Annotated in this window: 55 protein-coding genes and 2 tRNA genes (2 of these 57 running past the window's edge); 24 read left to right on the top strand and 33 right to left on the bottom strand. The window is 66.6% G+C overall.

Annotated elements, in window-relative coordinates:
- The 3 genes from pepN to ACT9TC_RS01055 all read right to left on the bottom strand — a co-directional run.
- A protein-coding gene (gene pepN, locus ACT9TC_RS01065) for an aminopeptidase N (protein ID WP_458041638.1) crosses the window boundary here: on the bottom strand, positions 1 to 35 show its beginning. 2,530 nt of this gene lie to the left of the window's left edge; the window shows 35 of its 2,565 coding nt (coding positions 1–35); the start codon lies at positions 33 to 35; its stop codon lies off the left edge, out of view.
- 90 nt (positions 36 to 125) lie between these two features.
- The gene (locus tag ACT9TC_RS01060) at positions 126 to 1,754 is read right to left on the bottom strand and encodes a SulP family inorganic anion transporter (RefSeq protein WP_458041637.1); all 1,629 of its coding nucleotides are present in this window, start codon (positions 1,752 to 1,754) and stop codon (positions 126 to 128) included.
- 8 nt (positions 1,755 to 1,762) lie between these two features.
- Entirely contained in the window at positions 1,763 to 2,143 is a 381-nt protein-coding gene (locus ACT9TC_RS01055) for an ArsR/SmtB family transcription factor (protein ID WP_458041636.1), read from the bottom strand.
- Positions 2,144 to 2,224: 81 nt separating this feature from the next.
- On the opposite strand from ACT9TC_RS01055, the gene ACT9TC_RS01050 reads away from it, so the two are divergent.
- On the top strand, positions 2,225 to 3,040 hold the full coding sequence (locus ACT9TC_RS01050; protein ID WP_458041635.1) for a TrmH family RNA methyltransferase: 816 nt from the start codon (positions 2,225 to 2,227) through the stop codon (positions 3,038 to 3,040).
- Between the two features lie 23 nt (positions 3,041 to 3,063).
- Here the strand turns inward: ACT9TC_RS01050 and ACT9TC_RS01045 are convergent, their stop codons facing one another.
- A complete protein-coding gene (locus ACT9TC_RS01045; protein WP_458041634.1) occupies positions 3,064 to 3,930 on the bottom strand; it encodes an SGNH/GDSL hydrolase family protein in 867 nt (288 codons plus the stop codon).
- Positions 3,931 to 4,090: 160 nt separating this feature from the next.
- Between ACT9TC_RS01045 and ACT9TC_RS01040 the strand changes: the two genes are divergently transcribed.
- Together ACT9TC_RS01040 and ACT9TC_RS01035 are read left to right on the top strand one after the other, a co-directional pair.
- Positions 4,091 to 5,923, top strand: coding sequence for a DEAD/DEAH box helicase (locus tag ACT9TC_RS01040; RefSeq protein WP_458041633.1), 1,833 nt, complete (start codon positions 4,091 to 4,093; stop codon positions 5,921 to 5,923).
- A 145-nt stretch (positions 5,924 to 6,068) separates the two neighbouring features.
- Complete coding sequence (locus tag ACT9TC_RS01035; protein WP_458041632.1) at positions 6,069 to 7,160, top strand: VIT1/CCC1 transporter family protein; 1,092 nt, start codon at positions 6,069 to 6,071, stop codon at positions 7,158 to 7,160.
- On the opposite strand, the gene ACT9TC_RS01030 is transcribed toward ACT9TC_RS01035, so the two are convergent.
- Both ACT9TC_RS01030 and ACT9TC_RS01025 read right to left on the bottom strand, forming a co-directional pair.
- Positions 7,161 to 8,783: a peptide chain release factor 3 gene (locus ACT9TC_RS01030; RefSeq protein ID WP_458041631.1), complete on the bottom strand. Its 1,623-nt coding sequence runs from the start codon at positions 8,781 to 8,783 to the stop codon at positions 7,161 to 7,163. It lies immediately after the preceding gene.
- 109 nt (positions 8,784 to 8,892) lie between these two features.
- Positions 8,893 to 8,978 (bottom strand) — tRNA-Leu (locus ACT9TC_RS01025).
- An 80-nt stretch (positions 8,979 to 9,058) separates the two neighbouring features.
- On the opposite strand from ACT9TC_RS01025, the gene ACT9TC_RS01020 reads away from it, so the two are divergent.
- Positions 9,059 to 10,387 carry a M20/M25/M40 family metallo-hydrolase gene (locus ACT9TC_RS01020; RefSeq protein ID WP_458041630.1) on the top strand — a complete coding sequence of 443 codons (1,329 nt, stop codon included), beginning with the start codon at positions 9,059 to 9,061 and terminating at the stop codon, positions 10,385 to 10,387.
- A gap of 66 nt (positions 10,388 to 10,453) precedes the next feature.
- Positions 10,454 to 11,284: an undecaprenyl-diphosphate phosphatase gene (locus ACT9TC_RS01015; protein ID WP_458041629.1), complete on the top strand. Its 831-nt coding sequence runs from the start codon at positions 10,454 to 10,456 to the stop codon at positions 11,282 to 11,284.
- 102 nt (positions 11,285 to 11,386) lie between these two features.
- Here the strand turns inward: ACT9TC_RS01015 and ACT9TC_RS01010 are convergent, their stop codons facing one another.
- Positions 11,387 to 12,250: a PAC2 family protein gene (locus ACT9TC_RS01010; protein ID WP_458041628.1), complete on the bottom strand. Its 864-nt coding sequence runs from the start codon at positions 12,248 to 12,250 to the stop codon at positions 11,387 to 11,389.
- A 136-nt stretch (positions 12,251 to 12,386) separates the two neighbouring features.
- Between ACT9TC_RS01010 and ACT9TC_RS01005 the strand changes: the two genes are divergently transcribed.
- The 9 genes from ACT9TC_RS01005 (at position 12,387) to lnt (ending at position 22,375) form a co-directional block, all read left to right on the top strand.
- A complete protein-coding gene (locus tag ACT9TC_RS01005; protein ID WP_458041627.1) occupies positions 12,387 to 13,073 on the top strand; it encodes an HAD family hydrolase in 687 nt (228 codons plus the stop codon).
- Positions 13,070 to 14,155: a tRNA (adenine-N1)-methyltransferase gene (locus ACT9TC_RS01000; RefSeq protein ID WP_458041626.1), complete on the top strand. Its 1,086-nt coding sequence runs from the start codon at positions 13,070 to 13,072 to the stop codon at positions 14,153 to 14,155. Before ACT9TC_RS01005 ends, ACT9TC_RS01000 begins: the two co-directional genes overlap by 4 nt.
- A 5-nt stretch (positions 14,156 to 14,160) precedes the next feature.
- A complete protein-coding gene (locus tag ACT9TC_RS00995) occupies positions 14,161 to 15,120 on the top strand; it encodes an FKBP-type peptidyl-prolyl cis-trans isomerase (RefSeq protein ID WP_458041625.1) in 960 nt (319 codons plus the stop codon).
- Between the two features lie 46 nt (positions 15,121 to 15,166).
- Complete coding sequence (locus ACT9TC_RS00990; protein ID WP_458041624.1) at positions 15,167 to 16,150, top strand: helix-turn-helix transcriptional regulator; 984 nt, start codon at positions 15,167 to 15,169, stop codon at positions 16,148 to 16,150.
- Positions 16,147 to 17,094 carry a helix-turn-helix transcriptional regulator gene (locus ACT9TC_RS00985; protein WP_458041623.1) on the top strand — a complete coding sequence of 316 codons (948 nt, stop codon included), beginning with the start codon at positions 16,147 to 16,149 and terminating at the stop codon, positions 17,092 to 17,094. The genes ACT9TC_RS00990 and ACT9TC_RS00985 overlap by 4 nt, the downstream gene beginning before the upstream one ends.
- 84 nt (positions 17,095 to 17,178) lie before the next feature.
- Positions 17,179 to 17,439, top strand: a complete 261-nt coding sequence (tatA, locus tag ACT9TC_RS00980; RefSeq protein ID WP_458041622.1) for a Sec-independent protein translocase subunit TatA — start codon at positions 17,179 to 17,181, stop codon at positions 17,437 to 17,439.
- A 66-nt stretch (positions 17,440 to 17,505) separates the two neighbouring features.
- The gene (gene tatC / locus ACT9TC_RS00975; RefSeq protein ID WP_458042975.1) at positions 17,506 to 18,267 is read left to right on the top strand and encodes a twin-arginine translocase subunit TatC; all 762 of its coding nucleotides are present in this window, start codon (positions 17,506 to 17,508) and stop codon (positions 18,265 to 18,267) included.
- A 14-nt stretch (positions 18,268 to 18,281) separates the two neighbouring features.
- A complete protein-coding gene (locus ACT9TC_RS00970) occupies positions 18,282 to 20,765 on the top strand; it encodes a DEAD/DEAH box helicase (RefSeq protein ID WP_458042974.1) in 2,484 nt (827 codons plus the stop codon).
- A 62-nt stretch (positions 20,766 to 20,827) separates the two neighbouring features.
- A complete protein-coding gene (lnt, locus tag ACT9TC_RS00965) occupies positions 20,828 to 22,375 on the top strand; it encodes an apolipoprotein N-acyltransferase (protein ID WP_458041621.1) in 1,548 nt (515 codons plus the stop codon).
- Between the two features lie 71 nt (positions 22,376 to 22,446).
- Here lnt and ACT9TC_RS00960 read toward each other — a convergent pair whose 3' ends face one another.
- The 4 genes from ACT9TC_RS00960 to ACT9TC_RS00945 all read right to left on the bottom strand — a co-directional run bounded on the left by ACT9TC_RS00960 (position 22,447) and on the right by ACT9TC_RS00945 (position 25,204).
- Positions 22,447 to 22,830 (bottom strand): RNA polymerase-binding protein RbpA, encoded by a 384-nt coding sequence (locus ACT9TC_RS00960; RefSeq protein ID WP_396641324.1) that lies wholly within the window; start codon positions 22,828 to 22,830, stop codon positions 22,447 to 22,449.
- A 147-nt stretch (positions 22,831 to 22,977) separates the two neighbouring features.
- Positions 22,978 to 23,754, bottom strand: coding sequence for a glycerophosphodiester phosphodiesterase family protein (locus ACT9TC_RS00955; RefSeq protein ID WP_458041620.1), 777 nt, complete (start codon positions 23,752 to 23,754; stop codon positions 22,978 to 22,980).
- A gap of 11 nt (positions 23,755 to 23,765) precedes the next feature.
- Complete coding sequence (locus tag ACT9TC_RS00950; RefSeq protein WP_458041619.1) at positions 23,766 to 24,716, bottom strand: SPFH domain-containing protein; 951 nt, start codon at positions 24,714 to 24,716, stop codon at positions 23,766 to 23,768.
- Positions 24,713 to 25,204, bottom strand: a complete 492-nt coding sequence (locus ACT9TC_RS00945) for an NfeD family protein (protein WP_458041618.1) — start codon at positions 25,202 to 25,204, stop codon at positions 24,713 to 24,715. Before ACT9TC_RS00945 ends, ACT9TC_RS00950 begins: the two co-directional genes overlap by 4 nt.
- Positions 25,205 to 25,336: 132 nt before the next feature.
- On the opposite strand from ACT9TC_RS00945, the gene ACT9TC_RS00940 reads away from it, so the two are divergent.
- Positions 25,337 to 26,095: an SDR family oxidoreductase gene (locus ACT9TC_RS00940; protein WP_458041617.1), complete on the top strand. Its 759-nt coding sequence runs from the start codon at positions 25,337 to 25,339 to the stop codon at positions 26,093 to 26,095.
- Positions 26,096 to 26,165: 70 nt separating this feature from the next.
- Here ACT9TC_RS00940 and ACT9TC_RS00935 read toward each other — a convergent pair whose 3' ends face one another.
- Both ACT9TC_RS00935 and ACT9TC_RS00930 read right to left on the bottom strand, forming a co-directional pair.
- Positions 26,166 to 26,717 carry an HdeD family acid-resistance protein gene (locus ACT9TC_RS00935; RefSeq protein ID WP_458041616.1) on the bottom strand — a complete coding sequence of 184 codons (552 nt, stop codon included), beginning with the start codon at positions 26,715 to 26,717 and terminating at the stop codon, positions 26,166 to 26,168.
- Positions 26,718 to 26,810: 93 nt separating this feature from the next.
- A complete protein-coding gene (locus ACT9TC_RS00930; RefSeq protein ID WP_458041615.1) occupies positions 26,811 to 27,734 on the bottom strand; it encodes an AEC family transporter in 924 nt (307 codons plus the stop codon).
- Between the two features lie 177 nt (positions 27,735 to 27,911).
- On the opposite strand from ACT9TC_RS00930, the gene ACT9TC_RS00925 reads away from it, so the two are divergent.
- From ACT9TC_RS00925 to ACT9TC_RS00915, 3 genes are read left to right on the top strand one after another with little or no spacing between them, the layout of a single operon-like run.
- Positions 27,912 to 28,505, top strand: coding sequence for a molybdopterin-dependent oxidoreductase (locus ACT9TC_RS00925; RefSeq protein WP_458041614.1), 594 nt, complete (start codon positions 27,912 to 27,914; stop codon positions 28,503 to 28,505).
- Entirely contained in the window at positions 28,499 to 29,224 is a 726-nt protein-coding gene (locus tag ACT9TC_RS00920) for an FAD-binding oxidoreductase (protein WP_458041613.1), read from the top strand. The genes ACT9TC_RS00925 and ACT9TC_RS00920 overlap by 7 nt, the downstream gene beginning before the upstream one ends.
- Positions 29,221 to 29,502 (top strand): DUF6510 family protein, encoded by a 282-nt coding sequence (locus ACT9TC_RS00915; RefSeq protein WP_458041612.1) that lies wholly within the window; start codon positions 29,221 to 29,223, stop codon positions 29,500 to 29,502. The genes ACT9TC_RS00920 and ACT9TC_RS00915 overlap by 4 nt, the downstream gene beginning before the upstream one ends.
- 741 nt (positions 29,503 to 30,243) lie before the next feature.
- Here the strand turns inward: ACT9TC_RS00915 and ACT9TC_RS00910 are convergent.
- Positions 30,244 to 30,594, bottom strand: a complete 351-nt coding sequence (locus ACT9TC_RS00910) for a hypothetical protein (protein ID WP_458041611.1) — start codon at positions 30,592 to 30,594, stop codon at positions 30,244 to 30,246.
- Positions 30,595 to 30,714: 120 nt separating this feature from the next.
- Here ACT9TC_RS00910 and ACT9TC_RS00905 point away from each other — a divergent pair, with 120 nt between their 5' ends.
- The 3 genes from ACT9TC_RS00905 to ACT9TC_RS00895 are packed head-to-tail and all read left to right on the top strand — an operon-like array spanning position 30,715 to position 32,617.
- On the top strand, positions 30,715 to 31,284 hold the full coding sequence (locus tag ACT9TC_RS00905) for a dihydrofolate reductase family protein (RefSeq protein WP_458041610.1): 570 nt from the start codon (positions 30,715 to 30,717) through the stop codon (positions 31,282 to 31,284).
- A 26-nt stretch (positions 31,285 to 31,310) separates the two neighbouring features.
- Positions 31,311 to 31,838 (top strand): hypothetical protein, encoded by a 528-nt coding sequence (locus tag ACT9TC_RS00900; RefSeq protein WP_458041609.1) that lies wholly within the window; start codon positions 31,311 to 31,313, stop codon positions 31,836 to 31,838.
- Positions 31,832 to 32,617, top strand: coding sequence for a hypothetical protein (locus tag ACT9TC_RS00895; RefSeq protein ID WP_458041608.1), 786 nt, complete (start codon positions 31,832 to 31,834; stop codon positions 32,615 to 32,617). Before ACT9TC_RS00900 ends, ACT9TC_RS00895 begins: the two co-directional genes overlap by 7 nt.
- Before the next feature lie 52 nt (positions 32,618 to 32,669).
- Here the strand turns inward: ACT9TC_RS00895 and ACT9TC_RS00890 are convergent, their stop codons facing one another.
- The 4 genes from ACT9TC_RS00890 to polA form a co-directional block, all read right to left on the bottom strand.
- Complete coding sequence (locus tag ACT9TC_RS00890) at positions 32,670 to 33,428, bottom strand: SGNH/GDSL hydrolase family protein (protein WP_458041607.1); 759 nt, start codon at positions 33,426 to 33,428, stop codon at positions 32,670 to 32,672.
- Positions 33,429 to 33,620: 192 nt separating this feature from the next.
- Positions 33,621 to 34,670, bottom strand: coding sequence for an LLM class flavin-dependent oxidoreductase (locus ACT9TC_RS00885; protein ID WP_458041606.1), 1,050 nt, complete (start codon positions 34,668 to 34,670; stop codon positions 33,621 to 33,623).
- Between the two features lie 101 nt (positions 34,671 to 34,771).
- Complete coding sequence (locus ACT9TC_RS00880; RefSeq protein ID WP_458041605.1) at positions 34,772 to 36,448, bottom strand: DUF885 domain-containing protein; 1,677 nt, start codon at positions 36,446 to 36,448, stop codon at positions 34,772 to 34,774.
- A 9-nt stretch (positions 36,449 to 36,457) separates the two neighbouring features.
- Positions 36,458 to 39,115, bottom strand: a complete 2,658-nt coding sequence (gene polA / locus ACT9TC_RS00875; protein ID WP_458041604.1) for a DNA polymerase I — start codon at positions 39,113 to 39,115, stop codon at positions 36,458 to 36,460.
- Positions 39,116 to 39,186: 71 nt separating this feature from the next.
- Here polA and ACT9TC_RS00870 point away from each other — a divergent pair, with 71 nt between their 5' ends.
- On the top strand, positions 39,187 to 39,612 hold the full coding sequence (locus ACT9TC_RS00870; protein ID WP_458041603.1) for a hotdog fold thioesterase: 426 nt from the start codon (positions 39,187 to 39,189) through the stop codon (positions 39,610 to 39,612).
- Positions 39,613 to 39,674: 62 nt separating this feature from the next.
- On the opposite strand, the gene ACT9TC_RS00865 is transcribed toward ACT9TC_RS00870, so the two are convergent.
- A complete protein-coding gene (locus ACT9TC_RS00865) occupies positions 39,675 to 40,295 on the bottom strand; it encodes an ANTAR domain-containing response regulator (RefSeq protein WP_458041602.1) in 621 nt (206 codons plus the stop codon).
- A 38-nt stretch (positions 40,296 to 40,333) separates the two neighbouring features.
- Between ACT9TC_RS00865 and ACT9TC_RS00860 the strand changes: the two genes are divergently transcribed.
- A tRNA-Leu gene (locus ACT9TC_RS00860) sits at positions 40,334 to 40,416 on the top strand.
- A gap of 30 nt (positions 40,417 to 40,446) precedes the next feature.
- Here the strand turns inward: ACT9TC_RS00860 and pyk are convergent.
- The 14 genes from pyk to rpe all read right to left on the bottom strand — a co-directional run bounded on the left by pyk (position 40,447) and on the right by rpe (position 56,089).
- Positions 40,447 to 41,895, bottom strand: coding sequence for a pyruvate kinase (pyk, locus tag ACT9TC_RS00855; protein WP_458041601.1), 1,449 nt, complete (start codon positions 41,893 to 41,895; stop codon positions 40,447 to 40,449).
- Positions 41,896 to 41,963: 68 nt separating this feature from the next.
- On the bottom strand, positions 41,964 to 43,430 hold the full coding sequence (locus ACT9TC_RS00850; protein WP_458041600.1) for a glutamate synthase subunit beta: 1,467 nt from the start codon (positions 43,428 to 43,430) through the stop codon (positions 41,964 to 41,966).
- Positions 43,423 to 47,997 (bottom strand): glutamate synthase large subunit, encoded by a 4,575-nt coding sequence (gene gltB, locus ACT9TC_RS00845; protein ID WP_458041599.1) that lies wholly within the window; start codon positions 47,995 to 47,997, stop codon positions 43,423 to 43,425. The genes ACT9TC_RS00850 and gltB overlap by 8 nt, the downstream gene beginning before the upstream one ends.
- A 65-nt stretch (positions 47,998 to 48,062) precedes the next feature.
- The gene (gene lgt / locus ACT9TC_RS00840) at positions 48,063 to 49,064 is read right to left on the bottom strand and encodes a prolipoprotein diacylglyceryl transferase (protein ID WP_458041598.1); all 1,002 of its coding nucleotides are present in this window, start codon (positions 49,062 to 49,064) and stop codon (positions 48,063 to 48,065) included.
- A 129-nt stretch (positions 49,065 to 49,193) separates the two neighbouring features.
- Entirely contained in the window at positions 49,194 to 49,985 is a 792-nt protein-coding gene (gene trpA / locus ACT9TC_RS00835) for a tryptophan synthase subunit alpha (protein ID WP_458041597.1), read from the bottom strand.
- Entirely contained in the window at positions 49,982 to 51,253 is a 1,272-nt protein-coding gene (gene trpB / locus ACT9TC_RS00830) for a tryptophan synthase subunit beta (RefSeq protein WP_458041596.1), read from the bottom strand. Before trpB ends, trpA begins: the two co-directional genes overlap by 4 nt.
- On the bottom strand, positions 51,250 to 52,026 hold the full coding sequence (trpC, locus tag ACT9TC_RS00825; RefSeq protein ID WP_458041595.1) for an indole-3-glycerol phosphate synthase TrpC: 777 nt from the start codon (positions 52,024 to 52,026) through the stop codon (positions 51,250 to 51,252). Before trpC ends, trpB begins: the two co-directional genes overlap by 4 nt.
- A 2-nt stretch (positions 52,027 to 52,028) precedes the next feature.
- The gene (locus ACT9TC_RS00820) at positions 52,029 to 52,259 is read right to left on the bottom strand and encodes a DUF6704 family protein (protein WP_036296238.1); all 231 of its coding nucleotides are present in this window, start codon (positions 52,257 to 52,259) and stop codon (positions 52,029 to 52,031) included.
- A 78-nt stretch (positions 52,260 to 52,337) separates the two neighbouring features.
- Positions 52,338 to 52,997: a Trp biosynthesis-associated membrane protein gene (locus ACT9TC_RS00815; RefSeq protein WP_458041594.1), complete on the bottom strand. Its 660-nt coding sequence runs from the start codon at positions 52,995 to 52,997 to the stop codon at positions 52,338 to 52,340.
- Positions 52,994 to 53,410, bottom strand: coding sequence for a phosphoribosyl-AMP cyclohydrolase (hisI, locus tag ACT9TC_RS00810; protein ID WP_458041593.1), 417 nt, complete (start codon positions 53,408 to 53,410; stop codon positions 52,994 to 52,996). Before hisI ends, ACT9TC_RS00815 begins: the two co-directional genes overlap by 4 nt.
- Positions 53,407 to 54,171, bottom strand: a complete 765-nt coding sequence (gene hisF / locus ACT9TC_RS00805; protein ID WP_458041592.1) for an imidazole glycerol phosphate synthase subunit HisF — start codon at positions 54,169 to 54,171, stop codon at positions 53,407 to 53,409. Before hisF ends, hisI begins: the two co-directional genes overlap by 4 nt.
- A 4-nt stretch (positions 54,172 to 54,175) precedes the next feature.
- The gene (hisG, locus tag ACT9TC_RS00800) at positions 54,176 to 55,018 is read right to left on the bottom strand and encodes an ATP phosphoribosyltransferase (RefSeq protein WP_458041591.1); all 843 of its coding nucleotides are present in this window, start codon (positions 55,016 to 55,018) and stop codon (positions 54,176 to 54,178) included.
- Between the two features lie 44 nt (positions 55,019 to 55,062).
- Positions 55,063 to 55,326 carry a phosphoribosyl-ATP diphosphatase gene (locus ACT9TC_RS00795; protein ID WP_036296246.1) on the bottom strand — a complete coding sequence of 88 codons (264 nt, stop codon included), beginning with the start codon at positions 55,324 to 55,326 and terminating at the stop codon, positions 55,063 to 55,065.
- An 88-nt stretch (positions 55,327 to 55,414) separates the two neighbouring features.
- A complete protein-coding gene (gene rpe / locus ACT9TC_RS00790; protein ID WP_458042973.1) occupies positions 55,415 to 56,089 on the bottom strand; it encodes a ribulose-phosphate 3-epimerase in 675 nt (224 codons plus the stop codon).
- Positions 56,090 to 56,173: 84 nt separating this feature from the next.
- Between rpe and glsA the strand changes: the two genes are divergently transcribed.
- Positions 56,174 to 56,843, top strand: partial view of a glutaminase A gene (gene glsA / locus ACT9TC_RS00785; RefSeq protein ID WP_458041590.1) — the 5' portion only. The gene runs 503 nt beyond the window's last position; the window shows 670 of its 1,173 coding nt (coding positions 1–670); the start codon lies at positions 56,174 to 56,176; the stop codon falls past the right edge of the window.

The following is a 56,843-nucleotide window of genomic DNA, read 5'->3' as shown; positions in this document are numbered from 1 at the left end:
TGCGCCTCGATGCGGGTGAGGTTCTCTCCAGGCACAGCGCTACTCCCGTGGGTCGTGGGCGATCGGAGCCGCACGCGCTGCTGGCGCCCGCGGCATCCGTCCAGCCTACTGACGTGCGCGCTCGGTCAGGACTCGCGGAGGACGTGGCTGCGCGCGTGCTCGATCGCGGCAGGCAAGTCGACGAACAGGTGATTCTGGTGGCGGAGCGATCCCAGAACACCGACCGTGCGGAACAGCTCGACATGCCCTTCGCGCACACCCTTGATCAGCACCGTCACGCCGCGGCGCTCGAGCTGTTGCACGATCTCGCCGAGCACGTGGGCTCCGGTCGCGTCGACGAGTTCGAGTTGAGACATCCGCAACACCACGACCGAGACACCGTCGAGTGATGTCACCTCCGCCAGGATGCGATCCGCGGCCGCGAAGAAGAGCGGGCCGTCGAGACGGATGACGGCGATGCGCTCGTCGCCCGGCACGGGGGCGGAGAGAATCGGCTCGCGGTGCACACCGGTGGCACGCGCCAGCCCCCGGAGGGCGAAGACGGCGGCGACGACCATGCCGATCACGACCGCAACGATCAGATCGACCGAAACCGTGACAATCGCCGTCACGATGAAAGCAACCGCATCCGCACGCGTGGAGCGCAGGATCGAACGCGCGGTCGCGAGGTGAACCATCCGGATCGCCGTGATCATCAACACACCCGAGAGCGCAGCGAGCGGAATCGCTCCGACCGGGCCGGCGACCGCGACGACGACGAGCAGCAGCACGAGGGCATGCGTGATGGCCGCGAGTCGTGTGCGCGCCCCGGCTCGAACGTTGACGGCCGTGCGCGCGATGGCACCGGTCGCGGGCATTCCGCCGAACAGTCCCGATCCGATCGAGGCGAGGCCCTGTCCGACGAGTTCGCGGTCTGGCTCGTAGGGCCCGGTGTCGGCGAGCGAGGCGGCAACACGGGCGGACAGGAGGGACTCGATCGCGGCGAGTGCGGCAACGGTCAACGCGGGCAGCAGAAGGCTGGAGAAGACTCCGGGATTGAGGATGGGCACGGTCGGAGCGGGCAGGGACGCGGGGAGCGCTCCGATCACGGCGAGCGGGTTGGCCGCGACGAGCGTGAGGAGCGTTACGACGATCACGCCCACGAGCGATCCGGGAATAGCCGGATGCAGTCGGGGGAGAAGCAGCATGCACGCCGCGACGATGACGACCGCGCCCAGCGCCCAGAGCAGGTAGCCGAGATCGGCCGAGGCAAGGGCGTCGAAAGCCGCGAGCACGACGTTTGTGTGCGATCCGCCATGAGTCGCCGGTCCCGTCAAAGCGGGCACCTGCTGCAAGAAGATGATGATGGCGATACCGAGCGTGAAGCCCTCAATGACGGGCCACGGGATGAACGAGACGGCGCGACCGAGACGCGCAGCGCCCGCAATCAAGACGACCACGCCCGCCAACAGACTCACGATCGCGACGGCGCCCATGCCGTGGGTGGCGACGATCGGGGCCAGGACGACAACCATTGCGCCGGTTGGACCGGACACCTGCACGTTCGATCCTCCGAACACAGCAGCGATCACGCCCGCCACGATCGCCGTGATGAGCCCCGCTGCTGCCCCCGCTCCCGATGAGATTCCGAAACCCAGCGCCAGGGGGAGCGCGACAACGCCCACGGTGACGCCAGCGAGCAGGTCGCGCCGCCAGCTGGTGCGCAGTCCCCGGTAGTCGCCTCGAGCGGGCAAGAGGGCGCGGATGGTGCGCATCGGGCGGGTCACGAGGATGCGGCGGGCGGGGTCAAGCCGAAGGACGGCATACTCGCGACATCGTTCGCACGGGCGCCATCCTCGGCGACCAGCACCGTCAAGAGTCGTCGAGCGACGGCCAGCAGTTCGGCGACCTCGCACCCCGCGAGACGGTAGTAGACATTGCTGCCGCGGCGTTCCGACGTCACCAGGCGGTGGCGGCGCAGGACCGACAGGTGCTGTGACAGGTGGGATGCCTCGAGGTCTGTGCTCGCCTGAAGGTACGCGACGGTGTGTTCACCGCCGTCGGCGAGGAGCTCCAGGATCCGAATCCGCAGTGGGTGCGAGAGGCCTTTGAACAGGCCGGCCTTCACCTCGTAGAGAGGACGCTGCTCGGATGATAGCGACATGATGAAGCCATCATATCGCCGGGCTATCGCGTTGACGGTCCGAGAGCGGGACGGAGTCCTCGCGGTCTGTAGGTTGGGAGCGTGCCAATCGAGCGGGTGACGGATGCCTCGGACCCGCGTCTCGCGGACTACCGGGACCTCACCGATGTCGCGCTACGACGAGTACTCGAGCCCCAGGGTGGGCTGTATCTCGCCGAATCGGCGAAGGTACTCTCGCGGGCTCTCGCCGCCGGGCACAGCCCGCGATCGGTTCTGACGCAGGACAAGTGGGTCGCGGACGTACAGGGGCTGCTCGAAACCGCTCGAGCCACGGACACGCCCGTCTATGTCGTCGACGCGGACGTAGCGGAGTCGGTCACCGGCTACGCCGTGCACCGCGGACTGCTCGCATCGATGCATCGCCCGGAGAATCCACCCGTACTCGAACTCCTGGCGCACGCGCGCAGGGTGGTCGTGCTGGAAGACCTTGTGGATCACACCAACGTCGGGGCCGTGTTCCGCGCGGCCGCGGGAATGGGCGCAGACGCCGTGCTGGTGTCGCCGCGGTGTGCCGACCCGCTGTACCGGCGGAGCATCCGGGTCAGCATGGGGACGGTCTTCCAGGTTCCGTGGACACGCTTGCCCGCCTGGCGCGAGGGCGCCGAGCTCCTCCACGAGGCCGGGTTCCACATCACGGCACTCGCCCTGGCCAAGGATGCCGTCTCGCTCGATGACTTCGTCGAGAACCCTCCCGAGCGGGTGGCAATTGTGCTGGGAGCTGAGGGCGACGGCCTCTCGCGCCAGGCGATCGCCGCTGCCGACTCGACCGTGACGATTCCGATGACCGGGGGCGTCGATTCATTGAACGTCGCCGCCGCGAGCGCGGTCGCCCTCTGGGCTCTGCGCATCCGCGTGTAGACCTCTTCCCGAGTCCGCGCTGGCTAGAGGGTCTTTCTTGGCACGGCGTCGGGATCCTGGCCCGGCGCGAGGATATCCATCGGAAGCGGTTCGGGGCGCTTCGCCGTGACGTGATCGCCCGAGGACTGGTGCCGCAGGCGCCGCAGCACCCAGGGGACGAGGTGCGAGCGTGCCCAGACGAAGTCCCCGGCACGCGCTGTTTGCCACGTCGTGGCGGGTAGCGGGTCAGGTTGCATGGGCACGAGGTCGTTCGGGACGTTGAGCGTCCGAAGCACCATGCGAGCCACCTCGTGATGCCCGAGGGGGTTCAGGTGGAGACGGTCGGCGTCGAAGAAGCGAGCATCCTGGATCTCTTTCAACCCCCACTGGTCGGCGACCACGCAGTCGTAACGGTCGGCGATTGCGCGCAGATTCTCGTTGTAGATCGCGATCTTCCCGCGCATCGCGCGGAAGACGGGCTGCCAGCCCACGTCGATTCCCGTGAAGATGACGATCGTCGCACCGCTCTGCGAGAGCCGTGCGACGGCATCTTCGAACTGGGCGGCGACAGCGTCGGGATCGGCGCCCGGACGGATGATGTCGTTTCCGCCGGCGCACAACGTGACCAGGTCGGGCTTGAGGGCGAGGGCGGGTTCGATCTGCTCGGCGATGATCGGCGCGATCAGCCGTCCGCGCACCGCGAGGTTGGCGTACGCGAAATCGGGCACCTGGGAACCCATCACTTCGGCGACGCGGTCCGCCCACCCACGGTAGCCGCCATCCAGTCGTGGCTCCGGGTCGCCGACACCTTCGGTGAACGAATCGCCGATAGCAACGAATCGGCGCCACGGATGCGTGGGCTGATCCGCAGTATCCGGGTGGGGAGAGTTTGCGGGCTCATGCTCGGGCATCGGACCTCCTCGCTTGTCGACCGTTTTCGACGATACCGCGCGGGGCTGACATCGCGGGGGTGTCGAGGTGGCGGATCGGGGCCGGATGTCGGCGGGTTCGTCTATCGTGGTCAGTCGTGCGTTCGGGCGAGCGGATGCCGGCGCGGGAGGGGTGTGCAGGGTGATCGAGGAGCAACCCGGTGCGCACGTCGGCAGCTTCGCGGCCGAGCACCTGTCGCCCGCGTACCCGCAACGCGCGCCCTGGGGTACGGCGCAGGCCCTGCGTGCGTGGCAGGCCGAGGCACTCGACATCTACTTCGCGCTCGACGGCCCCGAAGGCATCGGAAAGGGGCCACGCGACTTCCTCGCGGCGGCAACCCCGGGAGCCGGCAAGACGACGTTCGCCCTCCGTCTCGCCACCGAGTTGCTCCGTCGGCGGGTCATCAACCGCATCGTCGTCGTCGCCCCGACCGAGCATCTGAAGACGCAATGGGCGGATGCTGCGGCCCGCGTCTCGCTGCGGCTCGACCCGAACTTCAGCAACCGGCACGCCATGCCGTCGCGGCAGTACCACGGCGTCGCTGTGACCTACGCGCAGGTCGCGGTCAAGGCATCCGTCCACGAACGCCTCATCATGGCCGCGCGGACGCTCGTCATTCTCGACGAGGTACACCACGGAGGTGACGCGCTGAGCTGGGGTGATGCGCTTCGCGAGGCCTACGGCCGCGCGACCCGCCGACTACTGCTGTCGGGTACGCCCTTTAGAAGCGACACCGCCCCCATTCCGTTCGTGGAATATGCGCCGAACGAGAAGGGTATTCGTCTCTCGCGGACCGACTACAACTACGGGTACCGCCGCGCGCTCGAAGACGGCGTGGTCCGGCCGGTCATGTTCCTCGTCTACGCAGGCAAGATGCGCTGGCGTACGCGGGCGGGTGACGAGATGGAGGCGTACCTCGGGCAGGACAACACGAAGGACATCACCGCTCAAGCATGGCGGATGGCGCTTGACCCCAACGGCGACTGGATTCCGGCCGTCCTGCGTTCGGCCGACCGGCGCCTGACCGAGGTGCGCGAGCAGATCCCGGATGCCGGGGGGTTGGTGATTGCGACCGACCAGACCGCGGCGCGCGCCTATGCAGCGATTCTGGAATCCATCAGCGGCGAGACGCCGACCGTCGTGCTGTCGGACGAGGCCGAGGCATCTGCCCGTATCGAGCAGTACGCGAACTCGACGTCGCGCTGGCTCGTGGCCGTACGTATGGTGTCGGAGGGCGTGGATGTGCCGCGCCTCGCCGTGGGTGTCTACGCGACATCCGCGTCCACGCCCCTGTTCTTCGCGCAGGCGATCGGACGCTTCGTGCGAGCCCGGCGACGTGGCGAGACGGCCAGCATCTTTCTCCCTAATGTGCCGCAGCTCATCGCGCTAGCTGGCGAGCTGGAGCGCGAGCGCGACCACGCGCTCGACCGCGACAGCGATGCTGAAGACGAGTGGGCCCTCGACGAAGACGCGATGGATGCCGGCGAGCGCGAAGAATCCGCCTCCGATGCTCTGACACAGGAGTTCACGTACCAGGCTCTCGGATCGTTCGCGCACTTCGATCGCGTCATGTTCGACGGCCGCGAGTTCGGTCAGCTCGCCGTGCCGGGAACTCCCGAAGAAGAGGAGTTTCTGGGGCTGCCTGGCCTACTCGAACCGGAGCACGTGCACGAGTTGCTCATGCAACGCCAAGCTCGGCAGGGCAAACACCGGAGCGTCCGCGAGGCCGCCGAGGCAGCGTCGGGCGACGAACGCGCCGTGGATGCTCCGCCGCCCGCTCTGCATCGCACACTGCGGGAGCAGCGCCAGCTGCTGAACAGCCTGGTCGGCCTGTATGCCCGCCAGGCCGGCGAACCGCACGGCCTCGTGCACGCCGAACTGCGCCGCATCTGTGGTGGCCCCGCCGTCTCGCATGCAACGGTGGCACAGCTGCAGGCGCGCATCGAAGTGCTGCGCCGGCGCGTCCACTCCTGAGCGCGGATCGCCTGGCCGGGTGCGCTTCGGAGGCCCGAAATGCTGGCAATAGCGGCAAACGACGGCTGCGGGCAGAGAGCTGTGGATAGCGTTGATCGGGTCCACCACCCCGTCTACTCCACCTTCCCGTCGCCCTGGAGGCCATATGAGCGCGCTCGCGCCGATACCCACCGCCGCCGACAGACGGCGATGGATCCGGTACCTCGTCAACGAACGTGCGGAAGCGAGCGTCTACCGGCACCTTGCAGCGCGACGCGAGGGCGAAGAGCGCGACATCCTTCTCGAGCTCGCGGAGGCGGAAGGGCGGCACGAAGCGCATTGGCTCGAATTGCTCGGCGGTGAACCCGCCCGCCTGCCGAAGGCCGACCTCGAAACGCGTGTACTCGGGTGGATGGCCCGGCGCTTCGGGTCAATCTTCGTGCTCGCCCTCGCGCAGAACGCGGAGGGCCGGTCGCCGTACGACAGCGATGCGGCCGCGACGCCTGCGATGCGCGCCGACGAGAAGATCCACCACGAGGTCGTGCGAGGACTCGCGGCTCGGGGCCGGCGACGATTGTCCGGAACGTTCCGCGCCGCGGTGTTCGGTGCAAACGACGGCCTGGTCAGCAACCTCGCCCTGGTCTTGGGTATCGGGGCGACGGGTGTAGATCCACAGTTCGTGCTCTTCAGTGGCATCGCGGGACTGCTTGCCGGCGCACTGTCGATGGGAGCCGGGGAGTTCGTATCCGTCCGATCGCAACGTGAACTCCTCGCGGCGACCGAACCCAATGGATATGCGGATCATGTTCTGCCTGACCTCGACCTCGACGCCAACGAGCTTGCGCTCGTATACCGCACGCGCGGAATGGCGGTCGGCGAGGCCCTCGAGCGTGCGCGCCTGACGGTCGAGACTGCGCGCGCGGCCGACCGCTCAGTACCCTTCACGGTGTCTCGGGAGGCCGCGGGGGAGCACGACGTGGTGGGCGGTGCGTGGGCCGCGGCGGGCTCGAGTTTTCTGTTCTTCGCCTCGGGCGCGATTATCCCCGTGCTGCCGTGGATCTTCGGGCTCTCGGGTGTCGCCGCGGTCGTGCTGGCGCTGGCCCTCGTGGGTGTCGCGCTGCTCGCGACCGGAGCGATGGTGGGCCTGCTCTCGGGCGGTCCGCCGCTCCGACGCGCGCTGCGTCAGCTCGCGATCGGTTTCGGCGCTGCCGCGGTGACCTACGTGCTGGGTCTGGCCTTCGGTGTATCGATGGGCTGACTATCGCCCGACGACGACTCGGTCCGCATCGAGCGCGAGCCCCGGAATGTCTTTCTCGAGCGAGCGCAACTGCCACTCGGTGCGGAACAGAGCGAGCCGCTGCGACTTCCGCATCACGATCTCGCAGTCGCGCCGGGACGCCAGGGCGGCCGCCGTGTCGGCGTCGACGAGCCGGGCGACGGTGTAGGGCAGGTCGGTCAGTCGAATCGCGACACCGAACTCCGATGCCATCCGCCCCGAAAGTACCTCGAACTGCATCGCGCCGACCGCGCCCAGCACGGGGTTTTGGGGCCCGCGCTTCTCGGAATCCAGAAGTTGAACGACGCCCTCTTCGGTGAGCGCCGTGATGCCCTTGCGGAACTTCTTGGCGGTGCTGACATCGACCGGCGAAGCCAGCGCGAACAGCTCGGGGGTAAACGAGGGGATGCCCTCGAACTCGACCCGGTCCTCGGAGTAGAGCGTGTCGCCGGGGCGCAGGTGCGTGGCATTGACGAGCCCGACAATGTCACCGGGCCACGCGGTGTCGACGGTGTCGCGTTCGCGGCCGAACATCTGCAGGGCGTACTTCGTCGCGAACGGGCGTCCCGTCTGCGCGTGCACCACGGACATCCCTCGCGTGAAGATGCCCGAGCAGATGCGCATGAACGCGACCCGATCTCGGTGCGCCGGGTCCATGTTGGCCTGAACCTTGAAGATCTGTGCAGAGAAAGGCGCGTCGACGGGACGGGGCATCCCGTTCACGTTGACCCGCGGCGTTGCCGAGGGCGCGGCGCGGCAGACGAAACGCAGCAACTGCTCGACGCCGACGTTGCGGACGGCGGCACCGAAGAACACGGGCATGCCGGTCAGATCTGCGAAGGCTTCGGCGCGGAACTCTCCGCCGTCGAGTTCGACCAACTGAGCTTCTTCGACGGCGGTCTGCCAGTCATCCCCGAGCATCCCGGCCGCGTCCGACGCGGGATGAAGCTCGATCCGCGGAAGGTGTGCGTTGCCGTCGACGTGCTCGAACGTGAGAAGTTCGCCGGACGTCACATCTCGTAGCCCGAGGAACCGCCCCGCCTCGCCGACCGGCCAGTTGAGCGGCATCGGCTGACGTGACGTGACGCGCTGCAGTTCGTCGAGCAGGTCGAGGGGATCGCGTCCGGGGCGATCCCATTTGTTGATCATGACGATGATCGGGATGCCGCGGTTTCGGCACACCTCGAACAGTCGGAGGGTCTGGGCCTCCATACCCTTCGACGCGTCGATCAGCATCACGGCCGTGTCGACGGCGGAGAGCACGCGGTACGTGTCCTCCGAGAAGTCCGCGTGCCCCGGTGTGTCCACGACGGTCACGACGACGTCGTCGACGATGAACTGGATCGCGGCGGAGCTGATCGAGATCCCGCGAGCCTTTTCCATCTCCATCCAGTCGGAGACCGTCGAGCGTCGCGTCGACTTGCCATGTACCGCCCCCGCCTCAGAGACGGCGTGGGCGTTCAGTAGCAGCGACTCCGTCAGAGTCGACTTTCCCGCATCCGGGTGCGAAATGATCGCGATCGTCCGTCGACGCTTCGCCTCGTCGACCACGCGGGGGTCGGCCGGGCGATGGTCGGCAGGTACGGTCTCTTCGTCAGATGTCACGATGCTCTCGATTTTAGGTGACTGGGGTGGTACCGCGCTCCGCGAGCGGGAGCTCAACGAAGAAGGCCCCGGATCTGAAATCCCAGATCCGGGGCCTTCTTTACCGCTGTGCGCGAGGGGGGACTTGAACCCCCACGCCCGTTAAAGGGCACTAGCACCTCAAGCTAGCGCGTCTACCTATTCCGCCACCCGCGCATCGATATGTTGCTTGCGCAACCGAGGATCGAGACTATCACGACTCGGCCGGCCACCCCGACCCGGGTAGCGTGGTCGGCATGCCCGGAGCCGATGCGTCCTCTTCGCCATCCCCGTCCGGGCAGGATTTGCCCGAAGTCGCCCAGATCGCGCGCGATCTCATCCGCTTCGACACCTCGAACTGGGGTGGTGGTAAGGCGAACGGGGAGCGCGAGGCCGCGGAGTATGTCGGCGCGTATCTGGAAGCCCTCGGGCTGGCGGTCGACTTTTTCGAGCCCATCCCGAAACGCACCAACGTCCACGCGCGGATCCCCGGCCGAGACGCGTCGAAGCCCGCCTTGATCTTGCACGGGCACCTCGATGTCGTGCCCGCTCCACCCGAGGGATGGAGCGTCGATCCCTTCGCGGGTGAGGTGCGCGACGGGATGCTCTGGGGCAGGGGGGCGGTCGATATGAAGGACATGGATGCCATGATCTTGACCTCGATCGCCGACCTCGTGCGCGCGGGGGAACAACCGGAGCGGGACGTAATCGTCACCTTCTTCGCCGATGAAGAGAACGGCGGTGTCGAGGGCTCCCAGCTCGTCGTCGCCCAGCGTCCCGAGTGGTTCGCGGGCGCGACCGAGGCGATCAGCGAGGTCGGCGGTTACTCCATCTCGGTCGATGACCGCCGGGCGTATCTGCTGCAGGTCGGCGAGAAAGCCCTGATCTGGCTCCGCCTGATCGCCCGGGGGCGTGCCGGTCATGGTTCGCGTCTGCACCCCGACAACGCCGTCACGCGCCTGTCCGAGGCCGTCGCTGCCCTCGGACGCACGCAATGGCCCGTGCGCCTCACGGCGACGACGACGCAGCTGCTCGAGGGCCTCGCAGCCCTCACCGGAACCGACACGAGCGACCCGGACGCGCTCGCGGCGCACGCGGGGCCAGCCGAAGGATTCTTGAGGTCGACCTTCCGCACGACCACCAACCCCACGGGGCTCACCGCCGGCTACAAGCACAACGTGATCCCCGATCACGCCGAAGCCATGATCGACGTGCGGGTTCTGCCGGGCACCGAGGAAGCGGCGCTAGCGGACATCCGTCGCATCATCGGTGACGACGTCGAGATCGAGATCGTGCACGCCGACATCGGCCTCGAAGTGCCCTTCGCCGGTGCGCTGGTCGACGAGATGGTCGCGGTGCTCGGGCAGCACGATCCGGGTGTGCCCGTCATCCCCTACCTGATGGGAGGCGGCACCGATAACAAGGCGCTGGCGGCTCTCGGGATCGCGGGCTTCGGCTTCGCGCCGTTGCGCCTCCCCGCCGATCTCGATTTCACGGGTATGTTCCACGGCATCGACGAACGCGTCCCGATCGAATCGCTCGAGTTCGGTCAGCGCGTGCTCACCGACCTGCTTCGTCGATACTGACCTACGGATGCCTCGGTCAGAGGCCATCTCCATCGCCCCGTCACGACCCCGCACCGAAAGTTGCCCATGCAGTTCATCGAAGCCCTGATTCTCGGCATCGTGCAGGGACTCACCGAGTTCCTGCCCATCTCATCGAGCGCGCATCTGCGCATCCTCGGCGAGTTCCTGCCGTCGGCAACCGACCCCGGGGCGACGTTCACCGCCATCACCCAGATCGGTACCGAAGCCGCCGTGCTCGTGTACTTCTGGGGCACGATCGTGCGCATCATCTCTCGCTGGGCGCAGTCGCTGGCGGGCAAGGTTCCGCGCAATGACCCGGATGTACGGATGGGATGGCTCATCATCATCGGCTCCGTGCCGATTGCCGTGCTGGGGTACCTGTTCCAGGACACCATCCGAGGGACGTTCCGAAACCTCTGGCTCGTCGCGATCGTGCTGATCGTGTTCGGTCTCCTGCTGGGTGCCGCGGACTACTGGGGTCGCCGCACGCGCGAGTTGACAGACCTCACCTACCCGCACGGTCTGGCGCTCGGCTTCGCTCAAGCGCTCGCGCTCATCCCGGGAGTCTCCCGATCGGGCGCGACCACGACGGTGGGTCTCACGCTCGGCTACACGCGACCCGCCGCGGCCGAATACGCGTTCCTGCTCGCCGTGCCTGCGGTGTTCGGGTCGGGATTCTACGAGCTGGTGCAGAGCTTCGAGGGGCCGACCGGCCCCTACAGCCTGATCGACACGGCAGCCGCGACGGTCGTGGCGTTCATTGTCGGTCTCGCGGTGATCGCCTTCCTGATGCAGTACCTCAAGCGCGGCAGCTTCCTGCCGTTCGTGATCTACCGGCTGCTGCTCGGCATCGCCCTGATCGTGCTGCTGCTGACGGGCGTTCTGCAGCCCTACTGACGACGAAGATGCCGGCAGGTTTGCTCCGTTTCGTCTCGCTGCGCTCGCTCAACGACCGGGGCGGGCGTTGAGCGAGGAGCGGAGCGACGAGTCGAAACGCTGTCAGCGGCGCGGGTCGTCGCGGCCGGGCTTCGAGGGCCCGTCGCCACCCCGGCGCAGGTAGCGCTCGAACTCCTGGGCGATCGCGTCGCCGGATGCCTCGGGTGAGTCCCAGGTGTCGCGCGTGCGCTCGAGCTGACGGATGTACTCCGTCATCTCTTCGTCGTCGGCGGCTGCGGCGTCGATGGATGCTTCCCAGGTCGCGGCCTGGGTCGGCAGATCGCCCCGCTCGATCGGCGCGCCCGCGACATCTTCGAGTCGGTCCAGAAGCGCGAGTGTCGCCTTCGGCGAGGGAGTGTGTCCCGCCACGTAGTGCGGCACGCTCGCCCACAGCCCAACGGCGGGGATACCGGCCTCTTCGGCTGCGGCCGACAGGACGGACAGGATTCCGACCGGCCCCTCGTAGGTGCTGCGTTCGAGCCCGAGGCTCTCCCGGATGCGCTCGTTTTCGGTACCCGCGAAAACGGAGATGGGGCGCGTGTGTGGGACGTCGGACATCATCGAGCCCAGGCCGACGATGCCGGTGATGTCTTCGCGGAGGGCGACATCGACGAGCTCGGCGGCGAACGCCTGCCAGGCGCGTGCCGGCTCGACTCCCGTGAGCAGCCACAGCTGCGTGCCACGCGTGCGTTGCGCGGGACGAAGGATGCTCGCCTCGGGCCAGCGCAGCGAGCGTCGTCCTTCGGCATCCATGGCCACCGACGGGCGCGTGTATTGGTAGTCGAAGTAGAGCTCCGGGTCGACCGAGTGGACGGGTTCGAATTCTCCCGCGCCGCGCAGTACCCCGAGGGCAGCCGACGCTGCTTCGCCCGCGTCGTTCCAACCATCGAATGCGACCACGAGCACTCTGCGTCCGAGACCTTCCACCGCGCCTCCTCCCACCGCGCCTCCCGGGTGCGGTCCACGTGATGACGGATGTCGTCGCGCGGAATCACTCCAGGATAGGCGTTCGCGCTCGGGGACGGTCCAGGCTCGGCGCGAGGCGCTCGGTAGCATGGGGAGAGTGACCCATCCCCATCCGCGTGCTGTCCTCTGGGACATGGACGGAACCCTCGTCGATACCGAACCCCACTGGATGGCGGCTGAAACGCCGCTCGTGGAAAGCTTCGGGGGGACGTGGTCGCACGAACAGGCTCTGCAGCTCGTCGGTCTCGGACTGGAAGATTCGGCCCGTATCTTTCAGGCCGCCGGCGTGCGGATGGGTGTTCCCGAGATCATCGATCGCCTGACCGACGATGTGCTGGCCTCGCTCGCGAGCGGCGGCGTGCCGTTCCGCCCGGGTGCACGCGAGTTGCTGATGAGTCTGCGCCAGGCGGGTATCCCCACCGCCCTGGTGACGATGTCGATGCGCCGGATGGCGACGTCCATCGTGGATCTACTCGATTTCGACGCCTTCGACCTGATCGTCGCCGGCGACGACGTCGAGCGTCCCAAACCATTCCCCGACCCCTACCTCAAGGCCGCGGAACTGCTCGGTGTCGACATCAGCGACACGGTCGCGATCGAGGACTCCCCGAACGGGGTGCGCTCGGCCGTTGCGGCGGGCTGCACCGTCATCGGCGTGCCGAATCTCGTCTCGCTGGCGGGTACCGGCACGTCGGTCATCATCGAGACGCTCGCCGGAGTGGGCGTCGCGGATGTCGCGCGCATGCATTCCGAACGTGGTCTGCACGCCGGGCACGTCGCATGACGGGCGCGGAGCAGTACGAGGGTCCGCGCACGTCCGGACCTTTCGGTGCGGGTGATCGGGTACAGCTGACGGGCCCCAAGGGCCGCCTGCACACCATCACTCTGCGTGCCGGAGGCGAGTTGCACACGCACCACGGCGTGCTCCGTCACGAGGCGCTCATCGGACTACCGGATGGCTCGGTCGTCGAGAACAGCGCCGGCCACGAGTACCTGGCCCTTCGTCCCCTGCTGCGCGACTTCGTCATGTCGATGCCACGCGGTGCGGCGATCGTGTACCCGAAGGATGCGGCGCAGATCCTCGCGCAGGCGGATGTGTTCCCCGGGGCGACGGTCGTCGAGGCGGGCGTGGGATCGGGTGCGCTTTCGCTCTGGCTGCTTCGCGCGATCGGCCCCGCCGGTCGCCTCATGTCGTTCGAGCGTCGTGCCGACTTCGCCGAGGTTGCGCGGGCGAACGTGCAGACGTTCCTCGGTGAGGAACCGCCGACGTGGCAGGTCGTCGTGGGTGACCTTGCCGAAGAACTGCCCGCGGCCACCGAACCCGCGAGCGTCGATCGCGTCGTGCTCGACATGCTGGCCCCCTGGGAGTGCATCGGTGTCGTTGCCGAGGCGCTTCGGCCCGGCGGTGTCGTGATCTGCTACGTCGCCACGGCGACGCAGCTCTCGCGCGTGGCCGAGTTCTTGCGCGGTACGGGGCTGTTCACCGAACCCGAGTCATCCGAGACCATGGTGCGCGGATGGCACGTCGAGGGCCTCGCGGTACGGCCCGACCATCGGATGGTCGCGCACACGGGCTTTCTCATCTCGGCCCGCAGGCTCGCGCCGGGTGCGGTCGCTCCCGAGCAGAAGCGCCGCGCCTCGAAGTCGAGCTACGGCGACGAAGACGTCGAGCTCTGGACACCGGGCGCCGTCGGAGACCGCGACATCACCGACAAGAATCTTCGCAAGCGAGTGCGCGAGGCGCGGCGCGCGGCCGACGCGCGGCGGATCGGCGACGGGCCGGTCGAGACCACTGCAGATGATGGCCCGGGCGTCACCCCCGGCACTGCCGCTGACAGTGACGCGGAAGCGGCGACCGTAGACTGATGCCCGTGCGTAAATTCCTCGTAACCGCGGTCGCGGTCGGTCTCGTCGGCGTTGGACTTGTCGGATGCTCGTCGGCCAATTCGGCGGACACGTCGTGCGTCCGGCCTGTCTCTCCGGAGACCGAGCTGCCGGCGACCGTGACGGGTGCCTTCGGATCCGAGCCCGAGTTGGACGCCTACACTCCCGTGATCACGGACGAGACGGTTTGGATGGATCCCATCGAGGGCGACGGGCTTGCCATCACGACGCCTGACCAATTGGTGCTCGCAGACATCGTGCTGTTCGACGGATCGACCGGCGAGCGCCTCGGCGCGACCCTTTTCGATGGCGATCTGGCACAGGCGCGCCCGCTGTCCGAGTGGACGACGACTTTTCCGGGGCTCGAGGATTCCCTTACCTGTGCTCGTGAGGGGAGCCGCGTTCTCACGGTGATGCCGAGCTCTTCGTTGCCGGCCGAGTCTGCGGCAAGCCTGGGATTGGCCGAAGACGGCGCTGCGATTCTGTCGGTCGACCTGCAGAAGGTCTACCTCGCGAAGGCAAACGGTACCGATCAGTTCGTGACGGAGAACGGCCTACCGAGCGTCGTTCGCGCGCCCGATGGCCGTCCGGGAATCATCGTCCCCGACAGCGCTCCACCGACGGATCTGAAGGTCGAGGTCCTGAAAAAGGGCACCGGCGCCGAGGTGACCGGGGATGTGCCCGTGCGGCTCGCGTACACCGGTGTGCTCTGGGACGACAAGACAGAATTCGACTCGTCCTGGGGCAAAACACCGGTTTCGTTCTCACTCGACCAGGTCGTCGAGGGGTTCGGGGAGGGTCTTCGCGGGCAGACGGTGGGTTCGCAGGTGCTCATCGTGATTCCGCCCGAGCTCGGCTACGGCGACCAGGCGAACGCTGCGGTGCCGGCGGGCTCGACTCTCGTGTTCGTGGTCGACATCCTCGGGCTCGACGAACTGCCGGAGTGATCCCGCGCCCCGTCTGGGGTTCCGTGCCCGCGCCTAGGATGGGTCCGTGCCGGAGAAGATTGCGCCCGAGGAGCGACTGCTGAGCCTCACCGTCGCGCTCATGGCGCACCGGTACGGCCTGACGAAGGAGCAGATCCTCTCGTCTGTCTCTGGTTATCGCGAGGCGCGCGCGGAGGGTCGCAGCTCCGACGCCCTCGAGAAGATGTTCGAGCGCGACAAGGACGCCCTCCGTGACCTGGGCGTCCCGATCCACACGGTGGGGGACCATGCAGACCCGGACGACCTCCGCGAAGCGCGCTACCTGATCCCCAAGGCCGAGTATCTGCTGCCCGAGGACATCACCTTCACGCCCGCAGAGGTGGCTGTTCTGAACCTTGCCGCCGCAGTGTGGGGTGAGAGCTCGATGTCGGCAGACGCAAGCGCCGCTCTTCGCAAGATCCGTGCGCTCGGGATCGACGTCGATGAGCCCATCATCGGGTTCGCCCCGCGCATCTCGGCGCGCGACCCCGCCTTCGCTCCGCTCCGGCAGGCCAATGACCAGGCTCGCGTCGTGCGGTTCACCTACGTCAAGCCGGGCGACGATGTCCCGCGTGTGCGAACGGTCGAACCCCATGCGCTGATCGAGTTCGAGGGTCGCTGGCACGTGCACGGACTCGACCGCGATCTCGGTCAGACGCGCACCTTCCTGCTGTCGCGAATCGTCGGGGACGTCGTGGTGACGAAGGAAGGATTCGATCCCGAGGCCCGCGCCGGTGCGGGGGAGCGCGCTCGTCTGGGCCTCGAGAGTGTGTCGGCGCAGAACGTCGCCGCGTTGCGCGTGCAGGACGCGACCGAGGCCGCGGTGCGTTTGCGTCGGCGAGGCACGCGAGACGGAGACATCCTGCACGTCGGGTTCGTTGACATTCACGTGCTCGCCGACGAGCTCGCCTCGTATGGCCCCGAGGTGCGGGTCGAGTCCCCGCCGGAGCTCCGCCGCGAGGTCATTGCGCGGTTGCAGCGGACTCTCGAGGCGCACGGGGTGAGCGCATGAGTGCCGGAAAGCCGCTTCTCGCGATCGACCGCGTCGCGATCGTGATGAACCTCGTGCCGTATCTGGTGGAACGCGGGCCCGTCTCGGTCACCGAGGCTGCACGCGAGCTCGATGTCGCGCCCGACGTCTTGCGACGCTTGGCCGAGGGATTGGTCGTGATCGGTCTGCCCGACGGCATGCACAACGACCTGTTCGACATCGACTGGGACCTGCTCGACGAACATGACGAACTGCAGCTGCTCAACACCGTCGCCTTCGAACGGGCGCCGCGGCTCACAGCTCGCGAAGCGGCGGCGCTCCTGGCGGGACTGCAGCTCGCGGGTGCCGCCCCCGGCGTCGCGGCTCAGGGGGTCGTGCCCGGTCTCATCGCGAAGCTCTCGCGCGGTGCGAGCACAGCGCCCGCAGAGTTGACCGTGACCGCGAATCCCGGCGACGAGGTGCGGTCGGCCGTCATGGACGCGCTCGACCGAGGCTTCGCGGTGTCGTTCACCCATCAGAAGCCGGATGATTCGCCCACGACGCGCACGGTCGACCCGGTCAAGATCCTGGTCAAGGACGACCAGTGGTACCTGCGGGGCTGGTGCCACATGCGCCGCGATATGAGGACGTTCCACCTCGAGCGCGTCAGCGACGTCGTGGTCACCGACATCCCCGCGGGTGCTCACGATGATCCTGAAGAAACAATGTTCGGCACGGCGGACGGCCCTCTCGAGGCGACCATCCGTTTCACCTCGCATGTCGCTCCTCTTCTCGGGCAGTTCCTGGATCACGCCGTGGTGAAGTCCGAGGGCGCCCGGTCGAACGCGGTGCTGCGCGTCGCCGACCCGACCCAGCTCAAGCGACTGGCTACGCGTCGCGGGGGAGAGGTCGAGATCGTCGCTCCCGACGAAGCACGCGTCGCCGCCGTCGAGTGGGCGCGGGCGGGGCTTGCTCAGTACCGGTAGGTCGCCGCGCCTTCAAGGCTCCCCTCGCATACCCGGGGTAGACTGAAATCTGCGCACGTTCTGGCGATACGACGGAGAGAGCACATGCTAGGAAACCTGACTGGATGGCACCTGCTGATCCTCCTCGCCGTGATCTTGCTCTTGTTCGGCGCCGCGAGGCTTCCGGCGCTCGCCCGCAGCATGGGCCAGTCTGCGCGTGCTTTCCGCGGCGAGATGAAGGCGATGAAGGAAGAGGACGCGGCTTCCGACACCGCGAAGGCAGACCAGACCGCTGCTCCCTATCCGCCGTCGGCTACGGGGCTCACGGCGCCCCCGCCGGCTGGAAGCCCCGAAGCCAAGCCGTAGTCGAGCGTGGTCACGACCGACGCGGGCGCGACCGTCTCGGAGGACGAACCGCGCCGCGACAAGCGGATGTCTCTCGCGGCGCACCTCGTGGAGTTGCGCAAGCGGTTGATGATCGCTGCGCTTGCGCTCGTGGTTGGCATGGTCGTTGCCTTCTTCATCACTGGACCGATCATCGATCTGCTGACGGTTCCCATCCGACAGATCGCGGAAGAAGAGGGGCGGACCTATGTCCAGCTCAACTTCGACACCGTCACCGGCGGGTTCGACCTGCGTTTGCGGATCTCGTTCGCGATCGGATTGTTGATCTCGGCCCCTGTCTGGCTCTGGCAGATTTGGGCGTTCATCATGCCCGGGCTCACTCGCAAAGAGGCCCGGTATACCTGGTCGTTCCTCGGAGCGGCCATCCCTCTCTTTTTCGCAGGCTGCACGCTCGGTTTTTTCCTCCTGCCCCACGTCATCGAGCTCATGGCGAGCTTCGTCCCGACGGGCATGGCTCAGTTCTACAAGTACGACATCTATTACGATTTCGTCTTCAAGTTCCTGCTGGTGATAGGCGTCGCGTTCGTCCTGCCGGTCTTCCTCGTGGCGCTCAACCTCGCCGGCATTATGAGCGGCATCGCGATCCTAAAGGGCTGGCGGGTGGCGGTCATCATCTCGACGACCTTCGCCGCGCTGGCCACCCCAGCAGCGGATATCGCCTCCATGCTCCTCTTAGCCGGAGTGATGATCATCCTGTACCTCGCCGCGGCTGGGCTCTCGCTCCTCTTCGACCGACGTCGTCGCCGTCGTGAGCCCCCACTCCTGCCGACGCCCGGACTCGACGGGTGAGTCCCTCGGCAGAGGTGCCGTCGCCCGCCGAGCGGTTCGCGGCCGCCCGCGAGGCGCAGCGACACCCCGCTACCTCAGCCTTTGCCGAAGCGCAGCCGTTCGATCTCGATCCGTTTCAGATCGCCGGATGCCAGGCGCTCGAAGAAGGTCGCAGCGTGCTGGTCGCGGCCCCGACCGGAGCGGGCAAAACGATCGTGGGCGAGTTCGCCATCCATCTGGCGATGCTGTCCGACCGCGGCAAGGCGTTCTACACGACGCCGATGAAGGCGCTCTCGAACCAGAAATTCCGTGAACTCCAGCAGGTCTACGGCGCAGATCAGGTCGGGCTACTCACGGGCGACACCAACATCAACGGCAATGCTCGGGTCGTCGTCATGACGACCGAGGTGCTGCGGAACATGCTGTACGCCGACTCGCCAGCTCTGCGTGATCTCTCGTTTGTTGTGATGGATGAGGTGCACTACCTCGCCGACCGCTTCCGCGGTGCCGTGTGGGAGGAAGTCATCATCCACCTGCACCGCTCGGTCCGACTCGTCTCCCTGTCGGCGACGGTATCCAACGCCGAGGAGTTCGGTGACTGGCTCGACACGGTCCGCGGCGACACGGAGGTCATCGTGTCGGAGACTCGTCCCGTGCCGCTCGAGCAGCACGTGCTCGTCCGTAGCGACCTGCTGCCGCTCTTCGACGATCGGGCCGGGATCGCGACGGCGCAGGTCAACCAAGAGCTGATGCGCGTCCGGTCGGTCAAGGGACCCAACTTCGAGAACAGTCGACGCGCGCAGAGCATGAACAGCGGGCGGCAGTCGGGCCGCTACGAGCCGTCCCGAGGCCGTCCTCAGCGGGGCGGACAGCGTCCGGTGCGGCCGAGCAATGTGCAGCGGATCGAGCGGATGGATCGCCCGGAGGTGGTCGAACTGTTGCGCCGCAACAATCTGCTGCCGGCGATCTTCTTCATCTTCAGCCGGGCCGGGTGCGAGCAGGCCGTCGCGCAGGTTCGACGCGCGAACCTGCGCCTCACAACGCCCGAAGAGCGCGCCGAGATCCGCGCGATCGTGGAAGATCGCACGCGCTCACTCCCCGACGAAGACCTGGCCGTGCTGGGCTTCTGGGAGTGGCGCGACAATCTCGAGCGGGGAGTGGCGGCGCACCACGCCGGAATCCTGCCCGCCTTCAAAGAGGTCGTGGAAGAGCTTTTTCGGCGCAAGCTCGTGCGGGCGGTGTTCGCGACCGAGACCCTCGCTCTCGGCATCAACATGCCGGCGCGTACCGTGGTGCTCGAAAAACTCGAGAAGTTCAACGGCGAAGCCCGCGTCGCGATCACGTCGGGGGAGTACACGCAGCTCACCGGACGTGCGGGTCGCCGGGGCATCGACGTCGAGGGTCACGCGGTCATCCAGTGGACCGAGGGGCTCGACCCGCAGGCGGTCGCCGCCCTTGCCTCGCGCCGCACGTATCCGCTGCACTCGAGCTTTCGCCCGACGTACAACATGGCCGTGAACCTGATCGATCGGTACGGTCGGGCGCGCGCACGCGAGCTGCTCGAATCGTCGTTCGCTCAGTTCCAGGCCGACCGGGCCGTGGTCGGACTCGCCCGCCAGGTGCGCGAGCAAGAAGAATCGCTCGCCGGCTACGAGAAATCGATGACGTGCGATCGTGGCGACTTCACGGAGTATTCGCGGATCCGACGCGAGCTGAGCGATCTCGAGAAACAGAACCGGGGGGAGTTTCTCCGTTCGAAGGGTGCGCGCGAGCGGCGGCAGTCGCAGATTCGCGATCTCCGAACGCGGATGCAGCGGCATGCGTCTCACACCTGCCCCGATCGCGAGGCACACGCCCGCTGGGCCGAGCGGTATTGGAAGCTCAAGCGTCAGACGGATAAGGCCCGGCGTGAGATCGACACCCGCACGGGCACGGTCGCGCGCCAGTTCGACCGCGTTACCGATGTGCTCGCCGCGCTCGACTACCTGCGTGTGGGGGAGGACGGTGGAACCACGCTGACCGCCGCGGGGCGCACGATGCGCCGGATCTACGGCGAGCGGGACCTGCTTGTCGCCGAGTCGCTGCGGCGTGGGCTGTGGGATCGGTTGGATGCGCCTTCGTTGGCCGCACTAGCGAGCTGCCTGGTCTACGAGCCGCGCCGTGATTCCGCAGGTCCCGGCGAGCATGGACTTCCCGGCGGCGAGTTCCGGGTCGCTTTGAGCGCAACGGAAGAACTCTGGTCCGACCTCGATGACCTCGAGCGGGAGCATCGCCTGCCCGGATCGGAGCCTCTCGCCACCGGCCTTGCGCGTGCGATACGCGGCTGGGCCCGGGGGATGCCCCTGGACCGTGTCCTCGAAGACGCCGATATGGCGGCCGGGGACTTCGTGCGCTGGTGCAAACAACTGATCGATCTGCTCGATCAACTCTCGATCGTCGCGGACGGAGAGTTGGGGCGCACGGCACGGACCGCGCTCGATGCGGTGCGGCGTGGGATCGTCGCGTACTCAGGTGCGTGAGCACGTGCGGCGGCGGCTGCGCTCCGGGCCGGTACACAGCTCGGCGACCGTAGGGTAGTCGGATGCCCATGTCATCCGCTGCGTTACACGACGCGACACGGCCCGTGCTGCCGTTGTGGATCGCTGTCCTTGCTTCGATCGCTGCCGGGTTCTCGCTCGATCTGGCCTATCCCGATGTTGCCTGGTGGCCCGCAGCCTTCGTCGCCGTGGTGCTTGCTCTCGTGTCCATCATCGGACGGGGCGCGTGGGGCGCCGTTCTGGTGGGGTTCGCCTTCGCGGCTCCCTTCTTCCTCTCGAATCAGGTCTTCACGGCGCGGTACCTCGGCCCCGTCCCCTGGCTCGCCCTGTCGTTGTTCGAGGCGGCCATCACCGCCGCGTTGACCGTCTTGATCGCGCTGGCCTATCGTTGGCTGCCCCGGGTCCTGCCTGGCCTCTGGGCGCGCCTCACAGCGTTGCCGGCCCTCGTCGCCGGCTTGTGGTGCCTGCGCGAACTGGTCGTCGGCACCTGGCCCTATGGCGGGTATCCCTGGGGCCGGGTGGGCATCACCCAGACAAACGGACCCTTTGCCGAGGCCGCGTCCTGGGTCGGCATCACGGGATTGTCTTTCCTCGTGGTGGTGTTCTGTGCCGCGCTGATCGAGTACGTGCGCGCCGGAAGGTTCCGAGACCTGCGCACCGCGGCACCCGCGGCTGTGGTCATCCTGTTGATCGCCGTCGCGCCACAGTTTCCGACTACAGACGCAGGGACCATGCGTGTTGGATCCGTCCAGGGCAACGGTCCCTCGGGCTATTTCGATCGCGCACCGGCGAACGCCGTACTCGCCGCGCAACTCGCCGCCACCCGGCCGCTCTACGGCCAAGAGATGGACGTGCTGTTGTGGCCCGAGGGTGGCGTGGATTCTGATCCGTTGAACAACTCGAGCACTGCGAGAACGCTCGACAACGTCTCCGAGGGTGTCGATGCCCCACTCATCGTGAACGCCGCCACCGAACGCGACGGACTGTTCTTCAACACGTCGATGCTGTGGAACGCGGGGGAGGGCGCGGTTGTCACGTACGACAAGAGGCACCCCGTACCCTTCGGCGAGTATGTGCCGGACCGCTGGTTCTACCGCCTCTTCGCGCCCGACCTGATCGACCTGATCCAGCGTGAGTACACACCGGGCACCGATGCGCCGCTGTTCGATGTCGGCGGAGTCGGTGTGGGCCTCGCAATCTGCTTCGACGTCATCTACGACGACGTCATCTGGAACGGAGCACGCGAGGGTGCTCAGGTGTATATGTTCCAGACGAACAACGCGGACTTCCGCGGGACGGACGAGAACGTACAACAGCTTGCGTTCGCCCGTATGCGTGCGATCGAAACAGGTCGGGCCGTTGTGAACCTATCTACCGTGGGCACGAGCCAGGTAATCGCTCCCGACGGCAGTGTGATCGACGGCCTTCCCGTGGACGAAGCCGGGTACATGCTCACCGAGGTTCCTCTGCGAACGGGGCTGACGCCGGCGGTGGTACTGGGCGACGCGGTGCCGATCGGGATCGCGACCGGCAGCCTGCTCTCGCTCGCCGTCCTGGGGCTGGCACTGAGAACGCGCAGACGCACGGTGTGACGGCTGAGGGCTAGACACGAATAAGGGACCGGATGCCGAAGCATCCGGTCCCTTATTCGGTGTCGTGTGGGCTACGCCCCGAGCAGCAGACTGTCGGGGTTCTGGCCGGCGCCGCGGCGTGCCCGCAGGTACGCGAGACGCTCTTCGAGGAGTTCCTCGAGCTCGGCGCGCGTGCGGCGCTCGAGCAGCATGTCCCAGTGCGTACGCGGGATCTTGTCGGCGCTGTGATCGATCGTCACAGCCTCGTTGTCGACGACCAGTGCAGCCTCGGCGCCGCACGTGCGGCACTCCCAGGCTTCCGGTGCCTCGGCGTCGGCCGCGAACACCAGCTTGGTCTGTCGTTCGCACACGGTACACGCGTACGTGTACTCCGTGCGCTCCATGAATACGACGCCCTCTTCGCTCTGTAGGCTCTGGGCGCCGAGACGCATGCCCCGTAGGCTGCGATCTGCCATCGTGTGGTCTCCTCGGCGTGTGTATGACGGAGTCGTATAACTCCTTCCTCCGGTATAACGCCATGACCTGGGTGCATCATCCGAACGGGCCGTCGAGGCGCGTCATTCTCAGTCAACGCACAGCGTGAAGGTCGGGAGTTTTCCGGATCAACCCCAGGCGTCGAGGGCGACATCGGCCCTGTCTGTGACGATCCCATCCACTCCCAGTTTCACGAGGCGGCGCATATCGGCTGGATCGTTCACGGTCCAGACGTGCACCTCTACGCCAGCCGCATGCGCCGCACGGACGAGACGCGGGGTGAGGACGCGGAAACGTCCATGGCGCTCGGGGATCTGGATCGCGTCCACTCCGACGAAGAGTCGGGCCGCAGCGCGCTCTGAGCCGAGTGCCACCGCGCCGAGAATGCGTGCGATCGTCGCAGCGCCGGCGGATGTCGCGGGACCCACTTCTCCGGCGCCAGAGCGGGCTGCGGCAAGCGCGGCAAGGCGCCGTCGATCCGAGAAACTCGTGAGCAGCACCCGCCCGCCGTGATCGGCGACCTCGCGTCCGACCGAAGCAGCCGCCGCCGCGGCCTTCACATCGAGGTTGAAGCGCAGAGTCGGAAACGCGTCGAGGGCCTGGCTCAGAGTCGCGAGCCCACCGCGCGTTGCCATCAGATCCGAGAGTTCACTCACCTCGACACTCGCGATCGGGCGGGGGTCGCCAGTGACACGTTTGAGGTCGTTGTCATGGAACAGAACGACGACGCCGTCGCGGGTGACGTGGCAATCCGATTCGACGTAGAGGGCGCCGGTCGCGTGCGCCTGCGAGAGCGCCGCGAATGAGTTCTCGACGATCCCGCCGCGCGCCATACGCGACGTGACGAACCCTCTATGAGCGAGCACGCGGGGCCGTCGTGCACCGGCGAACCAGGGATGGCTCACGGGGAAGGGCTTCAGGCGAGCGGAGGAACAGGACCGCCCGCGGCTGGGGGAGTGGGCCGCTCGGGTGTCGCCGGCTTCACACCGAAAGCGTTCGTGATACCGCTAAGTGCTGCGGTGAACTCGCTCGGAATGATCCAGAGCTTGTTCGACTCGCCCTCGCTAATCTTGGGCAGCGTCTGCAGGTATTGGTAGGCCAGGAGCTTCTCGTCCGCGTCGCCGACGTGAATGGCGTGGAAGACGGTCTGGATCGCCTGGGCCTCTCCCTCGGCGCGGAGCACGGCCGCGGCCTTGTCGCCCTCGGCACGGAGGATCTCAGCCTGGCGGGCGCCCTCGGCCGTCAAGATCGCCGACTGCTTCGTTCCCTCGGCAGTCAGGATGAGAGCACGTCGGTCACGCTCGGCTCGCATCTGCTTCTCCATCGAATCCTGGATGGAGGCGGGCGGGTCGATCGCCTTCAGCTCGACGCGACCGACGCGGATGCCCCACTTGCCGGTCGCCTCGTCCAGCACGATGCGCAGTTTCTGGTTGATCTCGTCGCGGCTCGTCAGCGCTTCTTCGAGGTTCAGGCCTCCGACGACATTACGAAGTGTTGTGGTCGTCAGCTGCTCGACGGCCCCGAGATAGTTGTTGATCTCGTATGTCGCGGCGCGCGGGTCCGTCACTTGGAAATAGATGACCGTGTCGATGGAGACAACGAGGTTGTCCTCGGTGATGACGGGCTGCGGGGGAAACGACACGACCTGCTCGCGCAGATCGATCAGCGGCCGAACGCGGTCGATGAACGGCACCAGCACGTTCAGTCCCGGCATCAGCGTGCGGCGGTAGCGTCCGAGCCGCTCGACGACCCCCGCAGAGGCCTGCGGAATGATGCGAATCGATCGAGCGATGACGACGACGACGAAGATGAAAACGACGAGCGCCAGTGCCCAGCCGATCGCTGTGGGGATGATGTCCTCGATCATGCGGGGAACTCCTCCTGGATTTCTTGCGGTGGTTCAACCGGTTGGACGACTGCGGTGGCCCCGTCGATCAGGGTGACGGTGACCGCGACGCCGGGAGTGATCTCGATGGCCGTCGCTGTGCGCGCCGTCCACGTTTCACCGTTCGCGAGGCGCACCTGTCCGCCCATCGGTCCGACCGTAGCGACGACGACGCCGAGCATGCCGCGGAGTGCATCGACATTGCTGAGGGCAGGATCCTCGCCGCGGCGGAGGCGTCGTAGGAGGGGTGGCCGGAGCACGAGAAGCAGAAGAGCCGCGACAGCCGCGGCGATGATGACCTGCAGCCAGAGTGGAGCACCCGCGAGGTCCGATGCCAGGCCCGCAAGCCCGCCGAGTCCGAGCATCAGGAAGGTCATTTCGAGCGTCAACGTCTCGATCGTGAAGAAGACGAGGATCAGAACGATCCATCCGATCCACGCGAACTGCTCGACGTTCTGGATGAGTTCCATGAGAGGCCTCCTCCTCACCGAACCTAGCACGCGGGTGGCGCGGAAAGGCCGGAGGATTTGCCGCAACGACAGGCCAGCGGCGCCCGCTTGGTAGGGTCGAGAACGTCTCACCCCGCCACCCCAGGAGTACGCATGTCACAGCCCCTCGCACCCGGTTCGCTCGTAGGAAAGCGGGTGCTCGTGACGGGCTCGTCCCGTGGAATCGGTGCCGATACGGTTCGGCATCTCGCCGAAGCGGGCGCGGACGTCGTCATCAACTTCCGCAACAAGGGGCCTCGCGCCGAGAAGCTGGCCGCTCAGGTCCGCGAGCTCGGTGTTCGCGCGCTCGTCATCGGTGCGGACCTCACCGACGCCGATTCGGTCGGCACGATGTACGCCGAGGTCGAGCGGGAGTTCGGTGGACTCGACATCCTGGTCCTGAACGCCTCGGGTGGCATGGAGAGCGGAAGGGGAGAGGACTATGCGCTCCTGCTGAACCGTGATGCCCAGGTCGGGGCGCTGCAGCGTGCCCTGCCGTTGCTCGACGCGGGTTCACGCGTCGTGTTCGTGACGAGCCACCAGGCCCACTTCATCCGAACGACTCCGACGATGCCCGAGTACGAACCCGTCGCTTTGTCGAAGCGCGCAGGCGAGGACGCCCTGCGTGAGCTGATCCCCGATCTGACGGAACGCGGGATCGAGTTCGTCGTCGTCTCGGGCGACATGATCGAGGGAACGATCACGGCAACCCTCCTCGAGCGGGCGAACCCCGGCGCCATTGCTTCACGGCGCGAGTCGGCCGGCAAGCTCTACAACGTCGGCGAGTTCGCCGCAGAGATCGCGCGAGCGGCGGTGGAACCGATTCCCGAGGACAACACACGCCTGGTGGGCGACACCACCGACTTCGGCTGAGCTGTCGTACGAAAAAGCGCGCATTCCCGGAGCCGGGGATGCGCGCTTTTCGCGTGTAGCGACCGGTCGACTAGAGCGGCTTGAAGCTGAAAGCGCGGACGATCTGGATGATGCCGAGCACGACCAGTGAGATACCGAGCATGAGCCACAAGATAGCGATGTAAAGCGGCGAGAACAGCAGCACGATACCCGCGACGATGCTCAAAAGTGCGAAGAAGATCGTCCATCCCTTCGAGGCAGAGCCGCCGAGTGTCGTAAGCGCGACGACGCCTTCGACAATCCACATGATGCCAACGAGAATCCCGAGGAACAACGCGAGCCAGCCCGTTGCGGCCGCGAGGTCGGTGAAGACGATGATTCCCGCGATTACATACAGGAGACCGAGAACGATGTGGCCAACACGCGCCCACCCGCCCATCGACTTGGCGAAAATACCTAGACCGGCATATACGAGACCAGCCACAACGGCGTATACCGCGATGATTGCTGTTACGAAAATGGCCGTGCCGCCGGGGCGAATCAGAATGAGGATACCCACGATGAGCGCGATGGCGCCGCTCAGTCCGAGGGCGGTGCGGATGCCGTTGACGGCAGCCTTTTCGACGGGAATGTTGGTGGACATGGGAGTGTCCTTTCTGAGAAATACCTGTGAGACACCAGGTTAGCGCCGTCGCGGCTTCATGCACAGATGGCCGCAGAGGCGTGTCGAGCGGGTCTAGGACAGCACGAGCGCGACGATCAACAGCACGGGGATGCATCCGACCGTGGTCAGAAAGATCGTGTCGCGGGCGATGCGTTCGCCTACGTCGTAACGCTGCGCGAAATTGAAGACATTCTGCGCGGTCGGGAGAGCGGCCAAAACAACAACGGCCAGAACCTGGTCGCGGGGGAGCGCGAAGACGAACTGCGCCAGCGACCACGCGACGAGCGGCATCGCGACGAGTTTGAGCCCGCTCGCCAACAGGATGTCGCGGCGTCGCCCTTTCGCCGCCAGCACGCGGGCCCCGGGAAGGGAGAGGCCGTACGAGATCAACAGGATGGGAACGCATGCGCCGGCGATCAGTGCGATCGGCTCCCACACGACGGGTGGCAACTGGATACCGGTGAGCGCGACGACGACGCCGAGCGCTGCGCCGATCAGCATCGGGTTGCGGGCTGTCTGCTTGATGATGCGACCGACGGACGGCGCCGACGTGCTGGTCGATGCGTCGAGAAGTACGAGAGCGATCGGCATGAAGACGAGCAACTGGGCGAGGATCACCGGTGCCGAGTATGCGGCGTTACCCATCAGGTAGAGGGCGATCGGGATTCCGATGTTGTTGGCGTTGACGTATCCCGAACCGAGCGCGCCGACGACGGTGTCGCCCAGCCCGCGTCGCCACAGGAGTCTGGCAAGAACCGCGTAGACCGCGAACATCGAGATTGCTGTCAGCGCCGAGACGGGCAGAAGCGCCGAGAATAGCGTCGGAATGTCCGCCTCGGCCAACACGACGAAGAGCAAGAATGGCGAGAGGACGAAGAAGGTCAGTCGCGAGAGGACAAAGTGTGCGTGCTCGCCGAGCAGTCCCTGCCGCCCGAGAACATAGCCGAGCGCGATTGCGAGTCCGACGACGGCGAACCCGGTGAGGATCCCGCTCACCGCGTGCAGCTTCCGCCGTGAATGCGCGGCGTGTGGGGGAGTGGCACGACTCGAGCGTAACGATGTGCGACGATCTGCTGTGTTACAGACGAGGCGTGATCGGATACGCTGTGGCTCGGACTTTGCCCCCAAAGGGGCACGATTTCGGAGCCCGATCGGGCGTGACGGGAGACTGACGTGGCGATCTTCTCGCGAGGATTCGGTGAGCGACGACGTGAGAGCGATCCGCGGCTCCCGCCGGGCCAGTACCTCACCGCCGACTTCCCCGTGCTGTCCGCGGGCCCGACGCCGCAGATCGACACGGGGGACTGGGCCTTCTCGATCGCTACCGAAAAGGGCGTCGTCACCGACTGGACGTGGGACGAGATCCACGCGCTTCCTATCGAGGATGTGCACACCGACATCCATTGCGTCACCCGCTGGTCGAAGCTGGAAACGACGTGGCGGGGCGTTTCGCTCGACACGCTCTTCGCCGGGCTCGATACGGCCGATGAGTACGTGATGGTGCACTCGTACGGCGGCTACACGACCAATCTCGCGCTCGAAGATCTGCTCGGCGGCAAGTCGTGGATCGCGTTCGAGTTCGACGGCGAACCGCTCGATCCCGAGCACGGCGGTCCCGCGCGGCTGCTCGTGCCGCACCTCTACTTCTGGAAGAGCGCTAAGTGGGTTCGAGGCATCACGCTGCAGGCTCACGACGACCCGGGATTCTGGGAGCAGAACGGATACCACACCCACGGTGACCCCTGGACTGAGGAACGGTATTGGTAGCGCCTCGTACCTGGGCTGTCGCGCAGGTCGCGGACGTCACGAAAGTAACCCCCAATGCACGGGTTCTGGGAATCGATGTGCCCGGATGGCCTGGCAATCTTCCCGGACAGCACGTCGACGTTCGCCTGACCGCGGAGGACGGCTACCAAGCGGTGCGGTCATATTCGCTCGGCTCGTCGGGCACGGGGGAGCGGATCGAGCTTGCGGTGGACGAGCACCCTGAGGGAGAGGTCTCGCCCTATCTCGTGCGCGACGCGCAACCGGGAGATCATCTCGAGATCCTCGGACCGCTGGGCGGCTATTTCGTCTGGCGGGACGAGGATGCGTCGGCCGTTCAACTGATCGCCGGGGGATCGGGAATCGTTCCGCTCCGTGCGATCGCGCGAGCTCGTGCCGCCGCGGGTACGGGTCAGCCGTTCCGACTGTTGTATTCGGTCAAGTCTCCCGAAGACGCGATATATCGCGATGACCTGATGATGCTGGGGGAGCAGGGGATCGAACTCACCTGGGCTTTCACGCAGCATGCTCCCGAGGGTTGGCCGGGCGTCGTCGGGCGGCTGAATGCTGAGACGATCGCCGCGGCTGTCTTTCCCGCGACGGATGCTCCCACGGTGTACGTATGCGGACCGACGGCGTTCGTCGAGGTTGTCTCGCGTCGACTCGTCGAGCTCGGCCACGATCCGGCACGCATCAAGACCGAAAGATTCGGGGGCGGATGATGGATCCACACAGGCGCGCGGCTCACGCGGACCACGTCGATGGCAACGTGCTGGCCGGCGCTCTGGGACGTCTGTTCGGTGGTGAGCCGACCGAGATGGTCGCCGTGTGCGCCTCGTGCGGTTCTGCTGCTCGAATTGCCGAGGCTTGGGTCGAAATCGACGACACCGCGGCGATTGTCCGCTGCCGATCGTGCACGAAGACCCTCGCCACCGTCATGTTCGCGGAGGATCCGCCACGTATGACCTTCTCTGCGCTCGCTGAGCTTCGCACGACCTGAGGTTCGCAGAGCGGCTGACTGGGCTCGTACTTCTCCGTGGTTGATCTCCGATAATGCACATTATGTCAGTTCACATTGGCGACCTGGGAATGTCACGCGCCACCCTGTACCGACGGCTCGCACAGCTCGAGGCCCACGAGTAGACAGATGGCCAGTTCACGGGCGTCAATCAGGCTGACACGCGCATCCGTAGATTCCGCAGAATCGTCTGTCAAAGCCCAGGTCAGCGCGTTGCGCTGGTGACATCTACTTTGGCACCGTGCAGTTTGTTTTCGCCCCTACTCAGCATGTCAGTATCCGCGTTGGTAATCCGGAAATGTGAGTGCGAAGACGAACAACATTCCGAGAACCACCACGGTCACGATCAGCGGTAGAGCAGACACCATGCGCTGGATCCAGGAGCGTGCGGAGCGCATTCGCCAACGCGACGCACGACACGCGCACGCAGCGCGAAGGACACGATCGTACCCAGCACGGCCGCGAGAAAGATCGGGACGACGAGCGAGATCCCCGGTAAGAGGTATCCGATTCCATCCGAACAAGCCCACGATCCGGTGCCTGCCTCTCCCCCGACGAGCAAATCACAGCCCTAGTGCAGGACGCTTTGCAGCAGGTGCATGAGTAGCGTCGCCGACAGGGTGGCAATCGTCGCACCCAGGCCGAGCGCTGTGATGGCCCGCATCGAGGGCAACTCGTATGGGTGCGTCATACTTGAACGCTACGCGCAGGGGAAGCTGCCGCTTAGAACTCTTCGAGATCCGTCCACTCCTGCTTCGAATCGACCGGCACAACCGCCGCCGTCGGGGTGTGCCAGCCGAACTGACGCAGACGAGTCGCCTCCGCAGTCATCCTGTCGACCAGCTCCTGATCGACCGGGTCTGGTTCGTCCGTGCGCACCTCGTGCGCGACCAGCTGGCTGGCGGGGCCGATGAGTAACTCGACTCGACCGTGTTCTCCATCTTCTTCCAACGTCGGCACCTCGACAGTGGCCGATGCAGCCACCTGCGACAAAGCCTGCGCGTAGTCCAACAGTGCGCGCGCGATCTCCGACCCGGTCACGATCGAATCTCCCGCGTAGTGGATTTTGTGCATCTTCTAGGTGTATCAATCGCCCGCAGGTGACCCCACCCCCTTTCATCGGGCGCCCATATCCGCTAAGCCGTACTGTGCAGTGTCGAAGTCGGTGTCGGTGCTGCCTCGTACATTTGCAAGATGACTCGGGTCGTCTACTACACAGCTGCCACGTTCGATGGGTTCATTGCGGACCGGTCCGACTCCCTCGACTGGCTGTTCGCCGTGCCGGATGCTGCCGAAGCGGAGGCCGGCATCGACTCGTTCATGGATCGAATCGGCGTACTCGTCGAAGGCTCAACGACCTATCAATGGGTGGTCGACCACGATCAACTGCTGGAGCATCCCGAGAAGTGGGTTCAGTTCTACGCGAACCGTCCGACGTTCGTCTTCACCAGCCGGACGCTGGCTGCCGTTCCGGGAGCAGACATTCGCTTCCGGTCGGGTGACGTCGTCGACGCCTGGGCCGAGATTGTCGCGGCAGCCGACGAGAAGGATGTCTGGGTCGTCGGGGGCGGTGACCTCGCCGGGCAGTTCGCCGATGCGGAGCTCCTCGACGAGATCGTGCTGAGCGTCGCCCCGGTCGCGTTGGGATCGGGGCGGGCGCTTCTCCCCCGGCGGCTGGAATCGAACTGTCTGACGCTCGAGGGAGTGCGCCGGGTCGGGCAGTTCGCCGAGTTGACCTACTCTGTGGATAACTCCCAGCGCTGATCTGCAGCGCGCGCTAGCGTGTGGGCGTGCAGCGGCCCGTCAGGATCCTCGTCGTCGCGGCTCTCGCCGCCCTGCTGGCGGGGTGCGCGGCCGATCCGGTCGCCAAGCCCACGCCCACCCCGACGTTCGGTTCGGAGGCCGAGGCATTCGCGGCCGCGGAAGCTACCTATCGAGCTTATGTCGATGCGCTGAACCAGGTGGACCTCGCGGACCCCGAGACTTTCGAGGCTGTGTATGCCTGGACGACAGGTGAGCTGAATGCGGGCGAGCGACAGCTCTTTACTCGGATGCATGCTGATGGGGAGTCTGTGACCGGCGCATCTTCAGTTCAGTTATTCTCGCCGACGAGTTTTGACAAGACTGACTTGTCCGTGACGGCTGACGTGTGTCTTGATGTCTCAGGTGTCGACGTCATCGATCAAAGGGGCGTCTCGGTTGTGGCACCGGACCGTGTGGATATTCAGTCGATGCGCGTCAAATTTCGTCCCAGTGCTGATGATCACCTGCTCGTAATGGAAAGCGTCAGCGGCCGAGACGACGGTCCGGCATGCTGACAGCACCGCTCGTGCTCCTGCTCTCAATAGGGCTCTCGTCTCCGGGCGCAGCACCGGCCGAAGCTTCGCAGTGCTTGGGTGGAAGCTGGAGCGGCACTTGCAGCGCCACCACGGACGGAAGCCAGGTCGACGTCGGTGCCGGGACCACCACTCCGGGCAACTCCGGCTCGTCGAACGGCCAGGGCGGGTCCGGCGGCGGCAACGGCGGCGGCGGGTCCGGCACCGCTCCCCCGGCATCTGAGGAGGAATGTGACTCGGCTCTCTGCCGGCCGCTCTACAGCGTCGTGACGCTCCCCGATGTGACCGCCGAAGATCTGCGCTCATTCATTCCTGCTCTGCCGACCGTGACGGGCGAGCCATTGGGTCTCGGTGTGGTGGGGATGCCGACGAATCTGCTGGCAGCATCATCCGTTCAACTCCAGAGCGGGCCGCTCTTGGGTTACGACGTCACCGTCCGGTTCACGCCAACGGGATTCCGCTTCGATCACGGCGACGGCACGAGCCGCACGACAACGACGGGTGGATCGAGCTGGGCCCGCCTCGGAGTTCCCGACTACACCGCCACCCCGACCAGTCACGTTTACGGCACCCCGGGGTCGTATCGCGCCGGAGTACGCGTCGTGTACACCGCGGCCGTCAATTTCGGCACGGGGACGTGGCGGCCGGTCACTGGCGCTGTCATGTCCGCTGCGGCGTTCTACGATGTGCGAGTCGTCGAGGTGCGCACCGGTCTCGTCCAGCGAACCTGCGCCGAAGACCCCTCGGGTCCGGGGTGCTGACGCCGCGGGAGAAGCATCCGAAACGCGCACCCGAACGCGCGCCGACGCGGGCTTAGGAGAGCGGGGGGATCGTTACCCACACGGGGTACTTCGCGACGCGACCATCGCCCGACGAGGTGCGGGTGATGCGTCGGCGCATCCACGGACCGACATGCGTGCGGTAGTAGGCCAACCCCTTCGGTCCACCCGCTGCGAGTGACGGCAGCTCCCACCACTCCGGTGGCGGGGTGAACCCGAGCGCATCCAGCACTCGGGCGGCGACGCGGTGATGGCCGCGCGCATTCATGTGCAGACGGTCCTCAGACCAGAACGGCGGCGTCGCCAACTCGGCATCGGGCCAGTTGAGCGCGCGGACGACGTCGGTCCGCCCCGCGGCCCGACCGAGCACGGCACGAGACAGGGCATCGCCGCGGCGTCGGATCATGCGGCCGAGCGGGAGCTGCTGCGACGGGTCGGCGCCCGAGAGCAAGAGCAGGGTGACGCCTTCTTCGTCGCAGCGGCGCAGCACCTCGGCGAATGCATCCGCGAGGCTGTCGATGTCCGCTCGGGGCCTCAGCATGTCGTTACCGCCGCCGTTGAACGACAGGTGCGTCGGCTTCAACGCCAGCGCGGGCTCAAGCTGCTCGCGGACGATCGGCCAGATCAACTTGCCGCGAATAGCGAAGTTCGCGTACTCGATGGGCTGAGCGGTCGCATTTGCCCAGCCCTGTGCGACAAGGTCCGCCCAACCACGGCTGGTGCCATCGGGGAGCTCGTCGCCGACGCCCTCGGTAAATGAGTCGCCGATAGCGACGTAACGGACGGATGGCACCCGACAAGCCTAAGCGTCGCCGAGCCGGACCGGCATGCGTTCGGTTGGGCGGTCGGTGCCCTGCCGGGCGCGCATTCGGTTGCTCGGCGAACATCTCGAAGGAGTCACCCGTCGCCAGGCCACGAAAACAGGCTCACGACGCGTGATTCCTGAAGTCTCTCCTTCAAGATGTCCGCCGACACTTTCATAACGTCAGCTGGCGACCGTGCCCGGATCCTCGGCCAGCAGCTCATGCACGCGCGGGATGACCCGCGTGCCGTACAACTCGATGCTCTTCATGAGCTTGTCGTGCGACAGCGAGCCCGAGGCGTACTTCAGGTCGAAGCGCGAGATGCCGAGTGTTCGCACGGTCTGCGCGATCTTCTGAGCCACGGTCTCGGGCGATCCCGCGTACGTCGCACCCTCGGGCCCGACGTCGTGCTGGAAGCGCATCCGGTTGTAGGGGGGCCACCCGCGCTCGCGACCGATCGTGTTGTTCAGCTCTTCGAAGCCCGGATAGGCCTCTTCCCAAGCCTGCTGATCGGTCTCGGCGATGTGGCCGGGCGAGTGGACGCCGACGGGCAGCATCTCTGTCCCGAGCGCGGTGAGCGAGCGGTGGTACAGGTCGACGAACGGACGGAACCGATCGGCCGGTCCTCCGATGATCGCCAGCATCAGGCCCAACCCGTGCCGCGCGGCCCGCACGACCGACTCCGGGCTACCGCCCACCCCGATCCATGCCTTCAGCCCGTTCTCGGTCTTGGGAAAGACGTCGGCGTTGTCGAGCGGTGCACGTGTCGTGCCCTGCCAGGTGACCGGCTTCTCTTTCAGCAGCTCGGTGACCAGCCCGAGCTTCTCTTCGAACAACACCTCGTAGTCGCTGAGCTCGTAGCCGAACAGCGGGAACGACTCGATGAACGAACCACGCCCCAGGATGATCTCGGCGCGGCCCCGCGAAATCGCGTCCAGCGTAGCGAACCGCTCATACAGCCGCACGGGATCGTCGCTGGAGAGCACGGTCACTGCCGTGCCGAGCCGAATGTTCTCGGTGCGGGCCGCAATCGCCGAGAGGACGATCTCGGGACTCGTGATCGCGAAGTCGCGTCGGTGATGCTCCCCCAGGCCGATGAACGAAACGCCGACCTGGTCGGCCAGCACCGCCTCGTCGACGACGTCACGGATGGTTTGAGCATCGCTGACCAGAGAGCCGTCGGAGCCGCGGGTGATGTCGCCGAAGGTATCGAGACCGAGTTCGAGAGTCATAGGCACGCCTTTCTATTCACGTGTATGTAACAGGATGCCTCACTCGACCATTCCCGTTCGACCCAACGCACTCTGTCTCCGGTTCGGACCCGGGCATCGGGTCAGCCGCGCAGCAGGGCCGTGCGGAGGGTGTCCAGGCCGACGCCTCCCATGTCGAGCGCGCGCTTGTGGAACTCCTTGATCGAGAAGTCCGCGCCCCGGGACTCGGCGTAAGCGTCGCGCACCTGCTCCCAGATGCGCTGACCGAGCTTGTACGAGGGTGCCTGTCCCGGCCATCCGAGGTAGCGGTTGACCTCGAAACGCACAAATTCGTCCGGCATGTTGACGTTCCGGCCCATGAAGGCGAGTGCGTACTCGGCATCCCAGATGCCTTCGCCATCCGGACGCTGCTTGCCGAGGTGCACGCCGATATCGAGGACGACCCGGGCCGCGCGCATCCGCTGTCCGTCGAGCATGCCCAGCCGATCGGCGGGGTCGTCGAGATACCCGAGGTCCTGCATCAAGCGTTCCGCGTAGAGGGCCCACCCCTCGGCGTGCCCAGATGTGCCGGCGAGCAGGCGCCGCCACGAGTTCAACTGAGCCCGGTTGTAGACGGCCTGCCCGATCTGCAGGTGATGTCCGGGGATCCCCTCGTGATAGACGGTCGTGAGTTCGCGCCAGGTGTCGAACTCGGTGACGCCTTCCGGCACCGACCACCACATGCGGCCGGGGCGGGAAAAATCGTCCGTCGGGCCCGTGTAGTAGATGCCACCCTCTTGCGTGGGAGCGATCATGCACTCGAGCGTGCGGATCTGTTCGGGAATGTCGAAGTGGGTCGCGCCCAGCTCGGCAACAGCCCGATCGCTCGTTGCCTGCATCCATTCCTGCAGTGCCTGAGTTCCATGGAGTTTTCGTGACGGGTCCTTCTCGAGCAGGGCGACGGCCTCTTCCACGCTCGCTCCGGGGCTGATCTCGTTCGCGATGGATTCTTGCTCGGCGACCATGCGCGCGAGCTCTTCCGTGCCCCACTCGTAGGTCTCGTCGAGGTCGATGGAGGCACCCAGAAAACGACGCGAGTGCAGGGCGTAGACCTCGCGCCCCACAGCGTCTGCCTCACCCGCGGCGGGCGCGAGTTCTGCGCGCATGAACTCCGCGAGCTGGTCGTAGGCGACCCGAGCGGCTCCCGACTGGTTGGCGAGCTCGCGGGCCAGAGATGCCGGCAGCTGTCCATCTGCGGGGGCGGCTTCGCTGGCGAACTCGGCGAAGAAGCCGTTGTCGGCGGTGTAGCGGCTGATCTGCGTGAGCACCTCGACGACCTGTCGCCGTGCGGGCACGATGCGCTGGCGAATACCTTCACGAAGCGACTCGGTGTAGCCCTCCACGGCGCCCTTGACGGCGCCCAGCCTGCGAGCTATGACTTCCCAATCCTCGGGGGAAGACGTGGGCATCAGGTCGAAGACTTCGCGGATCTCTTGCGCCGGGGAAGCGATCACGTTGAGGTCGCGCAGGTTCCAGCGGATGTCGTGCAGCTCGAGCGCCAGGCGAAGCTCACTCAAGAGGTCCGTGCGGGTGATGTCGTCGATCGGGTCCGTCGGTGTTGCGGAATCCAGCGCCGAGAGCGTGCGGCGCGCCTCGTCGGCGAACCGCGCATGCCCCGCGGGCGAGAAGTCGTCGAAGCGGTCGGCGTGCTCCATCCGACCGATGTAGGTACCGAGCGTGGGCGAGAGGTCAGCGAGGGTGTCGACCCAGGTTTCGGCGATCGCGTCGATCTGCGTGGGCGTGCGAGTTGCTTCGGTCATCCTTCGAGCCTAGTGAGCGGCCTCGTTCCAGTCGGAACCGCGACCGATCTGCACATCCAGGGGCACCGAAAGCTTCGCGGCACCACCCATGCGGGTGCGGACGATCTGCTCGGTGGCGTCCCACTCGCCCGGCGCCACTTCGAGCACGAGTTCGTCGTGGATCTGCATCAAGACACGCGATCCCAGTCCCTGCTCGCGCAGCGCGGCGTGGATGTCGAGCACCGCAATCTTCATGATGTCGGCGGCGCTGCCCTGGATGGGGGCGTTCAACGCCGCGCGCTCCGCGTTCTCGCGCAGGACGCGGTTGGGACTCGCCAGGTCGGGGAACGGACGGCGGCGCCCGAAGATCGTCGTGGTGTATCCGTCGATCTTCGCCTGTTCGACCGAGGCGCGCAGGTAGTCTCGCACCGCCCCGAATCGCGCGAAGTACTCCATCATGAGCTGCTTCGCCTCGGATTGTTCGATGCGGAGCTGCTTCGACAGCCCGAACGCCGACAGCCCGTAGACGAGGCCATAGGACATCGCCTTGACCTTGGTACGCATCGCCGAGCTGACCTCGGCCGGCTCGACGCCGAAGACACGCGCGCCGACGAATCTGTGCAGGTCTTCGCCCGAGTTGAATGCCTCGATCAGACCCGGGTCCTCGGACAGGTGCGCCATGATGCGCATCTCGATCTGCGAGTAGTCAGCCGTGAGGAGGGCCTCGTAGCCCGGACCGACCTCGAAGGCGCTGCGGATGCGACGCGACTCCTCGGTGCGGACCGGGATATTTTGCAGGTTCGGGTCCGTGCTCGAGAGGCGACCCGTCTGGCTGCCTGTCTGCAGATAGGTCGTGTGGATGCGCCCGTCGTCCGCGATCGCCGTGTCGAGCGACTCGATGATCTGCCGCAGCTTGGTCGCTTCGCGGTGCTGCAGAAGAAGATTCAGGAACGGGTGGGGTGCCGTCTCTTGCAGGTCGGCAAGCACCGCGGCATCCGTGGAGTATCCCGTCTTCGTCTTGCGCGTCTTCGGCAGGGCGAGCTCTTCGAAGAGCACCTCTTGGAGCTGTTTGGGCGACCCGAGGTTGACCTCACGACCGATGGTTGCGTACGCCTCCTGAGCGATCCCCTCGGCACGAGCGCCGAGTTCCGCCGAGAACTCCGACAGCTTGGTGTGTGAGACCGCGACACCCGCGAGTTCGAGATCGGCCAGCGCCGTGAGGGTCGGCAGTTCGATGTCATCCAGAACCGCGCGAACCGGCTCGGGCATGTCGTCGACGAGAGCGTCCGCGACGCGCAGTGTGTACCAGGCGAGCTGCGCCGGGGTCGCACCCTCTGTCTCGGGAACGAGCTGGGTCGGATCGGACTCCGGGAGCTTCTCGTCGAGGTACCGGTCGACGAGGTCGGCGAGCGTCTTGTCGGGGAAGCTCGGGCGCAGCAGCCAACCCGCGAGCAGCGTGTCGAACGCGAGCCCGCCGAGGGAGTGCCCCGCACGGCGAAGCGCCTTGACCTGCGGCTTGGCGTCGTTGGTCACCTTGGGTGCGGACCCGGCGAACCACTCTCCCAAGGCATCCCAGCCGGGAGCATCCGCCGTCCATGTCAACTCGAGGGCCTCGTCGCTCGTTGCGAGTCCCACCCGGTGCGGCATCCCCGACTGCAGTGTGACGGTGACGCCGACGGATACCTCGGGCGCAAGTGCGTTGGCCCAGTCCGCTGCCTCAGCGGCCGTGACTTCGCGTACCGTCGGGGCGGCGATGCCCGGCTCACGTGCGGCGGCGGCCGCGGTCTCTTCGGCATCCATGCCGACCGCCTCGAAAACGCGTGGAAGCAGCGTGCGGAACTCGAGGCGGGCGAAGATGTCGCGAACGGCCTGTGCATCCATCGGCTGCATCGCGAGATCTGCCGGGCCGAGCGGAAGCTCGAGATCGCGGACAAGGCGGTTGAGCGTGCGGTTGCGGCGGACGGCGTCGATGTGCTCGCGCAGGTTGTTGCCGACCACGCCCCCGACCTTGTCGGCGTTGCTCAAGAGTTCGTCGAGCGAACCGAACTGGTTCAGCCACTTCACCGCGGTCTTCTCGCCGACCTTCGGCACGCCGGGCAGGTTGTCGCTCGTCTCTCCGACGAGGGCGGCAATGTCCGGATACTGCTCCGGACGGACACCGTAGCGCTCGACCACCGCTGCGGTGTCGTAGCGCTTGAGTTGAGAAACGCCCTGAACCGACGGGTACAGGAGCGTGACGTCATCCGTCACCAGCTGGATCGAATCCCGGTCGCCGGAGACGACCAACACGTCGAACCCCTGCGCAGCACCCTGGGTGGAAAGGGTTGCGAGAACGTCGTCTGCCTCGTAATCCTCTTTTGTCACGATCCGGATGCCCATGGCTTCGAGGGCGTCGCGCAGCAACGGGATCTGGCCCGAGAACTCCGGAGGCGTCTCTGACCGATTGGCCTTGTACTCCGCGTACTCGCGGGTACGGAACGAGGAACGCGACAGATCGAAAGCGACGGCGATGTGCGTCGGTTTGTGGTCTTTGATCAGGTTCACGAACATCGACAGGAAGCCGTAGATGGCGTTCGTGTGCTGATGATCTTTGGTGGTGAAATTGTCGACCGGGAGCGCGTAGAACGCGCGGAAAGCCAGCGAATGGCCGTCGACGATCATGAGAGTAGGCTTTTCGGAGTCCGGCACCCCCACAGCCTAGCCACCGGTTCGGACAGTCCCCACGGGCGCGACGTGCCCTCGCTCTTGAAGGAGGGCTCATGCCCGATGCTCCTGCCGTGGACCCGCTCGAATGGGTCAACCGACGTGGATTCGGCGCCCTCGGCGACAAGATGGGGTTCGCCTGGGTCGAGTTCTCGCGGGAACGCGCCATCGCCACGATGCCCGTCGAGGGCAACACTCAGCCCGTCGGCCTCCTGCACGGCGGAGCGTATGTCGTACTCGGCGAATCCCTCGGCTCGATGCACGCCAACCTACTGGCCGGACCCGGTCGCTTGGCCGTCGGAGTCGACATCAACGCGACCCACACCCGGTCGGCCACGCAGGGCCTCGTCACAGGAACCTGCACGCCCATCCACGTCGGGCGCAGCATCACCGTCCACGAGATCGTCGTGACGGATGATCAGGGTCGCCGTGTGTCGACGATCCGCATCACGAACCTCATCAAGGACATGCACGCGTCCTGAGGCTCAGGTGGTCCCTTCGACAGGCTCAGGGACCGTTTCGCGTCGCTCGTCCGTGCGGCGGACTAAGCCTTCTTCGACGCCAGCTGCTCGATGATCGCCTTCGCGACGTCCTGCATCGTCAGACGGCGATCCATCGACGCCTTCTGAATCCAGCGGAACGCCTCGGGCTCCGACAGCCCCATCTTCTCGTTGAGCAGGCCCTTGGCGCGGTCGACGAGCTTGCGGGTCTCGAAGCGCTCGACCATGTCGGCAACCTCGGCCTCGAGCGTGATGATCTGCTGGTACCGGCTGAGCGCGATCTCGATCGCCGGGAGGAGATCGTTCGGCGTGAACGGCTTGACGACGTACGCCAGGGCGCCGGCCTCGCTCGCACGCTCCACGAGCTCTTTCTGGCTGAACGCCGTCAGCAGCACGACGGGCGCCACGTGGTTCTTGTTCAGCTTCTCGGCCGCGCTGATGCCATCCATGATGGGCATCTTGACATCCATGATCACCAGATCCGGACGCAGTTCGGTGGCGAGCTGAACGGCGGTCTCGCCGTCCCCCGCCTCCCCGACGACGTCGTATCCGTTATCACGGAGGATCTCGACGATGTCGAGTCGGATGAGCGACTCGTCCTCCGCGACGACGACGCGCCTCGGGGTCGAGGGCGTGGGCGTTGCGTTCTGGTCTAGCTCGGTCACGTTTGAATCCTACGGTATGGTCATTCTCGGACGTGCGGGCCGGTGTGGCGGAATGGCAGACGCGACCGACTCAAAATCGGTTGCCCGTGAGGGCGTGTGGGTTCGAGTCCCACCACCGGTACTTTTATCGGCCGCCCCGCCCGTCCCCCGGCTACTCCCGGGTCTGATAGATCGGGGCGGCGCCGTGGACGGCGTCTCCGACCTTGTGGACACGGATGTCGTTGGTCGAGCCGACGATTCCGGGAGGGGATCCCGAGATCACGACGACCTTGTCGCCGACGGATGCCAGGTCGTTCGAGAGCAGGTAGTCGTCGACCTGAATGAACATGCGGTCCGTGTGGGCGACGTGCTCGACAAGGGTCGAGCGGATGCCCCAGGTCAGCGCCATACGACGCCGGATGGCCGGTTCAGGCGTGAACGCGAGCATGGGGATGTTCGGACGCAGACGCGACATACGACGCGCCGAGTCGCCCGATTCCGTGAAGATGCAGAGGTACTTGGCCTCGACGAAGTCGGCGACCTCGATGGCCGCGAGGGTGATCGCGCCACCCTGTGTGCGCGGCTTGTTCGTGAGCTTGGCGATGCGGTCCAGACCGTGCTCTTCGGTCGATGCGACGATACGTGCCATCGTTTCGACGACGACCACGGGGTACTCCCCCACACTCGTCTCGCCCGACAGCATGACGGCGTCGGCACCGTCGAGGACGGCGTTCGCGACATCGGATGTCTCGGCGCGGGTGGGCACGGGGCTGTTGATCATCGACTCGAGCATCTGCGTCGCGACGATGACCGGCTTGGCCATCCGGCGAGCGATCTCGACGGCGCGCTTCTGAACGATCGGCACGGCCTCCAGCGGCAGCTCGACACCCAGGTCGCCACGGGCGACCATGATGCCGTCGAACGCGTCGACGATCTCTTCGAGGTGATCGACGGCCTGCGGCTTCTCGATCTTGGCGATGATCGGGACGTGACGTCCCTCTTCGGCCATGATGACGTGCGCGCGCTGGACATCCTTCGCGTCACGGACGAACGACAGGGCGATCAGGTCCGCGCCGATGCGCAGGCCCCAACGCAGGTCCGCCTCGTCCTTTTCGGACAGGGCTGGGACGTTGACAGCAACGCCGGGCAGGTTGATGCCCTTGTTGTTCGACACGGGACCCGCGACGATGACCTTGGTCGTGACGACGGTATCGGTCTTCTCGACGACCTCGACCTTCACCTTGCCATCGTCGATCAGAAGGAAGTCACCGGGGTTGACGTCCTGCGGCAGGCCCTTGAACGTCGTCGACACGAGCTCTTTCGTGCCGGGGATGTCTTCGATCGTGATCTTGAAGATGTCGCCCACAGCGAGATCGTGGGGGCCGTCGGCGAACTTGCCGAGACGGATCTTCGGGCCCTGCAGATCGACCAGGATCGCCACGGGGCGTCCGGCATCCTCTGCCGCCTTACGCACGTTCGCGAAGTTGGTCTCGTGGACGGCATAGTCGCCGTGGCTGAGGTTCATGCGGGCGACATCCACGCCCGCATCGATGATCGCTCGCACCGACTCATAGGTCGAGGTGGCGGGGCCGAGGGTGGCGACGATCTTGGCACGTCTCATCGTGTGATGCTCCGGTGGGGTTCGGGGTTTGGTCTAGATGGGACCGGTAACAAAGTCCGAGGGTCAGCCTACGCGGGCTGCAGTCCGATCGCGATGTCGGTGGGATGCACGGGGAACGGCAGTTCGGTTGACCCCATCAGGTAGGCGTCCACACGTGCGGCCGCGGCGCGGCCCTCCGCGATTGCCCAGACGATCAGGGACTGGCCCCGGCCCGCGTCGCCGGCGACGAAAACGCCCGGTGCGGTCGTCTGGTAGTCGCCGTCGCGTTCGACGTTGCCGCGGTTGGTGAAGCGCGCGCCCAGCTGGTCGGCGAGATCGTTCTGTTCGGGACCCGTGAAGCCGAGGGCGATCAGAACCAGGTCCGCCGGGATCTCGCGCTCCGTACCGCTCTTGGGCACGCGACGTCCGTCGACGTACTCGGTCTCGGCAACGCGCAATGCGCGCACCTCGCCGGCGTCGTTCGAGAGGAACTCGACGGTCGACGCCAGGAACATGCGCTCACCGCCCTCTTCGTGGGCAGACGAAACCTCGAACAGCGTCGGCATCATCGGCCACGGCTGGTCTTCGGTTCGTGCCGTGGGCGGCTGGATGCCGATCGCGAGGTTCGTGACGCTGAGCGCCCCCTGACGGTGAGCCGTGCCGATGCAGTCGGCACCGGTGTCGCCGCCGCCGATGACGATGACGTGCTTGCCCTCGGCCGAGATCTGGTGCGGCACCGAGTCGCCTGCGACAACCCGATTCGACTCGATCAGGTACTCCATGGCGAAGTGGATGCCCGCGTGGTCACGGCCCGGGATCGCCAGGTCGCGCGGCACGGTCGAGCCGGTCGCGACCACGACGGCGTCGTAGCGCGCGCGCAGGTCGTCCCACGAGATGTCGATGCCGATCTCGACGCCCGCACGGAAGCGGGTGCCCTCATCCTGCATCTGACGGAGGCGCATCTCGATGTGACGCTTCTCCATTTTGAAGTCGGGGATGCCGTAGCGCAGCAGACCGCCGATGCGGTCATCCCGCTCATAGACGGCGACGGTGTGACCGGCGCGCGTGAGCTGCTGAGCTGCCGCGAGGCCCGCAGGCCCGGAACCCACGACAGCGACCGTCTTGCCGGTCAGGCGTCCGGGGGGCTCGGGCTCGACCCATCCGTTCGAGAAGGCCTGATCGATGATGCCGACCTCGACCTGCTTGATGGTCACCGCGGGCTGGTTGATACCCAAAACGCAGGCGCTCTCACAGGGAGCGGGACACAGGCGACCCGTGAACTCGGGGAAGTTGTTGGTCGCATGCAGACGCTCGATCGCGTCGCGGCCCTCGCCGCGCCACAGCAGGTCGTTCCACTCGGGGATCAGGTTGCCGAGGGGGCAGCCCTTGTGGCAGAACGGAATGCCGCAGTCCATGCAACGCCCGGCTTGGCGACGCAGTACGGCCTTGTCACCCGGCTCGTACACCTCTTTCCAGTCCATGATGCGCACGGGCACGGGACGACGGGGCGCGAGTTCGCGCTCCGTGACTTTGAGGAAACCCTTCGGGTCAGCCACCGGTCACCTCCAGGATGCGAGTCCAGACAACATCGCCGTCGGGGTCGAGCCCCTCGGCAACCGCCGCCTGTCGGGTCTCGAGCACCGCCGCGTAGTCGCGCGGCAGAACCCGCGTGAAGCGCGTGACGGCCTCGTCGAAGTTGTCTAGCAGGTCGGCCGCGAGGGACGATCCCGTCTCGGCCACGTGCAATTTCAGCAGGTCGCGCAGGATCTCGACATCGCCCGAGCCCAGCTCGAGCAGTTCGAGTTCACCCGACGCGAGCGCCTCGCGGTTCACGAGGGTGCGGTCGAGGTCGTAGACATAGGCGGTTCCGCCCGACATCCCGGCGCCGAGGTTGCGTCCCGTCGATCCGAGGATCACGGCGAGCCCACCCGTCATGTATTCCAGCGCGTGATCTCCCACGCCCTCGACGACCGCGGTCGCGCCCGAGTTGCGGACGAAGAACCGTTCGCCCACGACGCCGCGCAGGAACATGCTGCCCTGCGTCGCGCCGTAGCCGATGACGTTTCCGGCGATGACGTTCTGCGAGGCATCGAAGGATGCTCCGCGCGGCGGACGGATGACGATCTGCCCGCCCGAGAGGCCCTTGCCGACGTAGTCGTTCGAGTCGCCCTCGAGGCGCAGCGTGATGCCCGCGGGCATGAATGCGCCGAAGGACTGACCGGCCGAGCCACGCAGATTGACGACGATCGACCCGGACGGAAGTCCGTTCTCACCGCGCGCCAACGTCACGCGGTTGCCGAGCATCGTTCCGACGGCGCGCGCGGTGTTACGGATCGGCAGGTCGATCACGACCTGACCGCCGTGCACGATGACATCCTGCGCTCGCTCGATCAGCTGCACATCGAAGTGCTCGTCAAGTTCGTGCTCCTGTTCGCGAGCATTGCGGCGCGGCTCGTCCTCAGCAAACGGCGGGCCCACGAGGATCGGCGAGAGATCCAGTCCGCTCGCCTTCCAGTGCTCCACGGCGCCGTCGACATCCAGCAACTCCTGGTGTCCGATCGCCTCGTCGATCGACCGGAAGCCCAGGTCGGCGAGTAGTTCGCGCACTTCTTCGGCAATGAACTCCATGAAGTTCACGACGAACTCCGGCTTGCCCGTGAATCGGGCGCGCAGAACGGGGTTCTGCGTCGCCACCCCGACCGGACAGGTGTCGAGGTGACACACGCGCATCATGACGCAGCCCTCGACCACCAGCGCGGCCGTGGCGAAGCCGAATTCCTCGGCGCCGAGAAGCGCGCCGATGATGACGTCGCGTCCGGTCTTGAGCTGTCCGTCGACCTGAACGACAACGCGGTCTCGCATGCCGTTCAGCATCAGCGTCTGCTGCGTCTCGGCGAGCCCGAGTTCCCACGGCGTTCCAGCGTGCTTCAGCGAGTTGAGCGGGCTGGCGCCCGTTCCCCCGTCGTGACCGGACACCAGGATGACGTCGGACAGCGCCTTCGCGACGCCCGCCGCGACCGCACCGATGCCCGACTGGCTGACGAGCTTGGTGTGGATGCGCGCCTTCGGGTTCGCGCGCTTGAGGTCGAAGATCAACTGCTTGAGGTCTTCGATCGAATAGATGTCGTGGTGCGGCGGGGGCGAGATGAGACCCACGCCCGCGGTTGCGTGGCGTGTGCGTGCGATCCACGGGTACACCTTCGTCGGCGGCAACTGGCCACCCTCACCGGGCTTGGCGCCCTGGGCCAGCTTGATCTGGATGTCCTCGGCGTGCGTGAGGTACATGCTCGTGACGCCGAAGCGGCCCGACGCGACCTGCTTGATGGCACTGCGCCGCTCCGGGTCGAGCAGGCGGTCGAGGTCCTCGCCGCCCTCCCCCGTGTTCGATCGTCCGCCGATGCGGTTCATCGCGATCGCCAGCGTCTCGTGCGCTTCCTTGGAGATCGAGCCGTAGCTCATCGCGCCGGTCTGGAAACGCTTCATGATCGACGAGATCGGCTCGACCTCGTCGATCGGAACGGCCGGGCGCACGCCCTTGCGCAGACGGAACATGCCGCGCAGCGTCTTCAGTTCCGAAGCCTGATCGTCGACGAGCTTCGTGTACTCGCGGAACAGGTCGTAACGGCGCGAACGGGTCGCGTGCTGCAGCTTGAAGACGGTGTCGGGGTTGAAGAGGTGCGGCGAGCCATCCCGCCGCCACTGGTATTCCCCACCCGTCCAGAGGCGTTCGTGCGCGTGCACCGCGGCGTCCTCGGGATACGCGTACGCGTGCCGGGAGGCATTCTCCGTCGCGATGACATCGATTCCGACACCGCCGAGCTTCGTTTCGGTGCCCGTGAAGTAGGCGTCGACGAAGGACTGCGAGAGACCGACCGCCTCGAAGACCTGCGCACCGGCGTACGACGAAACCGTCGAGATGCCCATCTTCGACATGATCTTCAGCACGCCCTTGCCGAGCGCGTAGATCAGGTTCTTGACGGCCTTCTCGGGCGTGATGTTCGAGATGAACCCGGCGCGAACCAGGTACTCGACGGTCTCCATGGCGAGGTACGGGTTGACGGCGGATGCGCCGTACCCGATCAGCGTCGCGACGTGATGAACCTCGCGCACATCGCCCGCCTCGACGACCAGCCCGACCTTCATGCGCGTCTCTTTGCGGATGAGGTGGTGGTGGATCGCGGCGACCATGAGCAGCGACGGGATCGGCGCGAGGTCTTTGTTGGAGTCGCGGTCGGACAGCACGATGAACTCCGCGCCATCCTCGATCGCCTGGTCGACCTCGGTGCACATCTGCATGATGCGCTTTTCGAGGCCCTTGCGTCCGGCCTCGACGCGGTAAAGCCCGCGGATCGTGACGGACGAGCGGCCCGGCAGTGCGGTGTCGACGTGCTGGATCTTCGCCAGCTCGTCGTTGTCGATCACGGGGAAGTCGAGGGTGACGGTGCGCGCGTGGTCGGCGCCCCACGACAGCAGGTTCGGCTCGGGGCCGAGACCGATGCGCAGACTCGTGACGACCTCTTCACGAATCGAGTCGAGCGGCGGGTTCGTGACCTGCGCGAACTGCTGGACGAAGTAGTCGAAGAGCAGGCGCGGGCGCTCGCTCAGCACGGCGATCGGCGTGTCGGATCCCATCGCGCCGAGCGGCTCGGCGCCATTTTGACCCATCGGGGTCAGCAGGATCCGGACCTCTTCTTCGGTGTAGCCGAAGGTGCGCTGACGACGGGTGATCGAGGCGATCGGATGCACGATGTGCTCGCGCTCGGGAAGGTCCGACAGGCGCACGGTGCCGCGGTCGAGCCACTCCTGCCACGGGTGGAGCTCGGCGAGCTGCTGCTTCACCTCTTCTTCCTCGATGATGCGGCCCGCGGCCGTATCGACGAGGAACATGCGGCCGGGACGCAGGCGCCCGCGGCGCTTGATGCGCTCGGGTTCGAAGTCGAGAACGCCCGTTTCGCTGCCGATGACGATGAGCCCGTCGGTGGTCTCGGTCCAGCGGCCGGGACGCAGCCCGTTGCGGTCGAGCGTGGCCCCGACGAGCGTGCCATCGGTGAAGATCAGGGCCGCCGGGCCATCCCACGGCTCCATCTGCATGGAGTGGTAGTCGTAGAACGCGCGCAGCTTCGGGTCGATGTCGGCCTGCTTCTCGTAAGCCTCGGGCACCATCATCATGACCGCGTGGGGCAGGCTGCGGCCGGTCAGAGTAAGGAGTTCGAGCACCTCGTCGAAGGACGCCGAGTCGGATGCGCCGACCGTACAGATCGGCAGCAGCGGCTTGATGTCACCGAGCATCTCGGACTCGAGCTGCGACTGACGCGCCCTCATCCAGTTGCGGTTGCCGTTGACGGTGTTGATCTCGCCGTTGTGCGCGAGCATGCGCAGAGGTTGCGCCAGCGGCCACGACGGGAAGGTGTTCGTCGAGTAGCGGGAGTGCACGACCGCGAGTTCGGAGGCGAAGCGCTCGTCCTGCAGGTCGGGGTAGAACGGCTCGAGCTGGAGCGTGGTGACCATGCCCTTGTAGCCGAGGGTGCGAGCCGAGAGCGAGACGAAGTACGCGCCGAGCTCGTGGCGTGCACGCTTGCGCAGGCGGTAGACCCGGCGATCGAGGTCGATGCCCGACAGCGCGGGGGCGTCGCCCACGGCCGGACGCGAGACGAAGAGCTGCTCGAACGCCGGGCGCGCCGCGTGGGCGAGCTTGCCGAGGTGGCGCTCGTCGGTCGGAACCTCACGCCACCCGAGGACGACGAGGTTCTCGCTCGCCGCGATCTCGGCGATGCCGTCTTTGAGCTTCGTCCGCTCGTCCTCGTCGAGGGGCAGGAAAGCCATCCCGACCGCGTACTCACCCATCGGCGGCAGGTCGAACTCCACCACGGCGCGCAGGAACTCGTCGGGGATCTGCGTCAGGATGCCGGCACCGTCGCCGGTACCCGCATCGGAGCCGATGGCCCCGCGGTGCTCGAGGTTGCGCAGCGCCGTCAGCGCCTGGGCAACGATGTCGTGCCCCGGCGTGCCTCGGAGCGTGGCAACCATCGCCAGACCACAGGCATCCTTCTCAAATGCCGGGTTGTACATCCCCTGCTTTGCGGGGAATGAAGCGTTGTCGCCGTAGTTCGGGCTCACGGCCATGTCAACCGTCCTCACTGGTGGATCTCATGGGACGACGTCGGCCCGGAAGCATTACTTCGTGGCGGCTATCTACTGGCGACTGTGCTTGTGGCCGTTGCCCCGCCCTCGAGTTCGTTCGCGGGCGGCTCGCTCACGTCCACGAACTCAGTGGTGTCCTGCGAGTGTACCGCAGCGCCCTCGGCCGGCTCCGCGTTCGCGGGCACGCGGCCGGGCATATAGGGACTCGGCTCCTTGCCCGTGTGGCGCCGCTTCTGGATGATCATGATGGCGAGCCCGACGACCACGCCGAAGATGGCGGCCCAGACGTTGGTACGCAGGCCGAGGATGATCTCGCTCGGATCGATGCGGATGGACTCCCACACGATGCGGCCCGCGCTGTACCAGATCAGGTAAAGGCCGAAGAGGCGGCCCCACTGCAGCTGGAACTTGCGTCCCACCCAGAGCAGGACGAAGACACCCACGACGTTCCAGATCACTTCGTACAGGAACGTGGGGTGGAAGAGCGTGTCCGGCGCAAGGCCCTCGGGGAAGGCGACGTTGTCGGGGTCGATTTCGAGTCCCCACGGAACGTCGGTCGGCAGACCGAACAGCTCACTGTTGAACCAGTTACCGAAGCGACCCATCGCCTGAGCGAGCAGCAGGCCCGGGGCCAAAGCATCCGCGTACGTCCAGAATCGGATGCCGCTCCAGCGGCAACCGAGCCACGCACCGATCGCGCCGCCGATGAGGGCGCCGTAGATCGCGATGCCGCCTTCCCAGATGTAGAAGACGGCCAAGGGGTTCGTGCCCTCGCCGAAGTAGAAAGCGGGGTGCGTCAGCACGTGGTAGATCCGCGCCGCGATGATGCCGAGCACCACGGCCGGGAGCGTCACGTCAAGCACGACCCACGGCTCCGCCCCCCGTTTGGTGAGGCGGTGGTTGGTCAAAATCGTCGCGGCGATGATGCCGGCGATGATGCACAGCGCGTAGAAGTAGATCCGCAGAGGGCCGAGCTGGATGAAACTGATCGACGGGCTCGGGATGCTCGCGACGACACTCGCGTGCACGCTCAGGGCGAAAGAAGGCATGACCGGAAGTCTAGATCAGCGTGGCGACGTGCCCGATTCGGGTCGCGGCCATCCTGGGATGATTCGTCGAGAACAGGACGGTTGGCGCAGGAACGTCCTGTCTCCGGCGAGTCGCCTGTTCTCGGGCGACTAGCTGACGCGCGCGGTGCCCGCGGAGAGGGCGCGGACGACCTCGCTGAGGCCTTTCACGCCGCCATCGCGCAGCGCGCGTACGAGCGCCGTGCCGACGATCGCGCCGTCGGCGTACTCGATGACTCCCGTGACCTGATCCGGAGTCGAAATCCCGATGCCCACGCACGCGTGCTTCGCGCCGTGTTCGCGGAGGCGCGCGACGAGCGTGCGAGCAGCGGCATCCAACTCGGCGCGCTCGCCCGTGATGCCCATCGTCGACACCGTGTAAACGAAACCCGTCGAGTTCGCGACCACGAGGTTGATGCGCTCATCGGTCGAGGTCGGTGCTGCGAGGAAGATGCGGTCAAGGCCCGTGCGGGTGCTCGCGGCGATCCACTCCCCCGCGGCCTCCGGCGTGATGTCCGGCGTGATGATGCCCGCCCCGCCCGCAGCGAGGAGGTCATCGGCATAGCGGTCGACGCCGTACTGCCAAATCGGGTTCCAGTACGACATGACGAGAACCGGGATGTCGATACGCTCGGTGATCGCCCGGATGGCCGGGAACAGATCCTTCAAACGGAAGCCCGCGGCCAGAGCGGCCTGCGTCGCTTCTTGGATGACAACCCCGTCCATGACCGGATCGCTGTACGGCGGGCCCAGCTCGATGATGTCGACACCGTTCTCGGCCAGCGCGACAGCCGCCTCGATGCTCGTCTCGATGTCGGGAAAACCGACAGGCAGGTACCCGATGAGCACTCCGCGACCCTCTGCATGGGCGCGCGAGATCGCCTCTTCGACGCGTGACGTCACAGCTGGATGCCCTCTCCCGAGGCCGCGTCATCCGGACCGATGACATCTTCGGGGATGACGGGTGCCACCGCATCCGCGTCATACAGTTCGAAGTAGCGCGCAGCGGTGTCCATGTCCTTGTCGCCGCGTCCGGAGAGACAGATCGCAATGATGCCGTCGGGTCCGAGCTCCTGCCCGATCCGCAGGGCCCCCGCGAGGGCGTGCGCGGACTCGATTGCGGGAATGATTCCCTCGGTTCGGCTCAGCAGGCGCAGGGCCTGCATCGCCTCGTCATCGGTCGCGGGGATGTATTCCGCACGCCCGATCGCCGAGAGCCAAGCGTGCTCCGGTCCGACTCCCGGGTAATCCAGACCGGCCGAGATCGAGTGCGACTCGGTCGTCTGACCGTCTTCGTCCATCAGCACGAAAGTTTTCGCGCCGTGCAGGATGCCGGGGCGTCCACGCTCGATGGATGCCGCGTGGAACGGGGTGTCGACGCCGTCGCCGGCCGCCTCGACGCCGTACAGGCGAACATCGGTGTCGTCGAGGAAAGCATCGAACATGCCGATCGCATTCGAACCGCCGCCGACGCAGGCAACGACGGCGTCAGGAAGCCGACCGAGTTCGTCGAGAAGCTGTGCCCGGGCCTCTTCGCCGATGACTTTCTGGAAGTCGCGGACCATGGCCGGGAACGGGTGTGGTCCCGCGGCCGTTCCGAAGATGTAGTTCGTCGTCTCGACGCTCGACACCCAGTCGCGGTAGGCCTCGTTGATCGCGTCCTTCAGCGTCCGTGAGCCCGTCGTGACCGGGATGACCTCAGCACCGAGCAGACGCATCCGTGCGACGTTCAAGGCCTGACGTTCGGTGTCGACCTCGCCCATGTAGATCGTGCACTCGAAACCGAAGAGGGCCGCGGCCGTCGCGGTGGCGACACCGTGCTGACCGGCGCCGGTCTCGGCGATGACTCGCGTCTTGCCGAGGCGCTTTGTCAGCAACGCCTGGCCGAGCACGTTGTTGATCTTGTGCGAACCGGTGTGGTTGAGGTCCTCGCGCTTGAGGAAGACGCGGGCGCCGCCGGCGTGCTCAGCGAATCGCGGCACCTCGGTGATGATCGAGGGGCGGCCGGCGTATGTCGCCAGCAGGTGGTGGAACTCGCGGATGAATTCGGGGTCCGCCATCGCGTCCTCGTAGACACCGGTCAGCTCGTCGATCGCGGCGATGAGCGACTCGGGCATGAATCGCCCGCCGAATTCGCCGAAGAAGGGGCCGGTAGCCGCGCGAAGGCTCATGCGGGCACCGCCAGGAAGTCGCGGAGGGTGGCGACCGGATCGCCCGTCACGAGCGCCTCGCCGACGAGCACGACATCCGCGCCGTCCTTGCGGTAGTGCGCGACGTCCTCGGGACGCAGCACAGCCGACTCGGCGATCTTGATCGCGTCGGCGGGGATGTGCTCGGCCAGGCGACCGAAAAGGTCGCGGTCGAGCTCGAACGTCGTCAGGTCACGTGCATTGACACCCACGAGGCGTGCTCCGATCTCGCTTGCGCGGCGGACCTCGTCGAGAGTGTGCGTCTCGACGAGGGGGGTCATGCCCAGTTCGCGAACGAGCTCGTGCAGCGTCGCGAGAGTGGGCTGGTCGAGTGCGGCTGCGATCAGCAGAACGAGGTCGGCGCCCGCGGCGCGTGCTTCGAAAACCTGATAGGCCGTCGCGATGAAGTCCTTGCGCAGCACGGGCAGCGAGACCGCCGCGCGCACCGCTTCGAGGTCGGCGAGGCTGCCCTTGAAACGGCGCCCCTCGGTCAGGACGCTGATCGCCGAAGCGCCCCCCTGCTCGTAGAGGCGCGCCTGCAGGGCGGGGTCGGGGATGTCAGCGAGGTCGCCGCGGGAGGGGCTAGCCCGTTTGACCTCGGCGATGATCCGCACAGTGCCGGTCGGAGCGAGGGCGGCGAGAGCATCGATCGCGGGGGCAGCAGCGAGTGCCTCGCGCTCGAGGGCTGCGAGGGGAAGTTCGGCCTCACGAGCGCGCGCATCTTCGACGGCGCCGGACGTGAGGTCGGCGAGCATGCTCAATGCGCTTTCGGGGCAGACTTCGCGCCGCCGACTCCGTACCCGGCGCGCTTCATCACCCAGCCGACCAGCAGGCCGACGAGAAGGAGTACAGCCGATGCCCAGACGACCCAGGGAACGTCGATGACGAACGCGACGGTGCCGATCGTGACCGCGACCAGCATGATCACCACTGCTGTCCAGGCGGCCGGAGAGTGTCCGTGACCGGGCTCGTCGATGTCGTGGCTCATGAGGGCTCCTTCGGTGGCATGCGCACCCCAGTCTATCGGGAGTGCGCGGGGTGCTGAGCCCGATGGACGGTGCGAGGGTCAGCGCGTCGGGTCGGATCCGTGGCTGAGGTCGTCCCACGAATCAATGGCGTCGAGCGGTGCGGCGGGCGTCGAGGGTGCCCCCGCTCCGAGGCTGCCCGGCTGGCCATCCGCGCCCTCACTTCCCGTCGCCGCCCCGGCGCCTCGGGACGTCGAGTCCGTCCGGTAGCGGCGTCCCGTGCGGCGCCAGGTGTGTGCCGTGGCGACCGCGAAGAGCCCGATCAGCAGGAGCGCGATGGAGAGGACGAGCGCGATGACGGGCCACGGCGTCGTCTCCACACGTCGGACCAGAGCGGCCACGGCATCCGCTCCGGCGATTCCGGTCGCCTCGGTGACCGTGGGAGCGATCGCGTTCGCGGTCTCACCCGTCGAGGGAGCCCACAGCAGCACGACGAGCGCGAGACCGAGGAGGATCGCCAGGATCGCTGAGACATACGACATGAAGCGACCCGCGATGGATGTCGCGGCGGCCAGCGCGAGAGCGGCCAGCGCGAGGGGCGCGAGCACCGGCATGGCGGCTGATCCGCTGACCTCGAGTGGTGTGTCCGGGCTCTCGCGCAACACGACCACGAACCAGGTCTGAGTCGATGCGATGAGCAGCAGAGCGCCGGCTGCGAGCAGCAGCAGCACGGTGACGAAGCGCGCGCGACGAACCGTCACGCGTCGGCCGTCCTGACTACCACAGGCGAACCGGATTCGGCCTCGACAGCGACCAAAGGTGCCAGGTCGTCCGCGTCGAAGCACGTGCGGGTGCCGGTGTGGCACGCGGGCCCCACCTGCTCGACGCTCAGCAGCACGGCGTCGCCGTCGCAGTCGAGGCGGGCACCGCGAACGAGCTGGATGTGACCCGAGGTGTCGCCCTTGCGCCAATACTCGCGCCGCGAGCGAGACCAGAACGTCACCCGGCCACTTGTCAACGTGCGCCTGAGCGCTTCGGCATCCATCCATCCGAGCATGAGCACCTCGAGGGTGTCGTGCTGCTGCACGATGGCCGCCACGAGTCCGTCGTCGTCGAAGACGACACGAGCGATACGGTCGTCGATATCGGGAGCGGATGTGGGTGTGTCGCTCATGTACGAACCTCGATCCCGTCTGCGGTCATAGCCGCCTTCACATCCCCTACGGTCAGCTGCCCGGAGTGGAAGACGCTCGCGGCCAGCACGGCATCGGCCCCGGCGCGGATCGCCGGGGCGAAGTCCGCGGCCGAGCCCGCTCCCCCGGACGCGATGACGGGCACGCTTGCGATCTCGCGCATCAGCCCGACCAGTTCGAGGTCGAAGCCTTCCTTGGTGCCGTCGGCGTCGATCGAGTTGACGAGCAATTCGCCCGCACCCCGCTCGATCGCCTCGCGCGCCCACTCGAGCGCGTCGAGCGTCGTCTCGGTGCGGCCGCCGTGGGTCGTGACGACGAAACCGGACTCGGTCGCGGCGGAGCGTTTGACGTCCAGCGAGAGGACGAGCACCTGGGCTCCGAAGCGGTCGGCGATCTCGTCGAGCAGTGCGGGACGCGCGATCGCGGCCGAGTTTACGCCGATCTTGTCCGCACCGACCGCGAGCAGCCGGGCAACATCCTCGGCGGTGCGCACTCCCCCGCCGACCGTCAGCGGAATGAAGACCTCTTCGGCCGTGCGGCGCACGACGTCGTAGGTCGTCGCGCGCTGGTCGACGGTCGCGGTCACGTCGAGAAACGTGATCTCGTCGGCGCCCTGCGCGAAGTAGAGCCGCGCGAGCTCGACGGGATCGCCCATGTCCCGCAGATTCGCGAAGTTCACGCCCTTGACGACGCGTCCCGTCGCGACGTCGAGGCATGGGATGACGCGGCAGACCAGAGCCATGGCGTCACAACCTCGCGGCGTGAATGGCGGTGACGAGGATGGCGCGGGCGCCGATCGCGTAGAGCTCGTCCATGACGCGATTGACACCGTGACGAGAGACCATGACGCGGACGGCGACCCACTCCGGATCGCGCAGCGGCGAGATCGTCGGGGATTCGATGCCCGGAGCCACGGCGGCCGCCTTGTCGAGCAGGGCCGCGGGCAGGTCGTAGTCGACGAGGACGAAGCGACGCGCCACCATGACGCCGCGTAGGCGGCGCAGCAGTGTCTCGGTCCCCTCTTTTCGGTCGGGGCCTGCGATCAGCACGGCGTCCGACTCGAGGATGACCGGGCCGAAGATCTCGAGACCGGCCTGACGCAGGGTCGTCCCGGTCGACACGACATCGGCCACCGCATCCGCGACGCCGAGGCGGACGGCCGATTCGACCGCACCATCGAGCGGTACGAGGTCCACGGCCACACCGTGTTCGTCGAGGAACCCGTCGACAAGGCCCGGGTACGCGGTCGCGACTCGCATCCCCTCGAGATCCTTGACCGAGTCGAAGCGTCCGGGAGGGCCGGCGAAGCGGAAGGTCGAGCCACCGAAACCGAGGGATTCGACTTCCTGAGCCCCCGGCATCCGGGCGTCGAGAAGCAGGTCCCGACCCGTGATCCCGACGTCCAGGGCGCCGGAACCGACGTAGGTCGCGATGTCCTTCGGACGCAGATAGAAGAACTCGACGTCGTTCTGCGGGTCGATGACGTGCAGGTCTTTCGGGTCGCGGCGGCCGGTGTATCCGGCCTCGGCGAGCATGTCGGCGGCTGTGTCGGCGAGCGAGCCCTTGTTGGGCACGGCGATTCGCAACATGGTGATGCGGGCTTTCGGTTCGGGGGTGGGAGGACGGGAGCGAATCAGAGATGTCGGTAGACGTCGCCGGTCGTCAGGCCCTTCGCCAACATGAGCACCTGCAGGTGGTAGAGCAGCTGCGAGATCTCTTCCGCCGTGGCCTCGTCGGACTCGTACTCCGCGGCCATCCACACCTCGGCGGCCTCTTCGACGATCTTCTTGCCGATCGCGTGAACTCCACGATCCAGCTGCGCCACGGTACCCGAGCCTTCGGGTCGCTCGGCGGCCGTGACCGTCAGCTCCGCGAACAGCTCGTCGAATGTCTTCACCCTGTCAGGGTACCGGCTTCACGGATGCCCCCGGCATCCGCCGCCGACACTGCGGTCGGATGCGCGGGGCGCTGACGCGGTCTACCTCTCAGTGCATGTGGCGTGCCGCGCCCGCACGAAGCGAGGCGATCGCGGCATCGGGACGCTCCGCTCCGAACACCGCTGACCCGGCGACGAAGGTGTCGGCCCCGGCTTCGGCGGCCTCGGCGATGGTCGACTCCGAGATCCCGCCATCCACCTGCAACCACACCTGTGACCCGCGTCGACGCGCCTCCTCGGAGAGCAGACGCAGCTTGGGCATCGTGTCGGCGCGGAACGACTGGCCGCCGAACCCGGGCTCGACGGTCATGACGAGGATCTGGTCGAACTCGTCGAGCACGTCGAACAGCCCCTCGACCGGGATATCCGGTTTGACGGCGACGCCCGCCCGCGCGCCGATCTGACGAAGCTTGCGCGCCAAGGCGACCGGATCTGTCGCGGCCTCGAGATGGAAGGTGACGGATGCCGCGCCGAGTTCGGCGTATCCGGGGGCCCAGCGATCGGGGTCATCGATCATCAGGTGCACATCGAGCGGCACCGGGCTCGTCGCCTGGATCCGCTCGACCATCTGGGGCCCGAAGGTCAGGTTCGGCACGAAGTGGTTGTCCATCACATCGACGTGGACGAAGTCTGCGGCGGCGATCCGCTCGAGATCGGCCTGCAGGTTGACGAAATCGGCGGCGAGGATGCTCGGGTTGATCCGCGGGGCGGAGGGAAGCTCGATCTGGGGCACCTCCTCATTATGCCGAGGCCACCCCGCAGCGACATCCGGACCCGGCCGATAGGACCCGGCCGATAGGGTCAGGGCGTGGACCCGATTGTGCGCATGCTCGAGACCGTGCTGGACGATGTGCGTGGCCGTGACTCCGGAGGTGTCGCCGACTACATCCCCTCCCTCGCTGCGGCCGATCCCGAGCGGCTCGCCTTTGCGGTCGTGGGCCCGAGGGGGCGCGTGACCTCGGTGGGCGATGACGACGTCGAGTTCACGATCCAGTCGGTGTCGAAGCCGTTCGTTCTGGCGCTCGCGCTCGAAGCGCTCGGTCGGGACGCCGTCCTCGCGCGGGTCGGCGTCGAGCCGAGCGGCGAGCCCTTCAACGCCATCAGCCTCGAGGCCGGAACCGGCCGTCCCGCTAACCCCATGGTCAATGCGGGCGCCATCGTGACCTCGTCTCTTCTCGGAGAGGGCGATGAGTTCTCCCGCGCCGAGACGATCGTCGCGGGCCTGTCGCGCTTTGCCGGACGACCGCTGATCGTCGACGAAGAGGTCTATCGCGGCGAGTCCGAGACCGGCCACCGCAACCGTGCACTTGCCTACCTGACGCGCTCTCACGACATCATTCGTGGCGATGTCCCGACGGTCGTCGAGACCTACTTCCGTCAATGTTCCGTGCTCGTCACGGTGCGGGACCTCGCCGTCATGGGCGCCACCCTGGCGTTCGGCGGTGTGAATCCCGTGACGGGCGAACGCGTCGTGCGCG

It is taken from the genome of Microbacterium sp. HM-570 (genome assembly GCF_054165885.1).
The sequence above is the reverse complement of the archived record's forward strand: the minus strand, read 5'-3'. Positions and strand labels throughout refer to the sequence as shown.

Bases quoted from the DNA above. Each gene is read 5' to 3' on its own strand.
- ACT9TC_RS01035 (WP_458041632.1), top strand. From the start codon at position 6,069: ATGAGCGCGCTCGCGCCGATACCCACCGCCGCCGACAGACGGCGATGG.
- pyk (WP_458041601.1), bottom strand. From the start codon at position 41,895: ATGAGACGTGCCAAGATCGTCGCCACCCTCGGCCCCGCCACCTCGACC.
- trpC (WP_458041595.1), bottom strand. From the start codon at position 52,026: ATGCTCGCCGACCTCACGTCCGGCGCCGTCGAAGATGCGCGCGCTCGT.
- ACT9TC_RS01015 (WP_458041629.1), top strand. From the start codon at position 10,454: ATGCAGTTCATCGAAGCCCTGATTCTCGGCATCGTGCAGGGACTCACC.
- ACT9TC_RS00960 (WP_396641324.1), bottom strand. From the start codon at position 22,830: ATGGCAGATCGCAGCCTACGGGGCATGCGTCTCGGCGCCCAGAGCCTA.
- ACT9TC_RS00940 (WP_458041617.1), top strand. From the start codon at position 25,337: ATGTCACAGCCCCTCGCACCCGGTTCGCTCGTAGGAAAGCGGGTGCTC.
- ACT9TC_RS00945 (WP_458041618.1), bottom strand. From the start codon at position 25,204: ATGGAACTCATCCAGAACGTCGAGCAGTTCGCGTGGATCGGATGGATC.
- ACT9TC_RS01020 (WP_458041630.1), top strand. From the start codon at position 9,059: ATGCCCGGAGCCGATGCGTCCTCTTCGCCATCCCCGTCCGGGCAGGAT.
- ACT9TC_RS00870 (WP_458041603.1), top strand. From the start codon at position 39,187: ATGCCCGATGCTCCTGCCGTGGACCCGCTCGAATGGGTCAACCGACGT.
- ACT9TC_RS00985 (WP_458041623.1), top strand. From the start codon at position 16,147: ATGAGTGCCGGAAAGCCGCTTCTCGCGATCGACCGCGTCGCGATCGTG.
- ACT9TC_RS00950 (WP_458041619.1), bottom strand. From the start codon at position 24,716: ATGATCGAGGACATCATCCCCACAGCGATCGGCTGGGCACTGGCGCTC.
- hisF (WP_458041592.1), bottom strand. From the start codon at position 54,171: ATGGCTCTGGTCTGCCGCGTCATCCCATGCCTCGACGTCGCGACGGGA.
- hisI (WP_458041593.1), bottom strand. From the start codon at position 53,410: ATGAGCGACACACCCACATCCGCTCCCGATATCGACGACCGTATCGCT.
- ACT9TC_RS01055 (WP_458041636.1), bottom strand. From the start codon at position 2,143: ATGTCGCTATCATCCGAGCAGCGTCCTCTCTACGAGGTGAAGGCCGGC.
- gltB (WP_458041599.1), bottom strand. From the start codon at position 47,997: ATGGCCGTGAGCCCGAACTACGGCGACAACGCTTCATTCCCCGCAAAG.
- ACT9TC_RS00915 (WP_458041612.1), top strand. From the start codon at position 29,221: ATGATGGATCCACACAGGCGCGCGGCTCACGCGGACCACGTCGATGGC.
- ACT9TC_RS00880 (WP_458041605.1), bottom strand. From the start codon at position 36,448: ATGACCGAAGCAACTCGCACGCCCACGCAGATCGACGCGATCGCCGAA.
- trpB (WP_458041596.1), bottom strand. From the start codon at position 51,253: ATGAGCCTTCGCGCGGCTACCGGCCCCTTCTTCGGCGAATTCGGCGGG.
- ACT9TC_RS01060 (WP_458041637.1), bottom strand. From the start codon at position 1,754: ATGCGCACCATCCGCGCCCTCTTGCCCGCTCGAGGCGACTACCGGGGA.
- tatC (WP_458042975.1), top strand. From the start codon at position 17,506: ATGTCTCTCGCGGCGCACCTCGTGGAGTTGCGCAAGCGGTTGATGATC.
- hisG (WP_458041591.1), bottom strand. From the start codon at position 55,018: ATGTTGCGAATCGCCGTGCCCAACAAGGGCTCGCTCGCCGACACAGCC.
- ACT9TC_RS00905 (WP_458041610.1), top strand. From the start codon at position 30,715: ATGACTCGGGTCGTCTACTACACAGCTGCCACGTTCGATGGGTTCATT.
- lgt (WP_458041598.1), bottom strand. From the start codon at position 49,064: ATGCCTTCTTTCGCCCTGAGCGTGCACGCGAGTGTCGTCGCGAGCATC.
- ACT9TC_RS01000 (WP_458041626.1), top strand. From the start codon at position 13,070: ATGACGGGCGCGGAGCAGTACGAGGGTCCGCGCACGTCCGGACCTTTC.
- ACT9TC_RS00885 (WP_458041606.1), bottom strand. From the start codon at position 34,670: ATGACTCTCGAACTCGGTCTCGATACCTTCGGCGACATCACCCGCGGC.
- ACT9TC_RS00895 (WP_458041608.1), top strand. From the start codon at position 31,832: ATGCTGACAGCACCGCTCGTGCTCCTGCTCTCAATAGGGCTCTCGTCT.
- ACT9TC_RS00910 (WP_458041611.1), bottom strand. From the start codon at position 30,594: ATGCACAAAATCCACTACGCGGGAGATTCGATCGTGACCGGGTCGGAG.
- ACT9TC_RS00935 (WP_458041616.1), bottom strand. From the start codon at position 26,717: ATGTCCACCAACATTCCCGTCGAAAAGGCTGCCGTCAACGGCATCCGC.
- tatA (WP_458041622.1), top strand. From the start codon at position 17,179: ATGCTAGGAAACCTGACTGGATGGCACCTGCTGATCCTCCTCGCCGTG.
- lnt (WP_458041621.1), top strand. From the start codon at position 20,828: ATGCCCATGTCATCCGCTGCGTTACACGACGCGACACGGCCCGTGCTG.
- ACT9TC_RS01045 (WP_458041634.1), bottom strand. From the start codon at position 3,930: ATGCCCGAGCATGAGCCCGCAAACTCTCCCCACCCGGATACTGCGGAT.
- ACT9TC_RS00820 (WP_036296238.1), bottom strand. From the start codon at position 52,259: ATGAGCCACGACATCGACGAGCCCGGTCACGGACACTCTCCGGCCGCC.